The 57,548-nt window shown below is 71.1% G+C and carries 50 protein-coding genes and 6 tRNA genes (2 of these 56 only partly in view); 41 read left to right on the forward strand and 15 right to left on the reverse strand.

The features are described from left to right. Positions 1-1,236 carry the 3' portion of a glyceraldehyde-3-phosphate dehydrogenase gene (locus J2W21_RS06540; RefSeq protein ID WP_307113690.1) on the forward strand. 246 nt of this gene lie to the left of the window's left edge, so 1,236 of the gene's 1,482 nt are visible here — the last part of the coding sequence; its start codon lies beyond the left edge, outside the window; the stop codon is at positions 1,234-1,236. Positions 1,237-1,288: 52 nt separating this feature from the next. Continuing rightward, a complete protein-coding gene (locus J2W21_RS06545) occupies positions 1,289-1,489 on the forward strand; it encodes a hypothetical protein (protein WP_307113691.1) in 201 nt (66 codons plus the stop codon). Positions 1,490-1,579: 90 nt separating this feature from the next. On the opposite strand, the gene def is transcribed toward J2W21_RS06545, so the two are convergent. The 3 genes from def to orn form a co-directional block, all read right to left on the reverse strand. Then, positions 1,580-2,185, reverse strand: coding sequence for a peptide deformylase (gene def / locus J2W21_RS06550; protein WP_307113692.1), 606 nt, complete (start codon positions 2,183-2,185; stop codon positions 1,580-1,582). 126 nt (positions 2,186-2,311) lie between these two features. After that, positions 2,312-2,384 (reverse strand) — tRNA-His (locus tag J2W21_RS06555). 116 nt (positions 2,385-2,500) lie between these two features. Further along, positions 2,501-3,154, reverse strand: coding sequence for an oligoribonuclease (gene orn / locus J2W21_RS06560; protein ID WP_307113693.1), 654 nt, complete (start codon positions 3,152-3,154; stop codon positions 2,501-2,503). A 107-nt stretch (positions 3,155-3,261) separates the two neighbouring features. Between orn and mptB (J2W21_RS06565) the strand changes: the two genes are divergently transcribed. Further along, the gene (gene mptB / locus J2W21_RS06565; protein WP_307113694.1) at positions 3,262-4,821 is read left to right on the forward strand and encodes a polyprenol phosphomannose-dependent alpha 1,6 mannosyltransferase MptB; all 1,560 of its coding nucleotides are present in this window, start codon (positions 3,262-3,264) and stop codon (positions 4,819-4,821) included. Between the two features lie 76 nt (positions 4,822-4,897). Here the strand turns inward: mptB (J2W21_RS06565) and J2W21_RS06570 are convergent, their stop codons facing one another. Beyond that, complete coding sequence (locus tag J2W21_RS06570) at positions 4,898-6,217, reverse strand: glycosyltransferase 87 family protein (RefSeq protein WP_373423084.1); 1,320 nt, start codon at positions 6,215-6,217, stop codon at positions 4,898-4,900. 223 nt (positions 6,218-6,440) lie between these two features. Between J2W21_RS06570 and mptB (J2W21_RS06575) the strand changes: the two genes are divergently transcribed. Next, positions 6,441-7,967 carry a polyprenol phosphomannose-dependent alpha 1,6 mannosyltransferase MptB gene (mptB, locus tag J2W21_RS06575; RefSeq protein ID WP_307113695.1) on the forward strand — a complete coding sequence of 509 codons (1,527 nt, stop codon included), beginning with the start codon at positions 6,441-6,443 and terminating at the stop codon, positions 7,965-7,967. Then, positions 7,964-10,924, forward strand: a complete 2,961-nt coding sequence (locus tag J2W21_RS06580) for a glycoside hydrolase family 2 TIM barrel-domain containing protein (protein ID WP_307113696.1) — start codon at positions 7,964-7,966, stop codon at positions 10,922-10,924. The genes mptB (J2W21_RS06575) and J2W21_RS06580 overlap by 4 nt, the downstream gene beginning before the upstream one ends. A gap of 92 nt (positions 10,925-11,016) precedes the next feature. Here J2W21_RS06580 and J2W21_RS06585 read toward each other — a convergent pair. Continuing rightward, positions 11,017-11,089 (reverse strand) — tRNA-Arg (locus J2W21_RS06585). 183 nt (positions 11,090-11,272) lie between these two features. Between J2W21_RS06585 and J2W21_RS06590 the strand changes: the two genes are divergently transcribed. Together J2W21_RS06590 and ettA are read left to right on the forward strand one after the other, a co-directional pair. Then, entirely contained in the window at positions 11,273-11,887 is a 615-nt protein-coding gene (locus J2W21_RS06590; RefSeq protein WP_307113697.1) for a single-stranded DNA-binding protein, read from the forward strand. Positions 11,888-11,991: 104 nt separating this feature from the next. Further along, on the forward strand, positions 11,992-13,674 hold the full coding sequence (ettA, locus tag J2W21_RS06595; RefSeq protein WP_307113698.1) for an energy-dependent translational throttle protein EttA: 1,683 nt from the start codon (positions 11,992-11,994) through the stop codon (positions 13,672-13,674). A gap of 64 nt (positions 13,675-13,738) precedes the next feature. Here ettA and J2W21_RS06600 read toward each other — a convergent pair whose 3' ends face one another. Then, entirely contained in the window at positions 13,739-14,641 is a 903-nt protein-coding gene (locus tag J2W21_RS06600; protein WP_307113699.1) for an acyl-CoA thioesterase, read from the reverse strand. A gap of 82 nt (positions 14,642-14,723) precedes the next feature. Between J2W21_RS06600 and J2W21_RS06605 the strand changes: the two genes are divergently transcribed. Then, positions 14,724-15,224, forward strand: coding sequence for an acyl-CoA thioesterase (locus J2W21_RS06605; protein WP_307113700.1), 501 nt, complete (start codon positions 14,724-14,726; stop codon positions 15,222-15,224). Continuing rightward, positions 15,221-15,895 carry a hypothetical protein gene (locus J2W21_RS06610; protein ID WP_307113701.1) on the forward strand — a complete coding sequence of 225 codons (675 nt, stop codon included), beginning with the start codon at positions 15,221-15,223 and terminating at the stop codon, positions 15,893-15,895. Before J2W21_RS06605 ends, J2W21_RS06610 begins: the two co-directional genes overlap by 4 nt. A 43-nt stretch (positions 15,896-15,938) precedes the next feature. Here the strand turns inward: J2W21_RS06610 and J2W21_RS06615 are convergent, their stop codons facing one another. From J2W21_RS06615 to pepN, 4 genes are all read right to left on the reverse strand, one after another. Beyond that, entirely contained in the window at positions 15,939-16,376 is a 438-nt protein-coding gene (locus tag J2W21_RS06615) for a globin (protein WP_307113702.1), read from the reverse strand. 1 nt (position 16,377) lies between these two features. Then, entirely contained in the window at positions 16,378-17,100 is a 723-nt protein-coding gene (locus J2W21_RS06620; protein ID WP_307113973.1) for a mechanosensitive ion channel family protein, read from the reverse strand. Positions 17,101-17,297: 197 nt separating this feature from the next. Continuing rightward, positions 17,298-17,762 (reverse strand): OsmC family protein, encoded by a 465-nt coding sequence (locus J2W21_RS06625; protein ID WP_307113703.1) that lies wholly within the window; start codon positions 17,760-17,762, stop codon positions 17,298-17,300. 10 nt (positions 17,763-17,772) lie between these two features. Further along, entirely contained in the window at positions 17,773-20,328 is a 2,556-nt protein-coding gene (gene pepN / locus J2W21_RS06630) for an aminopeptidase N (protein WP_307113704.1), read from the reverse strand. A gap of 154 nt (positions 20,329-20,482) precedes the next feature. On the opposite strand from pepN, the gene J2W21_RS06635 reads away from it, so the two are divergent. From J2W21_RS06635 to J2W21_RS06680, 10 genes are all read left to right on the forward strand, one after another. After that, positions 20,483-21,442 carry a hypothetical protein gene (locus J2W21_RS06635; RefSeq protein ID WP_307113705.1) on the forward strand — a complete coding sequence of 320 codons (960 nt, stop codon included), beginning with the start codon at positions 20,483-20,485 and terminating at the stop codon, positions 21,440-21,442. A gap of 90 nt (positions 21,443-21,532) precedes the next feature. Then, on the forward strand, positions 21,533-22,015 hold the full coding sequence (locus tag J2W21_RS06640; protein WP_307113706.1) for a ribose-5-phosphate isomerase: 483 nt from the start codon (positions 21,533-21,535) through the stop codon (positions 22,013-22,015). Positions 22,016-22,033: 18 nt separating this feature from the next. Next, positions 22,034-22,969 carry an Fpg/Nei family DNA glycosylase gene (locus tag J2W21_RS06645; protein ID WP_307113707.1) on the forward strand — a complete coding sequence of 312 codons (936 nt, stop codon included), beginning with the start codon at positions 22,034-22,036 and terminating at the stop codon, positions 22,967-22,969. A gap of 37 nt (positions 22,970-23,006) precedes the next feature. Further along, positions 23,007-23,077 (forward strand) — tRNA-Gly (locus J2W21_RS06650). 103 nt (positions 23,078-23,180) lie between these two features. Further along, positions 23,181-23,255, forward strand: a tRNA-Pro gene (locus J2W21_RS06655). Between the two features lie 67 nt (positions 23,256-23,322). After that, positions 23,323-24,705: a trigger factor gene (gene tig, locus J2W21_RS06660; RefSeq protein ID WP_307113708.1), complete on the forward strand. Its 1,383-nt coding sequence runs from the start codon at positions 23,323-23,325 to the stop codon at positions 24,703-24,705. A 223-nt stretch (positions 24,706-24,928) separates the two neighbouring features. Then, the gene (locus J2W21_RS06665) at positions 24,929-25,552 is read left to right on the forward strand and encodes an ATP-dependent Clp protease proteolytic subunit (RefSeq protein ID WP_307113709.1); all 624 of its coding nucleotides are present in this window, start codon (positions 24,929-24,931) and stop codon (positions 25,550-25,552) included. A gap of 28 nt (positions 25,553-25,580) precedes the next feature. Further along, positions 25,581-26,240, forward strand: a complete 660-nt coding sequence (locus J2W21_RS06670; protein ID WP_307113710.1) for an ATP-dependent Clp protease proteolytic subunit — start codon at positions 25,581-25,583, stop codon at positions 26,238-26,240. Positions 26,241-26,393: 153 nt separating this feature from the next. Next, on the forward strand, positions 26,394-27,674 hold the full coding sequence (gene clpX / locus J2W21_RS06675; protein WP_066498187.1) for an ATP-dependent Clp protease ATP-binding subunit ClpX: 1,281 nt from the start codon (positions 26,394-26,396) through the stop codon (positions 27,672-27,674). A gap of 56 nt (positions 27,675-27,730) precedes the next feature. Next, a complete protein-coding gene (locus tag J2W21_RS06680) occupies positions 27,731-28,351 on the forward strand; it encodes a mycothiol-dependent nitroreductase Rv2466c family protein (RefSeq protein ID WP_307113711.1) in 621 nt (206 codons plus the stop codon). A gap of 307 nt (positions 28,352-28,658) precedes the next feature. On the opposite strand, the gene valS is transcribed toward J2W21_RS06680, so the two are convergent. After that, entirely contained in the window at positions 28,659-31,277 is a 2,619-nt protein-coding gene (gene valS, locus J2W21_RS06685; RefSeq protein WP_307113712.1) for a valine--tRNA ligase, read from the reverse strand. 78 nt (positions 31,278-31,355) lie between these two features. Between valS and J2W21_RS06690 the strand changes: the two genes are divergently transcribed. Together J2W21_RS06690 and J2W21_RS06695 are read left to right on the forward strand one after the other, a co-directional pair. Continuing rightward, the gene (locus J2W21_RS06690) at positions 31,356-31,703 is read left to right on the forward strand and encodes a DUF488 domain-containing protein (RefSeq protein WP_307113713.1); all 348 of its coding nucleotides are present in this window, start codon (positions 31,356-31,358) and stop codon (positions 31,701-31,703) included. A 37-nt stretch (positions 31,704-31,740) separates the two neighbouring features. After that, positions 31,741-32,514 (forward strand): SDR family oxidoreductase, encoded by a 774-nt coding sequence (locus tag J2W21_RS06695; protein ID WP_307113714.1) that lies wholly within the window; start codon positions 31,741-31,743, stop codon positions 32,512-32,514. Between the two features lie 16 nt (positions 32,515-32,530). Here J2W21_RS06695 and J2W21_RS06700 read toward each other — a convergent pair whose 3' ends face one another. Further along, on the reverse strand, positions 32,531-33,022 hold the full coding sequence (locus J2W21_RS06700; RefSeq protein ID WP_307113715.1) for a hypothetical protein: 492 nt from the start codon (positions 33,020-33,022) through the stop codon (positions 32,531-32,533). Positions 33,023-33,367: 345 nt separating this feature from the next. Between J2W21_RS06700 and ileS the strand changes: the two genes are divergently transcribed. Genes ileS through ndk form a run of 4 tightly spaced genes read left to right on the forward strand, consistent with a single transcriptional unit; the run spans position 33,368 to position 38,994 of the window. Further along, positions 33,368-36,691: an isoleucine--tRNA ligase gene (gene ileS / locus J2W21_RS06705; RefSeq protein WP_307113716.1), complete on the forward strand. Its 3,324-nt coding sequence runs from the start codon at positions 33,368-33,370 to the stop codon at positions 36,689-36,691. Further along, on the forward strand, positions 36,688-38,070 hold the full coding sequence (locus tag J2W21_RS06710) for a bifunctional folylpolyglutamate synthase/dihydrofolate synthase (RefSeq protein ID WP_307113717.1): 1,383 nt from the start codon (positions 36,688-36,690) through the stop codon (positions 38,068-38,070). The genes ileS and J2W21_RS06710 overlap by 4 nt, the downstream gene beginning before the upstream one ends. Next, entirely contained in the window at positions 38,070-38,528 is a 459-nt protein-coding gene (locus tag J2W21_RS06715; RefSeq protein WP_307113974.1) for a DUF4233 domain-containing protein, read from the forward strand. Before J2W21_RS06710 ends, J2W21_RS06715 begins: the two co-directional genes overlap by 1 nt. Before the next feature lie 46 nt (positions 38,529-38,574). After that, a complete protein-coding gene (gene ndk / locus J2W21_RS06720) occupies positions 38,575-38,994 on the forward strand; it encodes a nucleoside-diphosphate kinase (protein WP_307113718.1) in 420 nt (139 codons plus the stop codon). A gap of 214 nt (positions 38,995-39,208) precedes the next feature. Here the strand turns inward: ndk and J2W21_RS06725 are convergent, their stop codons facing one another. Beyond that, positions 39,209-39,889: a vitamin K epoxide reductase family protein gene (locus J2W21_RS06725; RefSeq protein WP_307113719.1), complete on the reverse strand. Its 681-nt coding sequence runs from the start codon at positions 39,887-39,889 to the stop codon at positions 39,209-39,211. 436 nt (positions 39,890-40,325) lie between these two features. On the opposite strand from J2W21_RS06725, the gene J2W21_RS06730 reads away from it, so the two are divergent. From J2W21_RS06730 to J2W21_RS06795, 14 genes are all read left to right on the forward strand, one after another. After that, positions 40,326-43,775 carry an Rne/Rng family ribonuclease gene (locus J2W21_RS06730; protein ID WP_444965505.1) on the forward strand — a complete coding sequence of 1,150 codons (3,450 nt, stop codon included), beginning with the start codon at positions 40,326-40,328 and terminating at the stop codon, positions 43,773-43,775. Positions 43,776-43,780: 5 nt separating this feature from the next. Beyond that, the gene (locus tag J2W21_RS06735; RefSeq protein ID WP_307113720.1) at positions 43,781-45,310 is read left to right on the forward strand and encodes a bifunctional hydroxymethylpyrimidine kinase/phosphomethylpyrimidine kinase; all 1,530 of its coding nucleotides are present in this window, start codon (positions 43,781-43,783) and stop codon (positions 45,308-45,310) included. A 274-nt stretch (positions 45,311-45,584) separates the two neighbouring features. After that, positions 45,585-45,896: a 50S ribosomal protein L21 gene (gene rplU, locus J2W21_RS06740; protein ID WP_066498167.1), complete on the forward strand. Its 312-nt coding sequence runs from the start codon at positions 45,585-45,587 to the stop codon at positions 45,894-45,896. A gap of 48 nt (positions 45,897-45,944) precedes the next feature. After that, positions 45,945-46,199 (forward strand): 50S ribosomal protein L27, encoded by a 255-nt coding sequence (gene rpmA, locus J2W21_RS06745; protein ID WP_066498165.1) that lies wholly within the window; start codon positions 45,945-45,947, stop codon positions 46,197-46,199. A 186-nt stretch (positions 46,200-46,385) separates the two neighbouring features. Continuing rightward, the gene (obgE, locus tag J2W21_RS06750) at positions 46,386-47,993 is read left to right on the forward strand and encodes a GTPase ObgE (RefSeq protein ID WP_307113721.1); all 1,608 of its coding nucleotides are present in this window, start codon (positions 46,386-46,388) and stop codon (positions 47,991-47,993) included. Beyond that, entirely contained in the window at positions 47,974-49,113 is a 1,140-nt protein-coding gene (proB, locus tag J2W21_RS06755; protein ID WP_307113722.1) for a glutamate 5-kinase, read from the forward strand. The genes obgE and proB overlap by 20 nt, the downstream gene beginning before the upstream one ends. A 45-nt stretch (positions 49,114-49,158) precedes the next feature. Beyond that, positions 49,159-50,523 carry a glutamate-5-semialdehyde dehydrogenase gene (locus tag J2W21_RS06760; RefSeq protein ID WP_307113723.1) on the forward strand — a complete coding sequence of 455 codons (1,365 nt, stop codon included), beginning with the start codon at positions 49,159-49,161 and terminating at the stop codon, positions 50,521-50,523. 67 nt (positions 50,524-50,590) lie between these two features. Then, positions 50,591-50,833: a hypothetical protein gene (locus J2W21_RS06765; protein ID WP_307113724.1), complete on the forward strand. Its 243-nt coding sequence runs from the start codon at positions 50,591-50,593 to the stop codon at positions 50,831-50,833. A gap of 11 nt (positions 50,834-50,844) precedes the next feature. After that, entirely contained in the window at positions 50,845-51,534 is a 690-nt protein-coding gene (gene nadD, locus J2W21_RS06770) for a nicotinate-nucleotide adenylyltransferase (protein WP_307113725.1), read from the forward strand. A gap of 6 nt (positions 51,535-51,540) precedes the next feature. After that, positions 51,541-52,839 carry a hypothetical protein gene (locus tag J2W21_RS06775; RefSeq protein WP_307113726.1) on the forward strand — a complete coding sequence of 433 codons (1,299 nt, stop codon included), beginning with the start codon at positions 51,541-51,543 and terminating at the stop codon, positions 52,837-52,839. Positions 52,840-52,874: 35 nt separating this feature from the next. Continuing rightward, complete coding sequence (gene rsfS, locus J2W21_RS06780) at positions 52,875-53,267, forward strand: ribosome silencing factor (protein ID WP_307113727.1); 393 nt, start codon at positions 52,875-52,877, stop codon at positions 53,265-53,267. Positions 53,268-53,272: 5 nt separating this feature from the next. Continuing rightward, entirely contained in the window at positions 53,273-53,950 is a 678-nt protein-coding gene (locus J2W21_RS06785) for a histidine phosphatase family protein (RefSeq protein WP_307113728.1), read from the forward strand. Positions 53,951-54,078: 128 nt separating this feature from the next. Beyond that, positions 54,079-54,151, forward strand: a tRNA-Ala gene (locus J2W21_RS06790). 1 nt (position 54,152) lies between these two features. After that, positions 54,153-54,225: transfer RNA gene (locus J2W21_RS06795), tRNA-Ala, on the forward strand. 92 nt (positions 54,226-54,317) lie between these two features. Here J2W21_RS06795 and acs read toward each other — a convergent pair. Beyond that, positions 54,318-56,300, reverse strand: coding sequence for an acetate--CoA ligase (acs, locus tag J2W21_RS06800; protein ID WP_307113729.1), 1,983 nt, complete (start codon positions 56,298-56,300; stop codon positions 54,318-54,320). A gap of 8 nt (positions 56,301-56,308) precedes the next feature. Next, complete coding sequence (locus J2W21_RS06805) at positions 56,309-56,914, reverse strand: acetate uptake transporter (protein WP_307113976.1); 606 nt, start codon at positions 56,912-56,914, stop codon at positions 56,309-56,311. 317 nt (positions 56,915-57,231) lie between these two features. Here J2W21_RS06805 and J2W21_RS06810 point away from each other — a divergent pair, with 317 nt between their 5' ends. Together J2W21_RS06810 and J2W21_RS06815 are read left to right on the forward strand one after the other, a co-directional pair. Continuing rightward, on the forward strand, positions 57,232-57,375 hold the full coding sequence (locus J2W21_RS06810) for a hypothetical protein (protein WP_307113730.1): 144 nt from the start codon (positions 57,232-57,234) through the stop codon (positions 57,373-57,375). Between the two features lie 73 nt (positions 57,376-57,448). Then, positions 57,449-57,548, forward strand: partial view of a MarR family transcriptional regulator gene (locus J2W21_RS06815; protein ID WP_307113731.1) — the beginning only. It continues 317 nt past the right edge of the window; only the first 100 of its 417 coding nucleotides appear in the window; its start codon is at positions 57,449-57,451; the stop codon falls past the right edge of the window.

Here is a 57,548-nt window from a genome sequence, read left to right on the forward strand (position 1 = left end):
GAGCTCGGTGCGGCCTCGATCGACATCGCACGCCTGAACGAGGCGTTCCGCGCCGAGGGGCAGGCCCTGGCGCTCGAGGACTTCCTGCGCGCCGAACTCTCCGAGATCGTGGGCAAGCACGGCGCCGACCCGCGCACGGGCACCGATGTGGTGCTCTACGGCTTCGGCCGCATCGGCCGCCTCGTCGCGCGCATCCTCATCGAGCACGCCGGCGGCGGCGCCGGCCTTCGCCTGCGCGCCATCGTGGTCCGCAAGGGCTCCGACAAGGACCTCGTCAAGCGCGCGAGCCTGCTGCGGCGCGACTCCGTGCACGGCGCCTTCGAGGGCACCATCACGGTCGACGAGGAGAACAGCACGATCCTCGCCAACGGCACCCTGATCCGGGTCATCTACTCGGACAGCCCCGCCACCGTCGACTACACGCAGTACGGCATCAACGATGCGATCGTGGTCGACAACACCGGCAAGTGGCGCGACGCGGAGGGCCTGGCCCAGCACCTGCAGAGCAAGGGCGTGGCCCGCGTGCTCCTGACCGCCCCGGGCAAGGGCGACCTGCCGAACATCGTGCACGGGATCAACCACACCTCGATCTCCGCCGACGACAGGATCGTCACGGCCGCCTCGTGCACGACCAACGCGATCACGCCGGTCCTGAAGGCCATCAACGACAAGTACGGGGTGGTCCACGGCCACGTCGAGACCGTGCACTCCTTCACGAACGACCAGAACCTCATCGACAACTTCCACAAGGGCGACCGCCGCGGCCGTGCCGCCGGGCTCAACATGGTGATCACCGAGACCGGTGCGGCCAAGGCCGTGGCGAAGGCCCTGCCCGAGCTGGCCGGCAAGCTCACCGGCAACGCGATCCGCGTCCCCACCCCGGACGTTTCGATGGCGGTGCTCAACCTCAGCCTCGAGAACGAGACCACCAAGGACGAGGTGAACGCGTACCTCCGTGAGATGTCGCTGCACTCCGACCTGCGCAAGCAGATCGACTACATCGACTCGCCCGAGGTCGTCTCGAGCGACTTCGTGGGCTCCCGCCGCGCCGGGATCGTCGACGGCCTCGCCACGATCTCGACCGGGAAGAACCTCGTGCTGTACGTCTGGTACGACAACGAGTTCGGCTACAGCTCGCAGGTGGTCCGCGTCCTCGAGGACATGGCCGGCGACCACGCCCCGTCGTTCCCCGTGCAGACCGCCGCCGACGAGTACACCCTGGCAACATCTCGGTAGCAATCGGCGGGGATGCTGGATTCGGCGTGTGTCCCGGGGGCAAGATGCCCCTATGGATGCAACAGAGCATGAGAGCACGCTCGAGCACGCGCTCGACGTGGCCAAGGCCAACGCCAAGCAGGCAAAGCTGCTCGTGGACCACGCGAAGGCGGCCCTCGCGCACGGGGACGTGACCCCCGAGCGCGTCGCCCAGCTGGAGGAGCTCCAGCGGGCGGCGGACGAGGACCTCCAGCGGGTGATCCGAGAGCAGTAGGACCGCCCCGACCCGATGCATGAAGGGCGCCGCACCCAGCTGGGTGCGGCGCCCTTCGCGTCCGTCAGACGGCCCTTGGGGGGCCGCGCCTCAGATGTGCTCGTGCACGTCGTGGTCGTGGTCATCGTGGCCGAACGGGTCCGGATCCACTCCGGGCATCCAGGTCAGGCCCGGCACGCCCCACCCGTGCTTCCGCGCGGCCCGCCGGGCCTTCTTCGCGTACCGGTCGATCAGGCGGTCGACGTAGAGCTTGCCGTCGAGGTGGTCGTACTCGTGCTGCATGACCCTGCCGAACCAGCCCGTCGCGACGAACTCGAGCGGTTGCCCCTCGCCGTCGAACCCCTCGACCTTGACCCAGTCGGCGCGCTGCAGCGGGTAGCCCTCTCCCGGGAACGAGAGGCAGCCTTCCTCGTCCTCCTCGGGGTCCGGTGCTGCGCCCGGAACCTTGGAGAGCGTCAGGCGCGGGTTGACGATCGCACCGCGGGGCGGAACCCCGTCGTCATTGGTGAACTTGTACACGAACACCCGAAGCCCGACCCCGATCTGCGGAGCGGCCAGGCCCACGCCGTGGGCGGCCTCGTTCGTCTCGTGCATGTCCTCGATCAGGGCGCGCAGGGCGTCGTCGAACTCCGTGACCTCGGAGGCGCGGCGGTGGAGCACAGGCTCCCCCCAGATGGTGATGGGACGGACGGCCACGGAGCGGCTCCTGTTCTGTGCCGGGGGCATTCGCCCGCACGGATCGTCGGGACGGCGGGGACAACGACGAGGCCGCCGGGGACAATCCCGGCGGCCTCGTGGTAGCCGGAGACCCGGCCTCTTCGGGGTGAGTAACGGGGCTCGAACCCGCGACCTTCTGGACCACAACCAGACGCTCTGCCAACTGAGCTATACCCACCGCGCACGCTGTCCGGGAAAGGGCCGAGCTGGCTCAGCCGTCCTTCCCCGTGAAAGCAACGAGAAATAGTCTACCTGCTCCGCGGCGGTGCTCATGACCAAAAAGGCCGGTCTGGCCTAACTTTTTTCCGCTGCCTCCGGGCTCGCGGGCGCCTCGGCCCCGGTCGCCCCCGAGGAGATCCGCTCCGCGGCCTCCCGGGCCGCCGCGGAGTCGGGGCCCGGCGCGGGGACGAACACCGTTTCCCGGTAGTAGCGCAGCTCGTCGATGGAATCGCGGATGTCGCCCAGGGCGCGATGGTTGCCGGTCTTGGGCGGGGACTGGAAGTAGGCCCGCGGGTACCAGCGCCGGGCCAGCTCCTTGATGGTCGAGACGTCGATGACCCGGTAGTGCAGGTACTCGATCACCTCAGGCATGTCCCGGGCCAGGAAGATCCGGTCGGTCCCCACCGAGTTGCCGCCGAGCTGGGCCTTGTTCGGCTCCTTGACCCAGGTGCGGATGTAGGCCATGACCTCCGCCTGGGCGGCCTCCATCGTCATGCCCCGGGGCAGCTCGTCGAGGAGCTTCGATTCGGTGTGCATGGCGCGGACGAAGTCCCCCATGCCGGCCAGGGCCTCGTCGGAGGGCTTGATGACGACGTCGACTCCGTCGCCGAGGACGTTGAGCTCTGAATCCGTGACGAGGACGGCCACCTCGATGAGGGCGTCGGCAACCGGGTCGAGGCCGGTCATCTCGCAGTCGATCCAGACGATGTGTTCGTTGCTGATGGGCACCCGCCCAGACTACCGCCAGCCGGGGCCCGTCTCCGGTTCCCGCCAGTCTCCGCGAGGGGGGCCGATGCTAGAATGAGCCTCTCCCGCACCGACCGAAGGGGTGACCCATGTCCTCACAGCGCCCTGCTCTGCCCGGGAGGATTCTCGAGCGGCTGGGATCCCTGTGGACGTCGGTTCCTCCGGCGGGCGTGAACCAGCCCCCGCACTGGGCGCTCGGCCAGGGATTCGTCGGCTCCCTCCTGATCGTGGTCGGCTCCTTCGGCGTCGGATGGCTCGCGGACGCCTCCCAGTTCAACCGCACGGCGCTCTTCATCACGCTGCGGACCGAGACGTGGGGCGTCACCGCCTGCATCATCGCGCTCGTGATCGGGGCCATGCTCCTCACCCGCTCCTGGCTGAGGCTCGGGCAGCGGCTGCGCCACTGGGGGCCCGGGACGATCCGCCCCACGGTCGCGGCCGTCCTGCTCTGGGGGCTGCCGCTCATGGCCGCCGTCCCCATCTACTCGCGGGATGTTTACGCGTATGTGGGACAGGGCAGGCTCATGGCGGCCGGCCTGAACCCCTACGACACCGGCATCTCGAGCCTGAACAACTGGCTCGAACTGGGCACGGACCCGTCCTGGGCCTCGACCCGCACCCCGTACGGGCCCTACTTCCTCTGGTTCGAACGCTGGATCGTGCAGCTCACCGGGGGCCAGCCGGACCTCTCCGTCCTGCTCTTCCGCGTCCTCGCGCTCGGCGGGGTCGCGCTGTGCGCGTACTACGGCTACCGCCTCGCCGAGCTCCACGGAGTGGACGGCGCGCGCGCCGTGTGGCTGACGGTGGCCAACCCGCTCTTCCTGATCTCCTGCATCGCGAGCGCCCACAACGAGGCGCTCATGATCGGCTTCGCCGTCGCCGGCGTCTACTACGCCGCGCGCGGCAACTGGCTCGCAGGGATCGCCCTCACGACCCTCTCCATCGGCGTCAAGCCGATCACCGCGGTGGTCCTGCCGTTCATCGGCCTCCTCTGGGCCGGCCCCCACGCCTCGTGGCCGCGCAAGTTCCTCTGCTGGGCCGGGACGGGGCTCATCTGCCTCGGCATGTTCGCCGTGAGCTCGCTCGTCTACGGCCTCGGATTCGGCTGGGTCAACGCCATCGTCGACCCGACGCCCGGGTTCATCGCCTACACGCCGTCGGGGTTCACGAGCAACATCGTGGCTGCCGTGCTCGGCGCAATGGGCCTCGACGGCGGACACGCCGCAGAGGTCTACCGCGGCGTGCTGAAATGGGCGGGGATCGCCCTGGCCGTCTGGCTCATCTTCCGCGGCGACGACCGGCAGGCGGTGCGCCGGCTGGGCCTGGCCTTCATGGCGATCGTGGTGCTCGGCCCGATCATCCAGCCGTGGTACGTCCTGTGGTTCTTCCCGTTCGTCGCAGTGACCGGGATCCGCGACGACTGGCAGGTCAAACTCTGGTACCTGACCGTGGTGTTCTTCGTGGTGTTCGGCGCCCAGGACCAGCTGCACGTGTTCGGGTTCGTGAACATCCCGCTCCCGCCCGATGCCCTCGCCGGGCTCGTGGCGCTGGCGTTCGTCGCCTACCTCGTGCTGCTCGATCCGAAGACCCGGCGCATCGTGTTCGAGCGTCCGCGTGAGCGGGGCAGCAGCCGGATCAGCCCGTTCTGACCGCCCGGCGGCGGGGCATGGCCCCGCCGCCGGGCGGCCGACGCCGACTGGGGCTTCGCGGCATCGGCCGCCGGTGCTATGCGGCGTCGGCCTCGCGCCCGTCGCGCGGGAGCGCCGCAGGCGCGCCACGCCGTCCGAGCCGGACCAGGCGGATCGCGGACCACACGAAGAGGACCACGAGCAGCACATTCCGCACGGTGAGGACGAGGGCCATGAGCGGGTTGTTGTGGCTGAGCGCATCGTAGAACAGCGGGTAGATGAAGTAGGTCGCGACCGCGATCCCGAGCAGGAGCCGCGCGGGCACCCGCCATGCGGCCCGGTCCTGCGCGATCCCGAGGGCGACCACCGGACCGAGCCAGACCATGAACTGCGGCGAGCCGACCTTGTTGAAGACGATGAACGCGCTCACCATGGCGAGCGCCCCGGCGAGCAGGAGCTCTGAGCGGTCCTCGTGCCCGCGCTTCTTCCCCTCGTGCAGGGCCCAGAAGATGGTCCCGGCGATGGCCGCGGCCACCACGACGAACAGCGGCTGCATGAGCGCCGACGCCACCGTCGACCCGGGCCCGTCCACCTGCATCGAGTTGATCTCGGTGTTCATGTACATGTGGGCGCCGCCGAGTCCGAGCACCGACATCCACAGCCACGGCGTCGTGAACGTGGCCTCGAGCTGCATTCCGCGCGAGCCCTGGGTGGTGAGGAAGTCGAGCAGGTGGCCGAGCACGCCGAGGGCCGCGGCGGCCGCGACGACGGCGGCGGTGACGAGCGCCGCGCCCACCATCACCTTCCAGCGGTCCCTGACCACGGCGAAGAGCGGCAGCAGGGCGGCGGCGGGCCAGATCTTCATCCAGGTGGCGAAGGCGAGGATGGCCGAGGCGGCGAACGGGCTCGCGACGCCGAGGCTCAGGCCCATGAGCACAATCGGCGCGGTCACGCCGTCGACCCGGGCGAAGCCCAGCAGGCCCATGAGCGTGATGAACACGAGCCACCACCAGCCCGCGCGCACGCCTTCGACCTTCCTGCCCCAGCCGCTGAGGATCCCGAGGGCGGCGCCGTTGAGCAGCGAGGTGAGCACCACCCACAGGATGAGGAAGGGGCCCGGGCCGGCCAGTCCGGAGATCCAGATCGGGAGGAGCCCGACCATCGGGTACACCCAGGGCGAGGGCTGCACGTTCTGGGGGAAGCCCTCGGCGGCCCAGGCACGGTAGATATTCGTGTCGCTGAAGGCCTGCCCCTGGAAGACGAAGATGGAGAGGTAGGCGAGGTACCCGAGGTGGACGGCGAGGTAGCCGGTCAGCAGGCCGGCGGGGGAGAGGAGCCACGCGGTGAGGCGGCGGGGCTGGGCGGTGCGGCTCTCGTCCGCGGGCTGGCTCTTGTCCGCGGGGCGGGCAGGCTGAATGGAAATGGCTGTTCTCCTCGCTACGGGCCGGCGGGCCGCACGGGGGCTCGCGACCGCCCGCAAGTCTACCAGCGGGCCCCGCCACCACCGGGGCGGCGACGGCCGGCTGATAGCATCGGGAGGACGTCATGCCGACGGGGAAGGCGCCCAGCGGGGCGCCTCCGTCCGGCGCTTGAGAGACAGCGCTTTTCGAGCCAGCGCTTCCGAGACAGTAGGGACCTTGATGCCTCAGCCTCCGGTGGGCGGCAGCCTGAGCGTCCCCCGCGCCGCCGGCACCATCGCCGGGCTTCCGGGCGAGGGCCGCATTGCCGTGTGGCAGGGGGCGGCCTCGGCGCTCGCCATGGCCGTAGGCGGCCTGGGCGTGGGCTGGATGGCCAACGGGTCCTCGCTGATCCGGGTGCCGTTCTTCATCGTCCTGCGGGACAACCCCGTCCTCGTGGTGCTGTGCACGGTACTGGTCGCCTCGGGCGGCCTCCTGCTCGTGCGGGCCTGGCTCCGGCTCGGGCAGCGGGTGGGGGACTGGGCGGACGTGCAACCCCGCGTGGTGGTCCGGATCGCCGCCCTGTGGTGCGCCCCGTTCATGGTCACCTTCCCGCTGCTGAGCCGGGACGTGTACGCCTACATCGGCCAGGGCAGGCTGATGGCGGCCGGCCTGGATCCGTATGTGAACGGCATCTCCGCGCTGAACAACTACCACAACCTCGGCCCGGACTCGCTGTGGACCGAGGCCCCGACACCCTATGGCCCGCTGTTCCTGTGGATCGAGCAGGGCATCGTGTGGCTCAGCGGCGGGAACCTCGAGGTGGCGATTGCGCTGTTCCGCCTCGTGGCGGTCGGGGGCGTGGCGCTGTGCGCCGTCGCCGTGGTCGGCCTCGCCGAGCACTTCGGCCTCGGGGCGTCCAAGACGCTCTGGCTCACGGTGGTCAACCCGCTGTTCGTCATCAACTTCGTCGCCAGCATCCACAATGACGCGCTCATGCTCGGCCTGCTGCTCCTCGCGCTCCTCGCGGCCGTCCGGCGGAGGCCCGTGGTCGCCGTCGTCATCGTGACGGTGTCCATCCTCATCAAGCCGATCACCATCCTCGCGCTGCCCTTCATCGGCCTCATCTGGGCCGGGCGGGACGCCGGCTGGGCCAGGCGCATCGCGTGCTGGGCCGCGACCGCGGCGATCTCCCTGGCTCTGCTTGCGGCCGCCGGGGCCGCCTCCGGCCTCTGGTTCGGGTGGGTGCCCGCCATGGCCACGCCCGGGACGCTGTGGATCTGGTACGCGCCGTTCGGTCTCCTCTCCGTCATCGCCGGCGACATCACCCAGCTCGCCGGCGGGGACCCGGACCTCGTGGCCGGGCTCATCAAGCGGGTCGGGACCATCGTGGGAGCGGTCATCGCCCTGTGGTTCATTGTGCGGGGCCGGGGCGCGGACGTGTTCCTCCGCATGGCCCTCGCCTTCACTGCTGTCGTCATGACCGCCTCGATGATCCAGCCCTGGTACATCACGTGGCTCATGGCGCTGTTTGCCCTCGTCGGTGTCCGGAAGGGCTGGCCGCTGCTGACCTACTACCTCGTGACCGTGTTCTTCACGGTCATCGCGATCACCGACCAGCTCGACGTCTTCGAGTGGATCCCCCTCGCCGTGGTGCGCGCCGTGGCGATCGTGCTGAGCGTTGCCTTCGTGGCCTACATGGTCCTGTGGGACTGGAAGACCCGGGTCCTCTTCGCGCCGCTGATCCCCTCCCGCAGCAGGACCCCGTGACCGCTGCCAGGCAACGTCCCGCATGGTACGCCGACACCGCGCCGCACCACGGCGCGCTGCCTCCGCGGGCGCTCCTGGACACCGACGCCGTCAGCCTCCCGCTCGACGGCGAGTGGGCCTTCCGCTGTTCCCCCACCGCCGCGGGCACCGCAGGCTTCGAGGACGGACGCTTCGACGACCGCGGCTGGGCCCGGGTGCGGGTCCCGCACTGCTGGCAGCTCGAGGGCCTCCCCGGGCCGCCCCGGTACTCGGCACCCGCCTACACGAACGTCACCTACCCGTTCCCCGTGGACCCGCCCGACGTGCCGGATGAGAACCCGACAGGCGAGTACCGCCGCAGCTTCGACCTGCCCGCCGCCCCTGCGGGGGGCCGCTGGACCATCCGCTTTGAGGGCGTGGACTCGGCCTTCGAGGTCTACGTCAACGGACACCGGGTCGGCGACGCCATGGGCTCGCGCCTCGTGCACGAGTTCGACGTCACCGGCAGTGTGCGCCCCACCGGGAACCTCGTCGCGGTGCGGGTCCACCAGTGGTCCGCCGGCTCCTACCTCGAGGACCAGGACATGTGGTGGCTCTCGGGCATCTTCCGCCCGGTTGCCCTCCTGCACCGGCCCGCGGACGGGATCGACGACCTCTTCGTGCACGCCGGCTTCGACGCCGCGACCCGCGAGGGCCGCCTCCTCGTCGAGGGCCCGGAAGGCGCCGTCGTCCGGATCCCCGCCCTGGGCGTGGACGCCCCGGCCAACGAGCCGCTCGCGCTCCCCGGCGTCGAGCCGTGGAGCGCCGAGGTGCCGCGCCTGTACCGCGGCACCGTGTCGACCGCGGGGGAGACGGTCCGGATCTCCGTGGGCTTCCGCACGGTGGCCATCGAGGACGCCACGCTCACCGTCAACGGCGCCCCCCTCGCGCTCCGGGGCGTCAACCGGCACGAGTGGCATCCGCGCACGGGCCGCACCCTCGACCCGGACACGATGCGCGCGGACGTCGAGCTCATGAAGAGGCACAACGTCAACGCGGTGCGCACGAGCCACTACCCGCCCGACGCGCGCTTCCTCGCCCTGTGCGACGAATACGGCCTGTGGGTCCTCGATGAGTGCGACCTTGAGACGCACGGCTTCGAGAAGGTCGGCTGGCACCGCAATCCGAGCGGGGAACCCGTCTGGGGCGAGGCGTACCTGGACCGGATGGCCCGCACCGTCGAGCGGGACAAGAACCACGCGTGCGTCATCGGCTGGTCGCTCGGCAACGAATCCGGGCGGGGCGCGAACCTCGAGTCGATGGCCGGCTGGGCCCGGCAGCGGGACCCGGACCGGTTCATCCACTACGAGGGCGACTGGGACAGCACCTACGTCGATGTGTACTCCCGCATGTACGCCGACCACGCCGAGACTGAGCTCATCGGGCGCGGCGAGGAACCGCCGGCCGCGGATCGCGCGGCGGATGCCCACCGGCGGGCCCTGCCGTTCGTGCTGTGCGAGTACGCCCATGCGATGGGGACGGGGCCCGGCGGGCTCGCGGAGTACGCCGCGCTGTTCGACGCGTATCCCCGGCTCGCCGGCGGCTTCGTCTGGGAGTGGATCGACCACGGCATCGTCCAGCGGGCGGCCACCGGCCCCAACGCAGGCGCGGAGTTCTTCGCCTATGGCGGCGACTTCGGCGAAGACGTCCACGACGGCAACTTCGTCGCCGACGGCCTCCTCTTCCCAGACCGGCGCCCCTCGTCCGGCCTCGCGGAGCTTGCCGTGGCGTACGCTCCCGTGGAGCTCGCACCGCGCCCGGGCTGGGTGCGCGTCCGCTCGCGCCTGGCCCACCAGGACACCTCCCACCTCGCCTACCGGTGGCGCGTCGAGGACGACGGCGAGACCGTCGCGTCCGGGGCCCTCGACGGCCCCGCGCTCGAGCCGGGAGGCTGCGCCGACGTCCCGCTGCCGGATGCCGCAGCGCCGCCGGGGCCGGCCACGGGCCGCGAGCGGTGGCTGACGGTGTCCGCGCACCTGGCGGAGCCCACCCCGTGGGCGCCGGCCGGGCACGAGGTCGCCTTCGGACAGGCCAGGCTGGACCGGCCGGAGGAGGAGCCCCGCCATCCGAGCAGGCCCGCCGGGGACGCGCCGTCGCTTCCCTTGGCCGGTGGAGGCTGGCGCTTGGGCCTGGGCCGCTTCGACGCCGCGGGGAGACTGGCCGAGCTGGCCGGCCTCCCGATGGCCGGGCCCCGGCTGGACCTGTGGCGCGCGCCCACTGACAACGACGAGCGCGCCCCCGGGACGGCTCCCGCCGCCGCCTGGCGGGAGCTGGGCCTCGACAGGCTCCGGCATCGGACCGTCTCGGTCGCCGAGGAGGAGGGGGCCCTGAGCGTCGTCTCCCACGTCATGCCGGCGGGCAGCGACGTGGGGTACGAGGTGGAGTACCGCTGGCACGCGCACGACGGCGGGCTGCACCTCGACGTCGTCGGCTCGCCTCTGGGCGCCTGGCAGGTTCCGGTTCCGCGCCTCGGCGTGCGCCTGGCAGTTCCCGCCGCGCTGGACCATGTCGAATGGCTGGGACTGGGGCCGGGGGAGTCCTACCCGGACGCGCTCGCCTCGGTGCGCCACGGACGCTTCGGGGCGGATGTGGCAGAGCTCCAGGAGCCCTGCGTGCGGCCCCAGGAGAACGGTGCCCGCCGGGGCGTGCGCCGGGCCGCGCTGTCCGGCGGCGGGGCCTCGCTGACGGTCACCGGCGCACCCTTCATCTTCACCGCCCGGCCGTGGACCAGCGAGGCCCTCGACGCCGCGGCCCATCCGACCGACCTCGTGCCGGACCCGGACTGGCTGTGGGTCAACCTGGACGCTGAGCATCACGGCCTCGGCAGCGGCGCCTGCGGACCCGTGGAACTGCCGCAGTACCGTCTCGACGCCCGCCGGTTCCGGCTCTCGCTCGACTTCCGTGCCGACGGCTCAGCCCTGGGCAGCGCCGCAGGCTAGGCCGGAGACAGCACGGCACCCCCGGTGCTCGGACCGGGGGTGCCGTCGATCTCGCGCAGGATCCTGCGGCGAGGGCCCGGGGACATCACGAGCGCCCCAGGAGGGAATCGAACCCCCGACCAAGAGATTAGAAGGCTCCTGCTCTATCCTCTGAGCTACTGGGGCGGGCCTGTGAAAGTCTATCCCGGGCCGCCCGGCGCTGTCGCACGTCGTCCACTTCTCCTCCACAGCCCAGGCGGCCCGCGCGCCGTCCACATAGGGGCCACGGGCGCTTCTGCCCGGGCCGCCCCGCCGACAGGCTGGTGGCGAGCCCTCCAGTCCGGAGGGCCTCGGACTGGAGGTCTTGAGATGAACGACACGATCACCCTGCGCGGCTGGGTCGGCACCGAGCCCACGGTGGGACTCACGCGGCACAACACGCCCTACTGCCGGTTCCGGATGTCGGTGAACGACAGGCGGTTCGACCGCGAACGCCAGTCGTGGGTCGACAACCATACGAGCTGGTACAACATCCAGTGCTATGGGCCGATGGCGGAGAACGTCGCGGACAGCGTCCGCAAGGGCCACCGGCTGATCGTCATGGGACGGCTGCAGATCAGGAACTTCGAAAGGGCCGACGGGACGCCCGGCACGGAGGCGGACATCATCGCCGCGTCCGTGGGACACGACCTCGCCCTCGGCATGGGCCGGTGGAACCGGCGCAGGGACGAACCGGCGCCGCTTGCGCCCACAGCCGAGGCGGTGGACGGCGTCGGCGTCGTCGACCCGGTCACGGGGGAGGTCGGGCCCGAGGGGCAGCCCGAGGATCCCTTCCTCGGCGCGCCACCGGACTTCGGCGAGGATGGCGGGTTCCCCGGCGGGCACGAGGAGGCGGCGGCCTGCACGGGAGGGGATCCGGACGGCGAGCGCGGGGGCGAGGGGAGCGCGGACGCTGGCTCCGGGGAGCGCCTCATGTCCGCGTGAGCAGTCGGGTGCGGGCAGGGGAGCCCGGACGGCTGGCCGGAAGGGCTCCCCGTGGTCGGTGCCCGGATGTGTGATCGCCCGCGCGAAGCACTAGATTTAAGGCCATGGCGGAATTCATCTACACCATGACCAAGGCCCGCAAAGCCGTGGGGGACAAGGTCATCCTCGACGACGTGAGCATGTCGTTCTTCCCCGGAGCCAAGATCGGCGTCGTGGGGCCGAACGGTGCGGGCAAGTCGACCATCCTCAAGATCATGGCGGGCCTCGACACCCCGTCCAACGGCGAGGCCCGGCTCTCCCCGGGCTACAGCGTCGGCATCCTCCTCCAGGAGCCCCCGCTGAACGAGGACAAGACGGTCCTCGGGAACGTGCAGGAGGGCGTCGGCGAGATCTACGGCAAGATCCAGCGCTTCAACCAGATCTCCGAGGAGATGGCGAACCCCGACGCGGACTACGATGCGCTGCTCGAGGAGATGGGCAAGCTCCAGGAGGCCATCGACGCCGCGGACGCCTGGGACCTCGATTCCCAGCTTGAGCAGGCCATGGACGCGCTGCGGTGCCCGCCGCCGGATGCCGACGTGAAGGTCCTCTCGGGCGGGGAGCGCAGGCGCGTTGCCCTGTGCAAGCTCCTGCTGCAGAAGCCGGACCTCCTGCTGCTGGACGAGCCGACCAACCACCTCGATGCCGAGAGCGTCCTCTGGCTCGAGCAGCACCTCTCGGACTACCCCGGCGCAGTCCTCGCGGTGACCCACGACCGCTACTTCCTCGACCACGTCGCCCAGTGGATCTGCGAGGTCGACCGCGGCCGGCTCTACCCCTACGAGGGCAACTACTCGACCTACCTCGAGAAGAAGCGCGCCCGCCTCGAGGTCCAGGGCAAGAAGGACGCGAAGCTCGCCAAGCGCCTCTCCGAGGAACTCGAGTGGGTCCGGTCGAACGCGAAGGGGCGGCAGACGAAGTCCAAGGCCCGCCTCGCCCGCTACGAGGAGATGGCCGCGGAGGCCGAGCGCACCCGCAAGCTCGACTTCGAGGAGATCCAGATTCCGCCAGGCCCCCGCCTCGGCCAGCTGGTCATCGAGGCGAAGGGCCTCAAGAAGGGCTTCGGCGACCGCGTCCTCATCGACGGCCTGTCCTTCTCCCTTCCACGCAACGGCATCGTCGGCGTGATCGGGCCCAACGGCGTCGGCAAGACCACGCTCTTCAAGACGCTCGTCGGCCTCGAGCCCCTCGACGGCGGCGAGCTGAAGATCGGCGACTCGGTCAAGATCTCCTACGTCGACCAGGGCCGCGGCGGCATCGACCCCAACAAGACCCTGTGGGAGGTCGTCTCGGACGGCCTCGACCACATCCAGGTCGGCCAGGTCGAGATGCCCTCGCGCGCCTACGTCTCGGCGTTCGGGTTCAAGGGCCCCGACCAGCAGAAGAAGGCGGGCGTGCTCTCCGGCGGTGAGCGCAACCGCCTCAACCTCGCTCTGACGCTCAAGCAGGGCGGAAACCTCCTCCTGCTCGACGAGCCCACGAACGACCTCGACGTCGAGACGCTCTCGAGCCTCGAGAACGCCCTGCTCGAGTTCCCCGGCTGCGCCGTCGTGGTCTCCCACGACCGGTGGTTCCTCGACCGCGTTGCGACGCACATCCTCGCGTACGAGGGCACGGACGAGGACGAGTCGAACTGGTACTGGTTCGAGGGCAACTTCGAGTCCTACGAGCAGAACAAGGTGGAGCGCCTCGGCCCCGACGCGGCCAAGCCGCACCGGGTCACCCACCGCAAGCTCACCCGCGACTGACGGCAGGGGACACACGGACGAGGGGAGGGCGGCCACGGAGGCCGGCCTCCCCTCGTCTGCGTTCCTAGGCGGGGCCCTCCAGATAGGGCAGGCGGACCATGCCCTCCTGCGCGACGCTGGCGACATGGACCCCGTGGCGGTTGAACACCTTGCCCGCGCCCAGCCCGCGGGCGCCCTGGGCGCTGGGCGACTCCTGGACGTACAGCAGCCACTCGTCCACCCGCACCGGCCGGTGCCACCACATGGCATGGTCGAGGCTCGCCACGCTCATCCCCGGGGTGATCCAGGAAAGGCCGTGGCGCCGTAGGACGGGCTCCAGCAGGGTGTAGTCGCTCGCGAACGCGAGCGCGGCGCGGTGGAGCATGTCGTCGTCGGGCATCGGCTCGATGGTCTTCATCCAGACGGCATTCCGGGCGACCTGCGGGCCAGACGTGGAGATGTAGATCGCCGGGTCGACGTGGCGGACGTCGAACGGGCGGTCGAACGCCCAGTACTGGGCCACCGGATGGTCGATCTCCCCCAGGAGGTCGGCGGTGCTGGGCAGGGACTCCGGGTCGGGGATCCCCTCCGGCATGGCCGACTGGTGCTCGACGCCCTCCGACTCCTCCTGGAACGAGGCGATCATCGACAGGATCGGGTTCCCGTCCTGGTAGGCGTGCACCTGCCGCGCGGAGAAGGAGCGGCCGTCCCGCAGCCGCTCGACGCCGAAGGTGATGGACTTGTCCGCGTCGCCCGGGCGCAGGAAGTAGGCGTGCATGGAATGGACGGGGCGGTCGCCCGTGACCGTGCGGGAGGCGGCGACGAGGCTCTGCGCGAGGACCTGTCCGCCGAAGACCCGGTGGCGCGGCTGCCGCTCGCTCGGGCCGACGAACACGTCCTTGTCGGTGCGGGCACCTCCCAGATCGTCGAGGTCGAGGAGGGTCAGCAGGGTTCCGGTGGGCCCGGAACGGCGCGCGGGTGACGTCATGGCACGACATTAGACGCACGGGCCAGCCCGCTGCCAGCCGGCCGGGACGAGGCGCCTCCTCGGCGGGTGCGAAGATGGGTCCATGCCCTCCGCCTACCGGTTTCCCCTCCAGCTGCGCTTCGGCGACGTCGACTCCTACGGCCACGTGAACAACGTGCGGTTCCTCCAGTTCCTCGAGGACGCGCGCGTCCACTGGCTCCGCGAGCCGCTCAGGAGCGCGCACCGCGAGGACCACGGGGCCCGGACCCTCGCGGACCTGGTGACTCCGGAGAACTTCACCCTGGTGGGGCGCCACGAGATCGAATACCTCGCACCGCTCATGTACCGTCGCGAGCCGGTGGCAGTGGACCTCTGGGTGACGCGCGTCGGCGGGTCGAGCTTCGACCTGGGCTACACCGTGATCGACCCCGAGGACGGGGCCGTGTGCGCCAACTGCTCGACGTCGATGGTGCTCGTGAGCCGTGCGACGGGCCGCCCCGTGCGTTTGCCCGAGGCGATGCGCGAAGAATTCGCCCACTTCGCCGGCCCGGACGTGCCGTTCCGCCGCCGTCCGCCGCTTCCGGCCGAGACGGGGCGGCCGTGAGGACCTCGGATCTGGACACGGTGCTGGACTTGGGCGATCCGCGCGCGGTCGCGGATCTGCGGGTCTTCCTCTCCCGGGCGCGGGCCATCGAGGACGGTGCGGTGCGGCTCCAGGCAGTGGGCAGTGTGATGGCAGCCTACGTGCTGGTCATGGGGCCCCGGGCGCTCGGCGAGCCGGTGCCGACGGTCATCGGGCTCCGGACGGCTGGCCTGGCACGGCCCGCCCAGGCTGATGTGACCGTCTCGATGGCCTCGGTGTTCGACCGACTCGCGCGCCTTGGCGGATCGGGGACCGAGCTCGAGCTCCCACCCGCCCAGATGCGGGCGCCGTGGGCGGCCGTGAGCCCGCCGCGTGGACCGTGGGCCCCGGAGGGTGCGGTCGACGCCGAAGCCGTGCGGGCCGCAGCGACCGCGGGCATCTCGGAGGTCGCCGCGATCGTGCCGGACCAGCCGGGCGCCGCTGTGGTGCAGGGCGTGCGTGCCGCGGTGTGGGGCCGCGACCTCGGGCCGTGCCCGGTCCTCCCTGCCGGAGCCGCCTTCGCCGCCCACATGCTCGGCTTCATCACCCCAGGGGAGGACCTGCAGCGGTTCTCCTGCGGTCCGTGGTCGCGCCTGTCCTCGAGCCGGGGCCACGTGCTGTGCCGGCGCCCGGCGGTCCTGCCGGGCACCTAGCCTCCGGTCACCCGCCGCCCCCCGTGCGGCCGGAGGGGGCCGCTCAGTCGTCGAACGTGTTCACCAGCGAGTGCGCGGCGCGCTCGAGGTAGTCCCACAGCGTGGCCTCGTACACGGGCGCAAGCTGGAGCGCGTCCACGCCCGCCCGCATGTGGTGGAGCCAGCGGTCGCGCGCCTCGGGGTTGACCTTGAACGGCACGTGGCGCATGCGCAGACGCGGGTGCCCGCGCTCGGCGCTGTAGGTGCCCGGCCCGCCCCAGTACTGCTCGAGGAACATGGTCAGGCGGCGCCGGGCCGGGCCGAGGTCCTCCTCCGGATACATGGGGCGCAGCAGCGGATCGTCGGCCACGCCCTCGTAGAAGGTGTCGACGAGCTTGACGAACGTCTCGTGGCCGCCCACCAAGTCGTAGAACGAGGCGCCCGCGCCGGAGCCGCGCAGCAGGTCCTGCTGGTCTCCGCGCGGGGCGCCGGGTGTCGTCATCTCACTCATGGGACCGCTGCCCTCCGTTGCCGTACTGTTCGCCCGCTGCCTGGCCGAGCGCGCCCTTGCCTGCGCGCGAGGGATCCGCCTCGCCCACGGTGCTCGCCTCCGCCGCGCGGTCCGTGGGGACCGGGGCGGCGGTATCAGCCGTGGGCGGGAGGTAGGTGCCCTGGGAACGGTTGCCCAGGCGCAGGATCTCCCCGTTGCGCAGGTACCAGATGGTGCCGTCCTCGGCCCGCACCCGCGTGATGCGCAGGCCCACCGATTCGACCGTTCCTGCCACCTCTCCCGCACCCGTCTCGATGAAGTCCCCGATCCCGTACTGGTCCTCGAGGGTGATGAAGATGCCGGCGAGGAAGTCGCGGATGAGCTGCTGGGCGCCGAAGCCGATCGCGACGCCGAGGATGCCGACGCTCGTCAGGACCGGCGCGAGGTCGACGCCGAGCGCGCGGAGGACATACATGCCGACGACCGTCGTGATGACCACGGCGACCACCGAATTCAGGAGGGAGCCGATCGTCTGCGCGCGCTGTGCCCTCCGCTCCGAATCGAGCGCCCGCAGCGCCGGTGCCGCCCACCGGAAGATGCGCCGCTGTGTCAGGGTCCTGCCGGCGAGGATGCGCTTGACGATCTGGCGGATCAGGAACGTCGCGACGAGCCAGACGACGAGCCCGATGCCGACCGCGATCGCGATCTGGAGGAGCGTCTGGTTGAACGTGGTCACCGCGCTGTCGAGCTGGGCCGCGGTGATGGGCACGGGGCTCGGGCTGTCGGTGGTCGGGGAGGGGGTGGGCGCCGGGGAAGGGGTCGACGCCGTGCGGGGCGTGAGGGCGAGCGGGATCGCGGACAGGCCGGGGTGCACTGTCGGGGGCCTCCTTGTCTGGGGGATGGTGGCCCTTCCACCTTAACGACCCGCGGGCGTCAGGGTGCTGTCGGCTCGTGCCGGACGGGGAAGTTCACAGAGCGCGCAATGAAGCACGTCTCGTGAGCATCGTCGTGCAGCCTGTCGGCCAGCGCGCGCTGGGACTCGTCCGCCAGCTCGACGCGCGGCCGCAGCGTCACCTCGGCGAACTCCCCGGACGCGCCGTGGACCTTCAGGGTCCCGGTCGCGGCGTCGGAGTAGCCGGTCACGACGACGCCGGCCCGCGCAGCCTCGAACAGGTAGCTGAGCATGTGGCACTGGGCCAGCGCGGCCAGCAGCAGCTGTTCCGGGTTGTACCGGTCGGCCGTGCCGCGGAACGCCGGGTCGGCGGTGCCGGGAAGGACGGGCAGGCCCGGCAGCGCGACGTCGTGCTCCCGGCCGAAGTCGCGCACGCCGGACGTGCCGGTGCCCCGGTTGCCCGTCCATGTCACTGAGACGCTGTAGTGGTGCTCTCCGATGGCCATGGGAGGCAGGCTACCGGTCGGCGGCCTGGGCGCGCAGCGCCCGCGCCACCCCATCGCGGTTCTCGAGCGTCATGCGGCGCAGGGCGCCCTGGTCCGCTCCGAGCGAGGCGAGGAACTCATCGGTGCGCTCGAGCATCGCCTGGGTCGTCTGGCGGGCGGGATAGAGCCCGACCACCACCTGCTGGGCCAGGGCGTGGGTGCGCTCGGCGACGATGCGCGGCACCGCCTCGAAGTACTTCTCGGCGAACGGGGCGAGCAGCGCCGCGTCGTGGACGCGGGCGAAGCCGTTGATGGCGGCCTGCTGCATGGCGTTGGAGAGCGTGCCCTTGACGACGATCGCCTCCCACGCCTCGGCCTTCGCCTCCGCGGTCGGGAGCGCGGCCGTGGCGAGCGCCGCGGCGCACTGGCCCGTCGAGGTCGTGTCCCGGGCGAGCTCGTCGTCGATCCGGGCCCGGTCGATCCGGCCGCCGCAGGCGAGCGAGGCCACGAGTTCCCAGCGGAGGTCCTGGTCCACCTCGAGGCCGGGGACCACCTCGGATCCTTCGAGGATGCCCGCCACCGCGTCCAGATGGGCCTCGGACGAGGCGAGGGCCGAGAACGCCTTCACGAACTGCAGCTGGGAGTCCGAGCCCGGCGCGGCCTCGTGCACGAGCGACCACAGGCGCTCCGCCGCGCTGCGCTTTGCTTCCGGCTGCGCGGCGGGGGCCACGTAGTAGTCGAGCGTGGTGGCGAGCTGGCGGAGGAGCGTCTGCACGACGGACGCGTCCGACTCGGCGCCGATGTTGCCCAGGACGAGGTCCACGTACGAGCGGGCCGGGGCCTCGCCGTCGCGCGCAGCGTCCCAGGCCGAGCCCCAGACGAGGGCGCGGGGAAGGCTCTCGGCGATGTCCTTCAGGCACGAGGTCGCGGTCGCCAGCGAGACCGGGTCGAGGCGCACCTTCGCGTACGCGAGGTCGTCATCGTTCAGCAGGACGAGGGCCGGGCGGGAGTGCCCCGCGAGGTCGGGCACCTCGGTGAGCTCCCCGTCGACGTCGAGCTCCGCGCGGTGCGTGCGCACGAGCGTCCCGGCTCCGTCGCGGTCGTAGAAGCCGATCGCGAGGCGGTGGGGGCGGATCTGGGGGTAGTCGGGGACAGCACTCTGGCGGACGGCGAAGCGGAGGATGCGGCCGTCGTCGTCCGTCTCGATCTCGGGGGAGAGGGTGTTGACGCCGGCCGTCTCGAGCCAGGCCCGGCCCCACGCGGTCAGGTCGCGGCCGCTCGCGGCCTCGAGCTCGGCCATGAGGTCCGCGAGGACGGTGTTGCCCCAGGCGTGCTTGGCGAAGTACCGGCGGACGCCCTCCATGAAGTGGTCCTGCCCCACCCACGCCACGAGCTGCTTGAGCACGGAGGCGCCCTTGGCGTAGGTGATGCCGTCGAAGTTGACCTCGACGTCCGCCAGGTCGTTGATGTCCGCGAAGATCGGGTGGGTCGTGGGGAGCTGGTCCTGGCGGTAGGCCCAAGACTTCTCGACGGAGGCGAAGGTGGTCCACGCGTGGCGGAAGTCGGTGCCCTCGGCGGCCGCGAGGTGGGACATGAACTCGGCGAAGGACTCGTTGAGCCAGAGGTCGTCCCACCAGCGCATCGTCACGAGGTCGCCGAACCACATGTGCGCGAGCTCGTGCAGCACCGTGATCGCGCGCCGTTCGACGGTGGCCTGCGTCGGCTTCGAGCGGAACACGTAGCTCTCGAGGATCGTCACGGCACCGGCGTTCTCCATGGCGCCCGCGTTGAACTCTGGGACGAAGAGCTGGTCGTACTTCTCGAACGGGTACTCGCACCCGAACTCGCGCTCGTAGAACGCGCAGCCCTCCTTGGTCAGGGCGAAGATGTTCTCGGCGTCGAGGTACTGCATGAGCGACTTCCGCGCGAAGATCCCCAGCGGGATGGTCCGCCCCTCGGCGTTGACGAGCTCGTCGGCCACCTTCTGGTACGGGCCGGCAATGAGCGCCGTGATGTAGCTCGAGATCCGCGGGGTCGGGGCGAAGTCCCACATCGAGCGGGCCTCCTGCCCGGGCACGCGAACGGGTTCTGGAGTGGGCGAATTGGACACGACCTCCCAGTGCGACGGCGCCGTGACCGTGAAGCGGAAGGACGCCTTGAGGTCGGGCTGCTCGAAGACCGCGAACATGCGGCGCGAGTCCGGGACCTCGAACTGCGTGTAGAGGTAGGCCTCGCCGTCCACCGGATCGACGAAGCGGTGGAGGCCCTCGCCGGTGTTCATGTAGGGGGCGTCGGCGTCGACCACGAGGACGTTCTCGGCTGCGAGCGACGGCAGCTGGATGCGGACGCCGTCGCTCACCTCCGCCACGTCGAGGGCGACCCCGTTGAGCGTCACCGAGCGCACGGTGTCGGTGATGGCGTCGATGAACGACGACGCGCCCTCGGCAGCGCTGAAGCGCACCGTGGTCCGGGAGCCGAAGACCTTCTCTCCGCGGGTGAGGTCGAGCTCGACGTGGTAGTCCTCGACGTGCCGGATGCACTCAGCCCTCTCGACGGCTTCCGAGCGGGTGAGGTTCGTCCCTGGCATGTGCCCTCCAAGCATGTGCGCAACGATGGCCCGCGTGGTGCGGGTCACTTTTGAAATTATTGTTTCATGGTGCGCCGCCGCATGCCAGCACCTTCCCCCACGGTCCGGCCGTCGGAGCCTCCGGCCGTCGGAGCGTGTGCAGTAGCGTTGGACCATGGCGGGAACTGGGGAGCCGAGGTGGGACCGGAAGGCGCTCCGCTTCGCCATCGGCTACCCCGTGCTGCTCGCACTGGGCTTCGCGCTCGCCTCGCTCTCCTTCCGCGGCAGGGTCCCCGACCCCGTCGCCTGGCAGTGGGATGCGGGCGGAGGCCGCGCGTTCATCCCCTTCGCCGCCTACCTCACCGGCGGCGCGGTGCTGGTGGCTGCCGTGGGAGCGCTGCTGTGCGTGCAGGCAGCACTCCTGACGCGTCCGCCGATCTCCCGCCGGATCTTCATGGCCGGCGGCGTCGGGATGTCGATGTTCCTCACGACGGTGCTCGCCGCCGGTCTCATCGGGCAGGACGGCATACCGGCCCGGGCCTCCCATCCCGATCCGATCGTGCTCGCCATGGGCTCGGGGGCCACCGTCGCGTTCGCGGTCGTCATGCTGCTGTCCTTCAAGCCCGAGGAGCAGTGGAGCCCGAGGGACGAGGCTGCGCTGCTCGACGAACTCGAGCCCGAGCGCGCCGCCTCGACCTTCACCTACTGGGCCCACGCGCGCTCCTCCGTGTTCGTCATGCTCAGCATCATCGGCGTCTCGGTCTCCCTCCTGCTGCTCGTCCTCTCCTGGTGGATCTCGCTCGCGCTCACCGCGGCGGCAGTCCTGACGGCCGCCTCCCTCGTGGCGCGGGTGCGGGTCAGCCCGGAGTCCGTGGAGGTCTTCCTCGCGGGGGTCGTCCCGGTGCTCCGGTTCGCGCCGGAGCGCGTGCTGCGGGCCGGGTTCGAGACGGTGCGTGCCCGGGACTTCGGGGGATGGGGGTACCGCCGCCGTGGGCAGTCGCGCTCCCTCCTTGTGGCCAGCGGGGAGGCCGTCACGGTGGTCCTCGACGACGGACGCCGGGCCACGTTCTCGGGCCGGGACGGCGATACCGCCCGCCGCGTCGTGGACGTGCTGCGGGCCGCCTCGGGCGCGTAGGCTTGACCTCGCCCCGCAAGGCCCCGGAAGGCGCCGGAGACGGCCATCGCGCCAGCGACCGGGGCCACCGAATCCGAGGAGAGGAATCCCGTGCCGAAGCCGCGCGTCCACATTGCCACCGACCATGCCGGCATGGAGCTTTCCGCCCATCTGGTCTCGCACCTGCGCGGCCGGGGCTTCGAGGTCGTGGACCATGGGCCCGCGGAGTACGATCCCCTCGACGACTACCCCGCCTTCTGCATCAAGGCCGCGCTCGCCGTCGTCGCCGACCAGGAGGCCGGCACGCCGGCGCTGGGAATCGTCCTGGGCGGCTCGGGCAACGGCGAGCAGATCGCGGCCAACAAGGTCAGGGGGATCCGCGCGGCCCTGGCGTGGAACCTCGACACCGCCCGCCTCGCCCGCGAACACAACGACGCCAACGTCGTCGCGGTCGGCGGCCGCCAGCACAGCGTGGACGAGGCGACCACCCTCATCGAGGCGTTCCTCGCCGAGCCGTTCAGCCGGGACGAGCGCCACGTCCGGCGCATCGGCAAGATCGCCGCCTACGAGGCCTCCGGCGAGATCGTCGAGTAGTCCGCAGGCGCCGCGACCGTGCCCGAGGGACACTCCATCCACCGCCTCGCGCGCCAGTTCGGCGACGTCTTCGTCGGCGAACGCCTTGCCGTCTCGAGCCCGCAGGGACGCTTCGCGCCCGGGGCGGCGCTCCTCGACGGGCGCGTCCTGGAGGGAGCAGCGGCCCACGGCAAGCAGCTGTTCCTCCGGTTCGGGGGAGGCCTGGTGCTGCGCGTGCACCTGGGGCTGTACGGGGCGTGGGAGTTCGGCGGCGACGCGACCTTCCGGGGCGCCTCGAGCATCGGGGCGCCGCGGCGGGTGGGGGAGCGCGAGGTGAAGGACGACGCCGCGCGGCAGCTCGGTGCCGAACCTCCCCCTCCGCGCGGGGCCGTCAGGGCGCGCCTCGTGTCGGCCCACGGCTGGGCCGACCTGCGCGGCGCGAGCGCGTGCGTGGTCGAGACGGAGGACGAGGCCAGGGCGGTCCGCGCCCGGCTCGGCCCCGACCCCCTGGCCCGTCACGCGGCGGAGGAGGAGCAGACGTCGGACGACGCAGCGGAGTTCGCCCGGCGGATCACGCGGCGCCGCACTCCTGTCGCGCGGCTGCTCATGGACCAGGAGGTCGTCGCCGGAATCGGGAACGTCTACCGCGCCGAGCTGCTCTTCCGCGCGCGGCTCGATCCATTCACTCCCGGCACGGCACTCGGGGCAGAGCGCGCGCTCGCCCTCTGGGCGGACGCCGCCGCGGCGATGGCCGAGGGAGTGCGCCACGGGAGGATCGTCACCACCGACCCGCGGCTCTGGCCGGCAGGGTCGGGGAAGCTCCCAGGGCCTGAAGACGCCCATTATGTGTACCGGCGTCAGGGGCGCCCGTGCCGTGTGTGCGGCACTGCCGTGCTGATGGCCGAGGAGGCCGGCCGCAAGCTGTACTGGTGCCCCGTCTGCCAGGCGCCGGACGGCACACGCGGCGCAATTTGACACCCCCGGCCCCTGTTCGCTTTAGTTGGAGGGCCCCGGGGGCGTAGCTCAATGGTAGAGCGCCAGTCTTCCAAACTGGATACGCGGGTTCGATTCCCGTCGCCCCCTCGCCTGCACCGGGCCCTTCCTGCCATGGAGGGGCCCGTTTCCGTGCCCGGGGCAGATGTGCATTGGCTTGTCGCAGGCCTGTATCGTGGTCTGTGCACTAGACCGGGGTGTAGCTCAGCTTGGCTAGAGCGCCTGCTTTGGGAGCAGGAAGTCGCAGGTTCAAATCCTGTCACCCCGACAGTCGCGTCCTGAGGCATCACGCCCAGGGCGGCACCCATGATCCGACCATCCAGGAGAGCCACGCTGTGAAGAGCGCTGCCGAGAACCTCAGCCCCACGCGGGTCAAGCTCAACGTCGAGGTGACCCTCGACGAGCTGAAGCCCAACATCGATGCCGCCTACAAGTCCGTCGCCGAGCAGATCCAGGTGCCGGGCTTCCGCAAGGGCAAGGTCCCGGCCCGCCTCATCGACCAGCGCGTCGGCCGCGGCTACGTGCTCGAGACCGCCATCAACGAGGGCCTCAACGACTGGTACCAGCAGGCCGTCGCCGAGACCGGCATCCGTCCGCTCTCGCGCCCCGAGGTCGAGATCACCGAGGTCCCCGACCCGGCCGCCACCGAGGGCGAGCTGAAGTTCGCCGTCGAGGTCGACGTGCGCCCCGAGATCGAGCTCCCCGACTACGAGGGCCTCAAGGTCGACGTCGCTGCCGCCGAGACGAGCGACGACGACGTCCAGACCGCCCTCGACGAGCTCCGCGGGCGCTTCGGCACCCTCAAGCCGGTGGACCGCCCCGCGCAGGCCGCCGACTTCCTCACGATCGACATCTCCGCGTCGGTCGACGGCGAGCAGGTCGACTCGGCCTCGGGCCTGTCCTACGAGGTCGGCTCCGGCACCATGCTCGAGGGCCTCGACGAGGCCGTGACCGGCCTGTCCGAGGGCGAAGAGGCCGTCTTCGAGACCAAGCTCGCCGGCGGCGAGCACGCTGGCGAGACCGCTTCCGTGACGGTCAAGGTCACCGCGGTGAAGGAGCGCGAGCTCCCCGAGGCCGACGACGACTTCGCCCAGCTCGCCTCCGAGTTCGACACGATCGAGGAGCTCCGCGCCGACCTGGTCAAGCAGGCCGCCCAGTCGAAGGTCGTCGCCCAGGGCGTCGAGGCCCGCGACAAGGTCCTCGACAAGCTCGTCGAGCTGGTCGAGGTGCCGGTTCCGGAGAGCGTCGTGGCCGAGCAGGTCGAGGCGCACTTCAACCCGGCCAACGGCGGCCACGCGGCGGACGAGGACCACGACACCGACGAGCACCGCGCCGAGGTCAAGGCCAACACGGAGCGTGCCTTCAAGAACGAGGTCATCCTCGACGCGATCGCGGACAAGGAGGAAATCGGCGTCTCGCAGGGCGAGCTCATCGAGTACCTCGTCACCACCGCCAGCCAGTACGGCATGGACCCGAACCAGTTCGCCCAGATCATGGACCAGTCCGGCCAGGTCCCGATGATGGTCGGCGAGGTCCGCCGCCGCAAGGCCCTCGCCGCCGTGCTCGGCAAGGCCGAGGTGACCGACTCCGAGGGCAACGCGATCGACCTCAGCGAGTTCGTCCGCCCGCTCGACGAGGAGGAGGCCCCGGAGGCCGCCGAGGAGGAGCAGCAGTCCGAGGCGACGCCGAGCGACGACCCCGCCGCCGCGACGTTCTGACGCCGTCCGGGCCCGGCGCTTCTTGCCGGACCCGCACGCCGTACGAGGCCGCCGTCGGCCGTCCCGTGAAGGGACGGCGGCGGCGGCCTTCGTCGTCCCCGCCGCGGGGCGCATGCGCTTGAAGCGAACAGCGTGCAGGGCCGGAACAATGCGCCCGGGAAACCGGCTAATGTCCCTGTAGAACGAACCATCCCCAGTGCATCTGATCGAGAGGTATCGCACCATGCACCAGCAGGAGAAGTCGCCGAGCATGGCTGAGCCGGTCCAGGGGTCCGGCGGCCAAGACTACATCTACCAGCGGCTCCTCAAGGAGCGGATCATCTGGCTCGGATCGGAGGTGCGCGACGACAACGCGAACGCGATCTGCTCGCAGCTGCTCCTCCTCTCGGCCGAGGATCCCGAGAAGGACATCTACCTCTACATCAACTCGCCCGGCGGATCCGTCACGGCGGGCATGGCCATCTACGACACCATGCAGTACATCCCGAACGATGTCGTGACGGTGGCGACCGGCCTTGCCGCGTCCATGGGGCAGTTCCTGCTCTCCTCGGGCACGAAGGGCAAGCGCTACGCGACTCCGCACGCCCGCATCCTGATGCACCAGCCGTCGGGCGGCATCGGGGGCACGGCGTCGGACATCAAGATCCAGGCTGAGCTGATCCTGCACATGAAGCAGGTCATGGCCGAGCTGACCGCCGAGCAGACCGGGCAGCCCGTCGAGCGGATCCTCAAGGACAACGACCGCGACAAGTGGTTCACCGCCCAGGAGGCCCTCGAGTACGGCTTCTTCGACAAGATCGCCGAGCGCGCGGGCCATGTGTCCGGCGGCGGCGGGACCGACAAGTAGGACGCCCGGAAGGACTAGGAGCAACGAGATGAACTACAGCATGGGCGTCAACCCCGCAAACCTCCCCACGAGCCGCTACGTGCTCCCGCAGTTCGAGGAGCGCACTCCGTACGGCTTCAAGCGCCAGGACCCGTACACCAAGCTCTTCGAGGACCGCATCATCTTCATGGGCGTGCAGGTCGACGACGCCTCGGCGGACGACATCATGGCGCAGCTGCTTGTCCTCGAGGCCAACGACCCGGACCGCGACATCACGATGTACATCAACTCGCCGGGCGGATCGTTCACGGCCATGACCGCGATCTACGACACGATGCAGTTCATCCGCCCGGAGATCCAGACGGTGTGCCTCGGCATGGCGGCATCCGCGGCCGCGGTGATCCTCGCCGCGGGGACCCCGGGCAAGCGGCTCGCGCTGCCCAACTCGACCGTCATGATCCACCAGCCCTCGCTCGCCGGCGGCTCCGGGGGCCAGGCCACCGACCTCGAGATCCAGGCGCGCGAGGTGCTGCGCATGCGCGAGTGGCTCGAGCACACGTGGGCCAAGCACACGAACAAGACCCCGGACGACATCAGCCGGGACATCGAGCGCGACCTCTTCCTGACGGCGAGCGAGGCCAAGGACTACGGGCTCGTGGACGAGGTCCTCGAGTCCCGCAAGATCCGTCCGAGCGCCATCACCCGCTGACGCCGGCCGTGCCGTCGGCGCGGCGCCGCTGCCCGGTATTTCCGGCGGCCGGCGCCGTGCCGGGCATGGCGTCGAGTGCCGTGTCCTACGACGGCTGTCGGCGCGGTGGCCTACAGTGGGATGGTCAGACTTCTTCAGGAAGGGAATCGACGAATGGCGCGCATTGGTGAGAGCGCAGACCTGCTGAAGTGCTCCTTCTGCGGCAAGAGCCAGAAGCAGGTCCGGAAGCTCATTGCGGGCCCCGGCGTCTACATCTGCGACGAGTGCATCGAGCTGTGCAACGAGATCATCGAAGAGGAGCTCGCCGAAGTCTCCGATCTCGGTTCGTTCGAGCTTCCCAAGCCGCGCGAGATCTTCGACTTCCTCCAGGAGTACGTGATCGGTCAGGAGCCGGCCAAGCGGGCCCTCGCTGTCGCGGTCTACAACCATTACAAGCGCATCCAGTCGGGGCACGCCAGCAAGGGCGGATCCCTCGCCGATGCGCACGACGACGTCGAGATCGCCAAGTCCAACATCCTCCTCATCGGCCCCACCGGCTGCGGCAAGACCTACCTTGCCCAGACCCTCGCGCGCCGGCTCAACGTGCCGTTCGCCGTCGCGGACGCCACGGCCCTGACCGAGGCCGGCTACGTCGGCGAGGACGTCGAGAACATCCTGCTCAAGCTCATCCAGGCGGCGGACTACGACGTCAAGAAGGCCGAGCAGGGCATCATCTACATCGACGAGATCGACAAGATCTCGCGCAAGAGCGAGAACCCGTCGATCACCCGGGACGTCTCGGGCGAGGGCGTGCAGCAGGCCCTGCTGAAGATCCTCGAGGGGACGGTGGCCTCGGTCCCGCCCCAGGGCGGCCGCAAGCACCCGCACCAGGAGTTCATCCAGATCGACACGACCAACGTGCTCTTCATCGTCGCGGGCGCGTTCGCAGGCCTCGAGGAGATCATCGGGCAGCGCGCCGGCAAGAAGGGCATCGGCTTCGGAGCCCCGCTCAGCGCACTGACCAGCAAGGAGAGCTCCTACTCCGATGTGATGCCGGAGGACCTGCTCAAGTTCGGCCTCATCCCGGAGTTCATCGGCCGCCTCCCGGTGATCACCACGGTCGAGAACCTCGACCGCCCCGCGCTCATGCAGATCCTCACGGTGCCGAAGAACGCCCTCGTGAAGCAGTACGAGAAGATGTTCCAGCTCGACGGCGTGGACCTCCATTTCGAGGAGGGCGCCCTCGAGGCGATCGCGGACCTTGCGCTCGAGCGCGGAACCGGCGCCCGCGGGCTGCGCGCCATCATGGAAGAGGTGCTGCTCCCCGTGATGTTCGACCTCCCCAGCCGGGACGACATCTCCGGCGTCGTCATCACGCGCGGTGTCGTCGCCGGATCTGAGGAGCCGGACCTTATCCCGCACAGCGTCGTCAAGCGTCGCAACAAGTCAGCCTGATTCCCGCCGGCGGGCCGCTGCCTGCCGGACCGCCTGACCATGTCCAAGGAGCCGCCATGTCCACCCCTGCCGCCGCCACCCAGCGCGCCGACTTCTGGTTCGATCCCGCGTGCCCCTTCGCCTGGGTGACGTCGCGCTGGATCGAGGAAGTGGAGAAGGTCCGGGACATCGAGACGCGGTGGCACGTCATGAGCCTGTCCGTCCTCAATGAGGGCCGCGAGCTCGAGCACGACTACCAGCGTGCGATGGACGAGAACTGGGGCCCGGTCCGGGTCATCGTGGCGGCCGCTGAACTCCACGGCGCCGAGTACATCAAGCCGCTCTACGACGCCATGGGAACGCTCATCCACCACGAGAAGGTCACCGACCGCAGCGAGGTGATCCGCCGCGCGCTCGAGCAGGTCGGCCTGCCCGCCGATCTCGCCCAGTACGCCGAGTCCGAAGAGTTCGACCGCCAGCTGCGCGCGAGCCACCGGGAAGGCATCGAGAAGGTCGGGCAGGACGTCGGCACCCCGGTCGTGGCCATCAACGGCACCGCGTTCTTCGGACCCGTGATCACCCGGGTGCCCCGCGGCGAGGAGGCAGGCTCCCTGTGGGACGCGGCGGTCGGGCTCGCGGCGTTCCCGCACTTCTTCGAGCTCAAGCGCACCCGTACCGAGCGCCCTTCCGCCGACTGACTGCCGGGCCGCCGGCACCGGCGGAACTACCCCCGTGTAGTTAGCTGGACCCCCTTGAAACCGAGTGTGTCCGAGATCACAATGGAAGCACCCCATCGGAGACGATGAGGACGTGGAAACCGAAGATCCAGTGACAGCCGATTCGGCGCAGCCTCAGGCAAAGCCGTCGACTGGCCGCCAGTGACGGGACGGCAAGACCTGGATGCCGAGGAGTCCACCAGACTGCGAGAACGTCACCGAGCAGCCGAAAAGTCGAAGCCCCACCAACGCGAAAACGCTGATGGGGCTTCCCCTTTGCCCGCGGGCGCTACGCGTCAGCGAGCTGGACCTCGCTCACGCTCACCTCACCGGAACCGTCCCGGAGCTGGATCGAGCGCGCATTCGCCGCGGCCCGGAGGTCTCCCAGTCCCGCCTCGAGCTGCGGGAGCAGCTCGGCCGGAGCGGAGACGACGGCGGCGAGCACCTCGGTGCGCTGCTTGACCTTCGCCTCGGACTTGGCCTTGCGGATGCCGGAGAGCGCCAGCCCCACCGTCGGCAGCATGCCGCGGTCGCCGTCGGCGACGGGCACCGGGGCCGGCCACGGGGCGCGGTGGACCGAGCCCGCACGCCACCAGCTCCACACCTCGTCGGTCGCGAACGGCAGGACCGGAGCGAAGAGGCGCAGCACGGCGTCGAGCGTCGTCGCCAGGGCGGCGAGGACGGAGGCCTTCTGCTCCTCGCCCTGGGCGCCGTAGGCACGGTCCTTGATGAGCTCGACGTAGTCGTCCGTGAACTGCCAGAAGAACGACTCGGTCAGCTGGAGCGCCTTGGCCGGGTCGTACGCGGCGAAGGCCGCCCCGGCCTGCTCGACGACGTCCGCGAGCTGGGCAAGGAGAGCACGGTCGAGCGGGTTGACGAGCACGGGGTCCGAGCCGTCCGTGAGGACATCCGCCTCCGTCGCCCCGAGCCCGAGGACGAACTTGGAGGCGTTGAGGACCTTGATCGCGAGCCGCCGCCCGATCTTCATCTGGGCGACCTCGAACGCCGTGTCCGCGCCCAGCTTGGCGGAGGCCGCCCAGTAGCGCACGGCATCCGCGCCGTATTCCTCGAGGATGTCGGTCGGGACCACCACATTGCCCTTCGACTTGGACATCTTCTTCCGGTCCGGGTCGAGGACCCATCCGGAGATCGCCGCGTGCTTCCACGGCAGCGAGCCGTGGAGCTCCTGGGCGCGCACCACGGTCGAGAAGAGCCAGGTGCGGATGATCTCGTGGGCCTGCGGCCGCACGTCGAAGGGGAAGACGTTGGCGAAGAACTCCTCGTCCCGGCTCCAGCGCCCCACGATCTGCGGGGTGAGCGAGGAGGTGGCCCAGGTGTCCAGAACGTCGGGGTCACCGGTGAAACCGCCCGGGACGTCGCGCTGGTCCTCGGTGAAGCCGGGGGCCGGCTCCGCTACCGGATCGACCGGCAAGGACGCGTCGTCGGGCACGATCGGGGCCGCGTAGTCGGGGTTGCCCTCGGCGTCGAGCCGGTACCAGACCGGGATCGGGACACCGAAGAAGCGCTGGCGGGAGACGAGCCAGTCGCCGTTGAGGCCCTCGACCCAGTTCTCGTAGCGGGCGCGCATGAACGCCGGGTGCCACTCGAGCTCGCGTCCGCGCTGCACGAACGTCGCACGTCGCTCCTCGTCCCGGCCGCCGTTGCGGATGTACCACTGGCGGGAGGTCACCACCTCGAGCGGCTTGTCGCCCTTCTCATAGAAGTTCACCGGGTGGAGGATCTTCTTCGGCTCGCCGTCGAGCAGCCCCTGCTCCGCGAGCATCTCCACGACGGCCTCCTTCGCGGAGAAGGCAGTCTTGCCAGCGATCCGGGCATAGGCTGCGCGCCCCTCCTCGCCCGTGATCCACTCCGGCGTCTCGGCGGCGAGGCGGCCGTCGCGGCCGATGATCGGGCGGGTCGGCAGCTGCAGCTCGCGCCACCAGGTCACGTCGGTCAGGTCGCCGAACGTGCAGACCATCGCAATCCCCGAGCCCTTGTCCGGCTTGGCGAGCGCGTGGGGCCTGACCTCGACCTCCACGCCGAACAGCGGGGAGACGACGGTGGTGCCGAAGAGGTGCTGGTAGCGCTCGTCGTCGGGGTGTGCCACGAGGGCGGCGCAGGCGGCCAGCAGCTCGGGTCGGGTCGTCTCGATGTGCACCGCCTCGCCGTCGGGCGCGGTGAACGCGTAGCGGTAGTAGGCGCCCGGAACCTCGCGGTCCTCGAGCTCCGCCTGGGCGACCGCGGTGCGGAAGGTGACGTCCCAGAGGGTCGGCGCCTCGGCGAGGTAGGCGTCGCCGGCGGCGAAGTTCCGCAGGAACGCACGCTGCGACACCGCCCGGGAGGTGCCGTCGATGGTGCGGTAGGTCAGGCTCCAGTCGACCGAGAGGCCGAGGGTCTTGAACAGGTGCTCGAACACCTTCTCGTCCTCGACCGCGAGCTCCTCGCACAGCTCGATGAAGTTCTTCCGCGAGATGACGTCGAAGTCGCGCTGGTTCTTCGCCGGCTGGGCGGGGGGACGGTAGCCGGCGTCGTACGGGATGGCCGGATCGCAGCGGACGCCGTAATAGTTCTGGACGCGCCGCTCGGTGGGCAGGCCGTTGTCGTCCCAGCCCATGGGGTAGAAGACGTTCTTGCCCGTCATGCGCTGGTAGCGCGCGAGGAGGTCGGTCTGCGTGAAGGAGAACATGTGGCCGACGTGCAGGGACCCCGACGCCGTCGGCGGGGGCGTGTCGATCGAGTAGACGGCCTCGCGGGTCGTGTCGGGGTCGAACCGGTAGGTCTCCTCCGCGAGCCAGCGCTCCGTGAGCTTGGCCTCGAGCCCCTCGAGGGCTGGCTTGTCGGGGACGTTCGTCGGATTCACCGGGGTGCGGTCGGGCGTGTCTGTACCCGTGATGGCTGCTTCAGGCATGCCATCGATTCTTCCATGCTTTCTGCTCCACGTGGCCGCCCCGTGGCCCCGCGGCGCGGACGGTCCTAGCATGGCGGCATGGGCACCGTGGGGATCCGCAGGGTATACGAGCCTTCCCCGGAGGGGACCTTCCGCATTCTCGTGGACCGCATCTGGCCCCGCGGGCTGAGCAAGGACCGGGCCGGAGTGGACCTCTGGCTCAAGGACGTCGGTCCCTCCGACGGGCTCCGCATGTGGTTCGGCCACGACCCCGCCCGCTTCGAGGAGTTCGCGGCGAAGTACCGGCAGGAGCTCGACGGCGCCGACGCCTTCGACGAACTCAGGGCGACCCTGCGGGACCACGACAGCGTGGACCTCGTCTACTCGGCCAAGGACACCGAGCACAACCAGGCCGTGGTGCTCGCGGAGCTGCTCCGGGCACGCTGACCGGCCCGGCGCCGGGGGAGCGCGGTAGGTTGGGCGCATGACGACGACTGTGCCCCAGACTGACCACCGCTCCGCGATCGTGACGGGAGCGAGCACCGGGATCGGAGAGGCCACCGTGCGGGCCCTCGCTGCGGACGGCTGGCGGGTGTTCGCCGTGGCGCGGCGGGCCGAGCGGCTCGAAGGCCTCGCTGCCGAGACCGGGGCGGTCGCGGTCCCGGCCGACATCTCGGAGGACGACGACGTCGCGCGCCTCGTCTCCGCGGTCGCCGATGCCGGTGGGGCGGACACGCTGGTCAACATCGCCGGCGGCGCCCGGGGTACGGACTGGGTCGCAGAGGCGAAGACCGAGGACTGGGAGTGGATGCTCCGGTCCAACGTCCTCGGCACGATGAAGATCACGCGCGCGTTCCTGCCGATGCTCCGGGCGAACGGGCACGGCACTGTGCTCAACCTCACCTCGGTGGCCGCGCTCGTCTCGTATGAGGGCGGGGGCGGCTACAACGCCGCGAAGGCTGCCGAGCGGGCCATGACCCGGGCGCTGCGGCTCGAGGAGGCCGAGAACAATGTGCGCGTCATCGAGGTGCTGCCCGGCCTCGTCAAGACGGAGGAGTTCTCCCTGCGCCGCCTCGGCGGCAACGCAGAGGCGGCCGAGAAGGTGTACGAGGGCGTCGAGGAGCCGCTCACGGCGCAGGATGTGGCAGACATCGTCCGATACGCGGTGACCGTCCCGCACCACGTCAACCTCGATGAGATCGTGGTGCGGCCGGTCGCCCAGGCCGCGGCCCACAAGCTCATCCGCAAGGGCGCGTAGGGGCCGGCGGGGGCACTCACGCGCCGGCGGTGCGCGCGAGGAGTGCCGGCGCCGCGGCCAGCACGCCCGGGACGCGGGCGCGCGTCTGCGCGCCGACCGGCACCGCGCACGGCAGGAACGCCGCGACCTCGAACCCTCCTTCGCACAGCCCGGCCCGCAGCCAGCCGCCCGCGCGGTGGGCGCGCGAGGCCATCGACGCGATCCCGCGGCCCGGTCGGAGGATCTGGCCGATCGCGGTCTCCCCGGGCACGTTCAGCATCCGCACCCGGAGGCCCTCGGGCTGCCAGGCGACCTCGAGGCGCACGGGCCTGGACGAGTCGGCATGGCGCGCGGCGTTCTCGAGGGCGGTGCGCAGGATGGCGGTGGCGGCGGATCGGGTGGAACGCGGAACGTGCCTGCGGCGCCCGGTGTGCGCGATGTCGAGCCGCAGCCCGTCCGCGGCGGCTGCGGCGACCCACTCGGGCGCCGAGACGAGGGTCGGCAGCGACAGTGCCGGGGTGGTGCGCATCGTGGGCTCCTTAGTGCGCGCGCTGGGATGCGTCCATTGTGCGCGGCCCCCGCTGATTATTCCAGTCGCTGGAGATATTTCTCCTTTTCGACAGTCCAGAGCCCGAGTGCTTAGACTTGACACCACAGCGTCGACCCGGCCATCACCGGCGAGCTTCCGGAAGAACAGCGCCTCCCGCGCCAGTGGGGACGCCCAGTAGAACCGGACGGGCAGGCCCGTCACAGCCGTCAATGAGAGGCCCGCGCCAGTCGGCGCAGGCAAGTGAGGTGGTACCGCGGCCCCGTCCGGCAGATCCGGGTGGACGCCGTCCTCGCATCCAGCAGCACGAAGCGAGCCAGGATCCGAGTGAGCGTGTACCCCAAGGCCTCTGCAGCAGCCGCCCAGGACGCGGCGACGACCCATTCCGTGCGCTTCCCGGAGCTGGAGGAGCGCATCCTCGCGTACTGGGACGAGGACGGCACCTTCCAGGCATCGGTCGACGGCCGGGATGCCGGGCGCGACGGCGCCAACGAGTTCGTCTTCTACGACGGCCCGCCCTTCGCCAACGGGCTGCCGCACTACGGCCACCTGCTCACGGGCTACGCCAAGGACCTCGTGGCCCGGTACCAGACCCTGCGCGGCAAGCGCGTCGAGCGCCGGTTCGGCTGGGACACCCACGGCCTTCCCGCCGAGCTCGAGGCCATGAAGCAGCTCGGCATGAACCAGAAGTCGGACATCGATGCGATGGGCATCGACAAGTTCAACGACGCCTGCCGCGCCTCGGTCCTGAAGTACACCCACGAGTGGGAGGCCTACGTCAAGCGCCAGGCCCGCTGGGTCGATTTCGAGAACGACTACAAGACCCTCAACGTCGAGTACATGGAGTCCGTGATCTGGGCGTTCAAGACGCTCCACGAGAAGGGCCTCACGTACAGCGGCTACCGCGTGCTGCCGTACTGCTGGAACGACGAGACGCCGCTGTCCAACCACGAGCTGCGCATGGACGACGACGTCTACAAGGACCGCCAGGACCAGACCGTCACGGTCACGTTCCCGCTGCTCGCGGACGAATCGGAGACCTCCCGCGAGCTCGCGGGTGTCCTCGCCATCGCCTGGACCACCACGCCCTGGACGCTGCCCACCAACGCGGCGCTCGCCGTCGGGCCCGAGGTGCGCTACGCCGTCGTCCCCGCCGGTCCCGACGGCGTGAACGCGACCGGCGTCTCGCCGTTCGCCGCCGGCACGCGGTTCCTGCTCGCCGAGGACCTCCTCGCCTCCTACGCCAAGGACCTCGGGTACGAGAGCGCCGAGGACGCAGCCGCGGCCGTGGAGCGGACGTACCTGGGCACCGAGCTCGAGGGACTGCGGTACGAGCCGCTCTGGGACTACTTCGCCGACGCCGAGGTCTACGGCACCGCCAAGGCCTGGCGCATCCTCGTCGCCGACTACGTCACCACGACGGACGGCACGGGAATCGTCCACCAGGCTCCCGCCTACGGCGAGGACGACCAGCGCGTCTGCGAGGCCGCGGGCATCCCCGTGATCCTCTCCGTGGACGACGGCGCCCGGTTCCTGCCGCTGTTCGGCTCGCGCGAGGACGCGCCGCTGAAGGAGATCGTGGGCCTGCAGGTCTTCGAGGCCAACAAGCCCATCACCCGGGTACTGCGCGAGCAGGGCCGCCTCCTCAAGCAGGCCAGCTACGTGCACAGCTACCCGCACTGCTGGCGCTGCCGGAACCCCCTGATCTACCGCGCGGTCTCGAGCTGGTTCGTCGAGGTCACCAAGATCAAGGACCGCATGCTCGAGCTCAACGAGCAGATCACCTGGATCCCGGGCAACGTCAAGCACGGCCAGTTCGGGAAGTGGCTCGAGAACGCCCGCGACTGGTCGATCAGCCGCAACCGCTACTGGGGATCGCCCATCCCCGTGTGGGTCTCGGACAACCCGGAGTACCCGCGCACCGACGTCTACGGCTCGCTCGCCGAGCTCAAGGCCGACTTCGGCCGCCTCCCGCTCAACCACGAGGGCAAGCCGGACCTCCACCGGCCCTTCATCGACGAGCTCACCCGGCCCAATCCGGACGACCCCACGGGCCGCTCGACGATGCGCCGCGTCCCCGACGTCCTGGACGTCTGGTTCGACTCCGGGTCGATGCCGTACGCCCAGGTCCACTACCCGTACGAGAACCAGGAATGGTTCGAGACGCACAACCCCGGCGACTTCATCGTCGAGTACATCGGCCAGACCCGCGGGTGGTTCTACACGCTGCACATCCTCGCGACGGCGCTCTTCGACCGTCCAGCGTTCCGCAACGTGATCAGCCACGGGATTGTGCTCGGCTCGGATGGGCAGAAGATGTCCAAGAGCCTGCGCAACTACCCGGATGTCTCCGAGGTGCTGGACCGCGACGGCTCCGACGCGATGCGCTGGTTCCTCATGGCCAGCCCGATCCTGCGCGGCGGCAACCTCATCGTCACCGAGCAGGGCATCCGCGACGGCGTGCGCCAGGTCATCCTGCCGCTGTGGAACGTGTACAGCTTCTTCACGCTCTACGCCAACGCCGCCCGCAGCCCGCGCGACGGCGCTGCCGGCTTCGAGGCGGACCTCCGCCACGACGGCTACACCGACCCGCTGGACCGCTACCTGATGGCCCAGACCGGCCGCCTCGTGCGCGGGATGCAGCTCCACCTCGACGCCTATGACATCTCCACCGCGTGCGACGTGCTGCGCGAGTACCTGGACATGCTCACCAACTGGTACGTGCGCAGGTCCCGCCAGCGGTTCTTCGACGAGGACGCCGACGCGTTCGACGCCCTCTTCACCGCGCTCGAGGCGGTGTGCCGCGTCGCGGCGCCGCTGCTGCCCCTCGTCACCGAGGAGATCTGGCGCGGACTCACCGGCGGCCGCTCGGTGCACCTCACCGACTGGCCGGACGCCGCGCTCTTCGCCGACGACGCCGCGCTCGTCGAGCAGATGGACCGCACCCAGGCCGTGTGCTCCGCCGGGTCGTCCCTGCGCAAGGCCGCGAAGCTGCGGGTGCGCCTGCCGCTCGCGGCGATGACCGTCGTCGTGCCCGGCGCCGCGGACCTCGCAGGCTCGGAGGCGGTCATCGCGGACGAGCTCAACCTCAAGTCCGTCCGGCTCCTCGACGCCGCCGAGGCCAGCGAGGAGGAGTTCGGCATCGAGCGCCGGCTCGTGGTCAACGCCCGCGCCGCCGGCCCGCGCCTCGGCAAGGGCGTCCAGACGGCGATCAAGGGCTCGAAGTCGGGGGACTGGTCGGTGGCCGACGACGGCTCCGTCACCGCCGGCGGCATCGCCCTCGAGCCGCACGAGTACACGCTCGAGACCGTCGTCGACCCGGCGAAGGCCGGCGAGCACGCCGCCGTCGCGATGCTCCCGGGCGGCGGGTTCGTGGTCCTCGACACGGGCCTCACCCCGGAGCTCGAGGCCGAGGGCCTGGCCCGAGACCTCGTGCGCGTGATCCAGCAGGCGCGAAAGGAGGCCGACCTCGCCGTCGGCGACCGCATCCGCGCGAGCGTCACCGCGAAGGCCCACGTCATCGCCGCGGCCCGCGAGCACGCCGAACTGCTCCGGGGGGAGACCCTCGCGGTCGAGCTCGAGCTGCTCGTGGCCGACGTCGAGCCCTCGGCGCTCGTCGAGCGCGTCGGCGCCGAGGAGACCGCCAAGTGAGCGACATTCCGCAGCAGGCCCAGGAGCCGACCACGGTCGAGGAGGTCTATGCGCTGCTCCTCGCCAGGGCGCCCGAGAACAAGATGGAGCCGCGCCTCGCGCCCCTTTTCCGGGCGATGGACGTGCTCGGGGAACCCCATCGCGCCTTCCCGATCATCCACATCACGGGCACCAACGGGAAGACGTCCACGGCGCGCATGATCGAGGCCGGCCTGCGGGCCCACGGGCTGCGCACCGGCCGGTACACGAGCCCGCACCTGGCCCGGGTCACGGAACGGATCAGCCTCGACGGGGCGCCGGTGCCGGACGCGACCTTCGTGCGGATCTGGAACGAGATCAGCCCCTATCTGGAGATCGTGGACGCGGAGCTCGTGGCGGCCGGCGAGCCGCGCCTGACGTACTTCGAGTGCGTGACGATCCTCGGCTTCGCCGTCTTCGCGGACGAGCCCGTCGACGTGGCGGTCATCGAAGTCGGACTGGGCGGCATCACCGACGCCACCAACGTCGGCGACGGCGCGGTCTCGGTCGTCACCCCCATCTCGCTCGACCACACCGACCTGCTGGGGGACACCGTCGAGGACATCGCGCGCGAGAAGGCCGGCATCATCAAGCGCGGCGGCTTCCTCGTGAGCGCCGCGCAGCCCCGCGGCGCCGCGCAGGTGCTCCTCGAGAAGGCCCGCGAGGTGGGCGTGCCGCACCGCTTCGAGGGGGTGGAGTTCGGCGTCGAGTCCCGCTCGCTCGCCGTCGGCGGCCAGCTCGTCACCGTGCGCGGCCTCGCCGGCCGGTACAAGGACCTCGCGGTGCCGCTGCACGGCGCCCACCAGGCGGAGAACGCCGCCGTGGCCGTGGCCGCGCTCGAGGCCTTCCTCGGCGGCGGGGAGCGGGAACTGTCAGTGGACGTGCTGCGCGAGGGGTTCGCCGAGGTCAGCTCGCCGGGCCGGCTCGAGACCGTGCGGACGTCCCCGACGATCATCGTGGACGCCGCGCACAACCCGGACGGGATCCGGGTGAGCGCGCAGGCCCTCAAGGAGGCGTTCGACTTCTCGACCCTCGTCATCGTCTTGGGCGTGCTGCGCGAGAAGGACGCCGAGGAGATCCTGCGGACCCTCGAGGAGGAGTTCGCGGAGGAGCGCGTGGAGTACTGCTTCACCCAGTCGGCGTCGCCGCGCGCCATCCCGGCGGAGGAGCTCGCCGAGCTGGCCCTCGACCTCGGATTCGACGAGGACGCCGTCCATGTCGAGGAGAAGCTCGACGACGCGATCGCGTACGCGGTCGAGCGCGCGGATGCCACCGAGGACTTCGCCGGCGGCGTCCTCATCACGGGATCGATCACGGTGGTGGGCGAGGCCCGCACCCTGCTCGGGAAGGACGCCTCATGATGGCCAGGCTCACGAGGGCCCAGCGCGAATGGCGCCCGGGCATGCCCACGAAGCGCCGCTCAGTCCGGGTCATGTTCGCCTCGGTGCTCCTGCTCACCGAGGCCTTCGTGGTGTTCTTCGCCACGCTCGTGCTGTTCGGACTGCGCGCGCACGACCTCGGCGCCGGAACCGTCCTCGGCGGCGGGTTCGGGCTGTTCGCCGTGTTCGTGCTCGCGTGCGCCGTGGTCTCCCGGCCGTGGGGCCTGGCCCTCGGATGGATCCTGCAGTTGGTCCTCGTGGCCCTCGGCTTCTTCGAGCCGATGATGTTCCTCGTCGGCGGCATCCTGCTGGTGACGTGGTTCTTCGCGATCCGCACCGGGGCGCGCCTCGACCGGGAGAACGTCCAGCGCGACCGCGAGCAGGCCGAGTGGGAGCGCACCCACCCCGAGGGCGGTCCGGCCGGGACCGGCGCCGCCTGATCAGTAGACTGGGCGGGAAAACCGGCCCCTTCACCCAGGAGTACCTGTGACCACCGAACGCACCCTTGTCCTCGTCAAGCCCGACGGTGTCTCCCGCGGCCTGACCGCCGCCATCCTCGCCCGCGTCGAGGCGAAGGGCTACCGCCTCGCGGCCCTCGAGCAGCTCACGCCGAGCCGCGAGCTGCTCGCCTCGCACTACGCCGAGCACGAGGGCAAGCCCTTCTACGAGCCGCTGCTCGAGTTCATGGCGAGCGGCCCGGTCGTCGCCGCGATCTTCGAGGGCGAGCGTGTCATCGAGGGCTTCCGCTCGCTCGCCGGCGCGACCGATCCGACCGCCGCGGCGCCGGGCACCATCCGCGGCGACTTCGGCCGCGACTGGGGCCTGAAGGTCCAGCAGAACCTCGTCCACGGCTCCGACTCGCCCGAGTCCGCCGAGCGCGAGATCGGCATCTGGTTCTCCCGCTGACCCCCGGTTCCGGGTACGCATCTCGACGCTGACCCCCGGTTCCGGGTACGCATCTCGATGCTGACCCCCGGTTCCGGGTACGCGCTTCTGGACCCGCTCTTTCACGAGAGGCAGTACGACGACGGCCGGTGCCTTCCGTACGGAAGGTGCCGGCCGTCGTCGTACCCGGGACGCCGAAGAGGCGACGAGATGCGTACCCGAAACTGCGAGGGGGCTACATGGTGGACGGCACGAACAGGTTCAGGAAGCGGAAGAAGATCGTCGCGATGACTGCGATGTAGAGGACGGCAACCGTCACCCAGCCCCAGTCGGCGAGGCCCTTCGCCAGCCGGGCCGGCGCGGGGATGACGCCGTGTGCCAGATTGCGGGCCGTGGTCCAGACGAAGAGGGGGATCATCATGGCCCACACGATCATGCACAGCGGGCACAGGATCCCGATGGCGTAGAGGGCCTGGCTCCACAGCCAGACGACGAAGACGAAGCCGAGCGTGACGCCGACCTGCAGGCCGATCCAGAACCACCGGCTGAACCGCGCCCCGGCCAGCAGCGCCATCGCCACCGTGATCGTGACGGCGAAGGCCACGATCCCGATGAACATGTTCGGGAACCCGAACAGCGAGCTCTGCCAGGTGCTCATGACCTCGCCGCAGGAGATCCACGGGTTCACGTCGCAGATCGTGGTGTGGCTGGGGTTGATGAGCTTCTCGATCTTCTCGAGCACGAGTTCGCCCGAGGCAAGCCAGCCGACAACGCTCGTGACCAGCATCAGCCACGCGAATGGGACGGTGCGGGTCATGACGTGCCGGTCGCCGTCACGGAGGGCGGTCCCGTCCTCGTCCGCCTCACGGGGCTCGGGCGCGGTCGTTGCCCGGCTCGGGCTGCTCTGGGGAGTCATGGAAGTCCTTCCTGCGGGATGCTCCGATTCTAGGCGGCCCGTCTGGGCGATCACTGGAGCCCGTCCCCTCCCGCCGGCACAGGCCCTGCCCGCGCGGCCCGGCGGGTCCGGGCGCGCCCTTCCGGATCATGCCGGGCCGGCATGTGAGACAATGCCAGTGGCCGGACGCTGATCCACATGCAGCGCCCGGTCCGGTGCTCAGCGAGAAGACCGCCGCCCCGTTCCCGTCCGGATCCACCGATCCCGACCGGGAGGCGCGGGCCAGAGCGGCACCTGCCCGGCCTCGACCGCTGGCGGGTAGCAACGCGGTGCCGGCCCGCGCGGGAGTCCGCGGGGGCACAGGACTGACTTCGTCGGCGCCTGCGGGTGCCGACTCGTGGCGCCGCCGCGGCCGCCGTATGTGGGGACGGACGGGGCGGCTTTGGAGTACGCACAGATGGATATGGAACAGCAGCCCGGCGCCGCGGCACCGGACGAAGCAGCGGTGGCCGAGCAGAAGCCCCGGCGCACCACCACCCGGCGACGCAGCGCCTCGAGCCCGGCGGCGTCGCCGGCCACCCAGGAACTGGCAGGGGCGGACGCCACGGCGGCCGTTCCGGACGCCACCGACCCGGACGCCACCGACCCGGACGCCGCCGGCCCGGAGGCCGCCGCGGCCGAACTCCCGGCGAAGCCAAAGCGGGCCACCCGCAGCCGCCGCACGGCTACGGCACCCAAGGGTGCTCCCGCCGAGCCGAGCGCTGCCGAGCCGGCGCCCGCAGACCAGGAGCCGGCCGCCCCCGCGGACGACGCTCCCCAGCAGGACTCCGCACCGGCACCGGCCGCCCCTTCGGCCGCCGGGCCCGCTGCCGAGGCGCAGGACTCCGCAGGCACGGAGTCCACGGAGGAGAAGGCCCCGACGTCGCGCCGCCGCCGCGCCTCGGCCCGTGCCGCAGCCGTCAAGGAGGAGACGCGCCGTCCCGAGCGCCCCGCCGGCGACGCCGATCTGGCCCAGGAGCCCGAGGCAGCCGCTGCCCCGGCAGCCGGCTCGAGGGCCAAGAGCTCCGTCCGTGGCCGCCGCCGGGCGACCGCCCGGCCGGGCGCCGCCGAGGGCGCCCCCGTCGAGGGGGCGCAGACGGCCGGTGCTGCCGAGCCCCAGCTGCCTGCCGCCAAGCGCGGCGCCAAGGAATCGGCCGGCCAGGAGTCCGCGGCGGCCCCGGCTGCCGCCGCCCCGGCGCCCGCCACCCCGCGCGAGGACGCGGGGGCGCGCGAGGCCGCGCGGGCAGAGACCGAGGAGCAGCCGGAGGGCGGCCTCGCGGCGCTCTTCAGGGAGCCCATCTCCCCGACGTCGATGATCTTCCAGGCTCCCGACCTCAGCACGGTGGTCCGTCCCGCCGCCGAGTCCGTGGAGGACCACGAGGAGGAGCAGGACGAGGACGAGGAGTCGGAGCTGTCCGGCCGCCGGCGCCGCCGCGGACGCGGCCGCCGGGGCCGCACGCGCGGCACCGAGGCCGGCGACGATCAGGACGCCGAGGACGGCGAGCCGGATGAGGAGACCGAAGAGGTCACCTCCCGCCGCCGCAGGCGCCGCCGCCGCGGCGAGGCCGACCTCGAGCTCGAGGGCGGGCTCGACGACGATCCGCCCGGAACGGTGACCCGCGTGCGGGCGCCGCGCACACCGTCGGAGGCGACGAGCACCCGGGTACAGAGCGTGAAGGGCTCCACCCGCCTCGAGGCCAAGAAGCAGCGCCGCCGGGAGTCCCGCGAGTCGGGGCGCCGCCGCCACGTGATCACCGAGGCCGAGTTCCTGGCCCGGCGCGAGTCCGTGGACCGCCAGATGGTGGTCCGCCAGAAGGACGACCGCATCCAGATCGCTGTGCTCGAGGACGGCGTGCTGGCCGAGCACTTCGTCTCCAAGACGCAGCAGGACTCGCTCATCGGCAACGTCTACCTCGGCCGGGTCCAGAACGTGCTGCCGTCCATGGAGGCCGCCTTCGTGGACATCGGCCGCGGCCGCAACGCCGTCCTGTACGCGGGCGAGGTCAACTGGGACGCCGCCGGCCTCGACGGGGCCCCGCGCCGCATCGAGAACGCGCTCAAGTCCGGCGATTCCGTGCTCGTCCAGGTCACCAAGGACCCGGTGGGCCACAAGGGAGCCCGGCTCACGAGCCAGATCTCCCTGCCCGGCCGCTACCTCGTCTACGTGCCCGGCGGGTCGATGACGGGCATCTCCCGCAAGCTGCCCGACGTCGAGCGCGCCCGGCTGAAGAAGATCCTCAAGGACCGCCTCCCCGAGGATGCCGGGGTGATCGTGCGGACCGCGGCCGAGGGCGCGAGTGAGGAAGAGCTCACGCACGACATCAACCGCCTCCGGGCCCAGTGGGAGTCGATCCAGGAGCAGGCCTCCTCAACGAAGGTGCTCGCGCCGGAGCTGCTGTACGGCGAGCCCGACCTCACCATCAAGGTGGTCCGCGACGTCTTCAACGAGGACTTCTCCAAGCTCATCGTGAGCGGCGAGGAGGCGTGGGACACGATCGAGGCCTACGTCACCTACGTCGCGCCCGACCTGCTGGGTCGGCTCGAGAAGTACGAGGCGGACGAGGACGTCTTCGCCCACTGGCGCATCGACGAGCAGATCCACAAGGCGCTCGACCGCAAGGTCTTCCTGCCCTCGGGCGGCTCCCTCGTGATCGACCGCACCGAGGCCATGACGGTGGTCGATGTCAACACCGGCAAGTTCACCGGCTCGGGCGGAAACCTCGAGGAGACCGTCACCAAGAACAACCTCGAGGCCGCGGAGGAGATCGTCCGCCAGCTGCGCCTGCGCGACATCGGCGGCATCATCGTGATCGACTTCATCGACATGGTGCTCGAGTCCAACCGGGACCTCGTGCTGCGCCGGCTGGTCGAATGCCTCGGGCGGGACCGCACCAAGCACCAGGTGGCCGAGGTCACCTCGCTCGGGCTCGTCCAGATGACCCGCAAGCGCATGGGCACCGGCCTGCTCGAGGTCTTCAGCGAGAACTGCGAGGTGTGCGGCGGCCGCGGGGTCATCACCCACGAGGAACCCGTCGAGCGCGGAAGCCGCCCGGCGGCCCCCGCCCCGGAGCACCAGGCACACCAGGCCCCACTGCGGACCGAGGGCGCGGCTTCCGGCAGCGGGCGCAAGCGCCGCCGCCGCGGCGGCGGGCAGCAGCCCGAGACGCAGGAGGCGCCGGCGCCCGCCCAGGCCCAAGCCGCCCCGCCGGTGGACGACGCCGAGCGCCAGGCCCGCGCGCAGGCCACCCGCGCCGCACTCGCGGCCGTGGCGGCCGCGGCCCACGCAGCCCACGTGCACGACGGCGAGCAGCCGGCGCACCCTGAGCACGCGCAGGGCGGCGAGCCGGCCCAGCAGGCTCCCGCGGCCGCGGCAGAGCACGCCGGGAAGGCGCACGCCCCAGAGCCCGTGCGCGCCCTGGCCTCGTCGGCCCCGGCGGCCCGGGCCGAGGCGACGCACGGCCCGGCGCCCGCCCGCGCCACGTCGGAAGGCGAGGACGGCCGGCCCGTGCTCACCATCGGCGGCGAGCGGATCGAGATCCCGCACGGCGACCTTCCGCAGGAGCCGCCGGCGGCCGCGCCGGCGCTGAGCCTGGACGCGCTCAGCCACGCGTTCGACCAGCTGACGGGGGAGCGGCACGGGGCGGCCGAGGCCGAGCCGCGCCAGGGACGCAAGCGCCGTAGCCGCGGCGCCCGCAGCGGCCAGGGATCGGCGGAGGTCACGCGCGTCGAGGAGACCGCCGGCGCGGTCGGCGGCCAGACCCGCAGCGCCGCTGCGCCGGCCCAGGCCGGCAAGCCCACGGCAGAGGCTCCGAAGGACGAAGGCGGGCCGATGATCCTGGGCGTCGGCGTCCCGGCGTCGGAGCTGTAGCAGGCATGGGTGCCGTTCCCCGTGTCCTGAGCATCGCCGGCTCCGACCCCTCGGGCGGAGCCGGCATCCAGGCCGACCTGAAGAGCATCGCGGCGATGGGCGGCTACGGCATGTGCGCCATCACGGCGCTCACCGCCCAGAACACCCGCGGGGTCACCGCGGTGCACACTCCGCCGGCGGACTTCCTCGCCGCCCAGCTCGAGGCCGTCGGCAGCGACATCCAGGTCGACGCCGTGAAGATCGGCATGCTCTCCGACGCCGCGGTGGTCCGCACGGTGGCGGCCTGGCTGGAGCAGACCCGGCCGGCCGTCGTCGTGCTCGACCCGGTGATGGTGGCCACGAGCGGCGACCGGCTGCTCGCTGCCGACGCCGAGGAGGCCCTGCGCGGCCTGCTCGCCCACGCCCACCTCGTCACGCCCAATCTGCCCGAGCTGGGGGCGCTGCTGGGGGAGGCCACGGCGTCGACCTGGAACGAGGCGCTCGAGCAGGGGCGCCGGCTGTCCGAGCGAACCGGGGGAGCGGTGCTCGTCAAGGGCGGCCACCTCGAGGGCGCGGCCTGCCCCGATGCGATCGTCGACGCCCGCCGCGGCGCGGATGCGGTCCTCGTGCAGATCGAGGGCGAGCGCGTGTCCACCCGCAACACGCACGGCACGGGCTGCTCGCTCTCCTCCGCGCTCGCCACGGTGCAGGCGCGCACCGGGGACTGGGCCCGCTCGCTCGCGGTGGTGAAGGAGTGGCTGCGCGGCGCGCTCACAGCCTCCGGCGACCTCGAGGTCGGCGGCGGCCACGGCCCCGTGCACCACTTCCACCATCTGGCCGCCTCCGTTCCCCTCGCCGAGGGCGAGTTCACGGACGGGCTCTGGCGCGACACCGCCAAGGTCCGGGCCGAGATCGACGCGCTGCCGTTCATCGCCCAGCTCGACGACGGGACCCTGTCCCAGACCCACTTCGCCTACTACCTCACCCAGGACGCCCTGTACCTCAACGGGTACTCCCGCGTCCTGGCGCGGGCGAGCGCGCTCGCCCCGACCGAGGAGGAGCAGGCCTTCTGGGCGGAGGGTGCCCGCGTCTGCCTCGAGGTCGAGGCGGAGCTGCACCGCACCTGGCTCTCCCGCCACCCGGTCCCGGCGCACGACGCCGGCGGCCCCGGAGCGGCGACGGGCGGCGCCGGCGGTGCCGTCCCCGGCCCCGTGACGAAGGCGTACGTGGACCACCTGCTCGCAGCCTCCGCGTCCGGCAGCTACGCGGTGCTCGCCGCGGCAGCGCTCCCGTGCTACTGGATCTACGCCGAGGTCGGCGCGGCCCTCCACGCGCGGCATGCCGCCCGGCCCGAGAGGGAGGGACACCCGTACGGCGCGTGGATCGGCACCTACGCGGACGAGGCCTTCGCTGAGGCGACGCGCCGGGCCATCGCCTACACGGACGCCGCGGGCCGGCGCGCCTCGGTCACCGAGCGCGCCGCCATGCGCGAGGCCTTCACCGCGTCCGCTGTCTACGAGCGCGAGTTCTTCGACGCGCCACGCAGGTTCGCCTGACCGGGCGCGCCCGCCCGGTGGGATACACTGGACGGGCGTGCTTTTCCGGCAGGCAGTGGCCGCGTAGGCTTCATTTGCGGCCGGACAGAGGACTAGCGTATTCTTGATCCTCGGTGCTTGCGCCGTCACTTGGGTATTCACTCCCAGGGATTCCCCTCGCGGACTCACGGCAGAAGCACACTTGGGCGCCTGACGCGCCGTGCCGTTGCACGGACGCCGGGCGCCGCGCGCAAAGAGCTTTTGGAAATATCAGTCGAGAGAAGTGAGTTCCCCAGTGGTGTACGCGATTGTCCGCGCCGGCGGCCGTCAGGAGAAGGTGTCCGTCGGAGACCTCGTCACCCTCAACCGCGTGGCCGGTGAGGCCGGCAGCACCATCGAGCTGCCCGCCCTCCTGCTGGTCGACGGCGAGAAGGTGACCTCCGCCGCTGCCGAGCTGGCCAAGGTGACGGTCACGGCCGAGGTCCTCGAGGACCTCCGCGGCCCGAAGATCGTCATTCAGAAGTACAAGAACAAGACCGGTTACAAGAAGCGCCAGGGCCACCGCCAGGAGCTGACCAAGGTCAAGATCACCGGCATCAACGCCTGAACCTTCGGGTTCGCCCAGACTCTAGATTTCCTCAGGGAGGCACAGCTCATGGCACACAAGAAGGGCGCAAGCTCCACCCGCAACGGTCGCGACTCGAACGCGCAGCGCCTCGGCGTCAAGCGCTTCGGCGGCCAGTCGGTCAACGCCGGCGAGATCATCGTCCGCCAGCGTGGCACGCACTTCCACCCCGGCAACGGCGTGGGGCGCGGCAAGGATGACACCCTCTTCGCTCTGACCGCTGGCGCGGTCCAGTTCGGCACCCGTGGCGGGCGCCGGATCGTGGACATCGTCGTCGCCGCGTAGCAGAAGACAGGCAGCATCGGCTGCGCCCTCGCGCGCGGCCCGTTGACACAGGGTGGAGTGGGCCAGTGGTCCGCTCCACCCTTTGCTGTGTCCCCGCTCCACCCCGGAGGGGCGGACACGGCCCGCGAGCTGGAAAGACCCAGCACTAGAATCGGGTGACAGGCCCGAAGACCTAAGGAGAATGAAGTGGCGAGCTTCGTGGACCGCGTAGTCCTGCACGTCTCGGGCGGGAACGGCGGCCACGGCTGCATCTCGGTCAAGCGGGAGAAGTTCAAGCCGCTCGGCGGCCCCGACGGGGGCAACGGCGGCAACGGGGGCGACGTCGTCCTGCGCGTCTCGCACCAGACCACGACGCTGCTCGACTACCACCACTCCCCGCACCGGCACGCCCAGAACGGCGGCCCCGGCATGGGCGACTGGCGCGCCGGGCACACCGGTGACACCCTCGTGCTGCCCGTGCCGGACGGCACCGTGGTCAAGTCACGCGACGGGAGGGTCCTCGCGGACCTTGTCGGCGAGGGCACCGAGTACGTGGCCGCCGCCGGCGGCCAGGGCGGCCTGGGCAACGCGGCGCTCGCCTCGGCCAAGCGGAAGGCCCCAGGCTTCGCGCTCCTCGGGATCCCCGGGGACGAGCGGGACATCGTCCTCGAGCTCAAGTCCATCGCGGACATCGCCCTCGTCGGCTACCCCTCGGCCGGCAAGTCGAGCCTCATCGCGGCGATGTCGGCCGCGCGCCCCAAGGTCGCCGACTACCCGTTCACGACCCTCGTGCCGAACCTGGGCGTGGTCCAGGCCGGAGACGTGCGCTTCACCATCGCCGACGTCCCGGGGCTCATCGAGGGCGCGAGCGAGGGCCGCGGGCTCGGGCACGACTTCCTCCGCCACGTCGAACGGTGCGCGGCGATCGTCCACGTCCTGGACTGCGGCACCCTCGAGGCGGACCGCAACCCGATCGACGACCTCGACGTGATCGAGCGCGAGCTCGAGAAGTACGCCGTGGACATGAGCTACGCGGGCGCCGACGGCCAGGCGCAGCCGCTCAACGAGCGCCCCAAGCTCGTGGCCCTGAACAAGACCGACCTCCCCGACGGCAGGGACATGGCCGAGATGGTCCGCCCGGAGCTCGAACGCCGCGGCTACCGGGTGTTCGAGGTCTCGGCGACGAGCCACGCCGGGCTCAGGCCCCTCGGCTTCGCGATGGCCGAGATCGTCCAGGCCGCGCGCGACGCCGTCCAGGCGGCCCCGCCGAAGGTGGCCCCCGCCGTCCTGCGTCCCCGCGCCGTGAACGAGGCCGGGTTCACGATCCGGCGCGAGGAGCGCAACCTCGAGCCGCTGTTCCGGGTCCTGGGGGAGAAGCCGGAGAAGTGGGTCAAGCAGACCGACTTCACCAACGAGGAGGCCATCGGCTACCTCGCCGACCGGCTCAACCGCCTCGGGGTCGAGGACCAGCTCTTCAAGGTGGGCGCGAAGCCCGGGGACACCGTGGTCATCGGCGAGGACAACGCGGTGGTCTTCGACTGGGAGCCGACCATGATGACCGGCGCCGAGATGCTCACCGGGCCCCGCGGCACCGACCTGCGCCTCGCCGACTGGGAGCGCCCGACCCGCGCCCAGAAGCGCGAGGACTACGAGGACCGCAAGGCCGCGAGGGCCGCGGCGCGGGAGGAGCTCGAGGCCGAGCGGCGTGCCGGCATCTGGACCGAGTCGTCGCGCCGGCGGGGGCCCGAGAAGGACGCCGTCGCGGCCGAGGAGGCCGCCGAGGGGGAGTGGGTCGATGACGACGACGACCTCTGAGGCCACCGCACGCGGGCGCGAATGGCTGCCCGAGGCCCGCAGGATCGTCGTCAAGGTCGGCTCCTCGTCCCTCACGACGATCCGCGGCGGCATCTCGGAGAAGGCCCTCAAGGCCCTCGTGGACACCCTCGCTGAGCGCGCCAATGCGGGCACCGAGATCGTCCTCGTCTCCTCGGGCGCCATCGCCGCCGGACTCGCCCCGCTCGGGCTGGCCCGCCGCCCCAAGGACCTCGCCACCCAGCAGGCCGCGGCGAGCGTGGGACAGGGACTGCTCATGGCCAGGTACACGCAGGCCTTCACGGCGCACGGCGTGACGGTCAGCCAGGTGCTCCTCACCGCCGACGACCTCGTGCGCCGCACCCAGTACAAGAACGCGCACCGGGCCCTCGAGAAGCTCCTGCACCTCGGCGTGGTCCCCGTGGTGAATGAGAACGACACCGTGGCCACCCACGAGATCCGCTTCGGCGACAACGACCGGCTCGCCGCGCTCGTGGCCCACCTCGTGCACGCCGATGCGCTCGTGCTGCTCTCCGACGTGGACTCCGTCTACACGGGGCCGCCGGCCGAGGGGGGCGTGCGGATCGAGCACGTGCGCGACACCGCGGACCTCGACGGTGTCCGGATCGGCAGCGCCGGCAAGGCCGGGGTCGGCACCGGCGGCATGGCCACCAAGGTCGAGGCCGCGAGCATCGCCGCCAGTTCGGGCATCCCGGCCCTCGTGACCTCCACCGCCGCCGCGGCGCGCGCCCTCGCCGGCGAGGACGTGGGCACCTGGTTCAGCGTGAGCGGCCGGCGCAAGCCGGTGCGCCTGCTCTGGCTCGAGCACCTCGCCGCCGTCCGGGGGACCCTGACGCTCGACGACGGCGCCGTCCGGGCTGTCGGGCAGCGGCACCGTTCGCTGCTGCCCGCCGGCATCACGGCCGTCTCGGGGGAGTTCGAGGCCGGCGACCCGGTCGAGATCGCGGACCAGTCGGGCCACGTGCTCGCCCGCGGGCTGGTGAACTTCTCCGCCGACGAGCTCCCGGCCATGCTGGGCCGCTCGACCAGGGACCTCGGGCGCGAGCTCGGGCCGGAGTACGAGCGCGTCGTCGTCCACGTCGACGACCTCGTCCTCGTGTGACGCCGGGCCGGGCCCCGCGCGGGCCCGCCTCGGTAGACTTGTGCCATGACTGACACCGCGCGCGCGACTGCGCCTGCCTCCGTCCCCGCCGAGACCACGGCTGCCACCGCACCGGCCACGCGGGCGCCCGGGCAGGCCGTGCTCGTGCCGGCCGACGTCGAGGTGGCCGTGCACGCGATCGGCGACCGCGCCCGCGCGGCCTCGCGCGTCCTGGCCCGCGCCAACCGGGCCTGGAAGGACCGCGCGCTGCGGGCGATCGGCGCGGCGCTCAAGGAGAATGAGGCAGCGGTCCTGGCCGCCAACAGCGAGGACCTCGAGGCGGGGCGCGCCAACGGCACGTCCGCGGCGCTGCTCGACCGGCTCGCCCTGACCCCCGCCCGCATCGACGGCCTCGTCGACGCGCTCGAGACGCTGGCGGGGCTCCCCGACCCCGTGGGCACCGTGGTCCGCGGGCAGACGCTGCCCAACGGTGTGCGGGTGCGCCAGGTGAACGTGCCGATGGGCGTGGTGGCCGCCATCTACGAGGCGCGGCCCAACGTGACCGTGGACATCGCCGGGCTGGCCCTCAAGAGCGGCAACGCGGTGATCCTGCGCGGCGGCAGCGCCGCCGGCCACACGAACGCGGCCCTGCTGGGCATCATCCGCGACGCCCTCGCCTCCGTCGGCCTCCCCGATGACGCCGTGCAGAGCGTGGACGCCTACGGGCGCGAGGGCGGCAACGCCCTCATGAAGGCCCGCGGCCGGGTGGACGTGCTGATCCCGCGCGGCGGCCGCGACCTGATCCAGAACGTGGTGCTCAACTCGACCGTGCCCGTCATCGAGACCGGTGAGGGCAACGTCCACGTGTTCGTCGACGCCAGCGCGGACGAGCACATGGCGGTGGAGATCCTGGTCAACGCCAAGACCCAGCGCCCGAGCGTGTGCAACACGGTCGAGACCGTCCTCGTCCACCAGGACTCCACGGTCCTTCCGGCGGTGGCGAGGGCACTGGCCGAGCGGGGCGTGCGCCTGCACGTCGACGGCCGCACGCTCGCCGCCCTGCCCGGGGACGTGGCCGCGGACGAGGCCACCGACCGCGACTGGGCCACCGAGTACATGGATCTCGAGCTGGCCGTCGCCACCGTGGACGGACTCGACGAGGCGATCGCGCACATCCGCCGCTGGAGCACCGGCCACACCGAGGCGATCATCACCAACGACCTCGCCAACGCCGAGCGCTTCATCGCCGAGGTCGACTCGGCCGCGGTCATGGTCAACGCCTCGACCCGGTTCACCGACGGCGGCGAGCTCGGCCTCGGCGCCGAGGTGGGGATCTCGACCCAGAAGCTGCACGCCCGCGGTCCGATGGGCCTGGCGGAACTGACCACCACGAAGTGGATCGTGCAGGGCGAGGGGCAGGTCCGGGCCTGATCGGCCGGGGTAGGATGAAGGCCAGTCCAGATCCTGCATCTGAGAGTTACGACCTGAAGGGGAGACCATGCTGGCAACGCTGATCAGCACCGCAGTCAACGTGAGCGCGGAGGCCGCCGGCCACGAGGAGCCTGCTCCGCTCATCGCTCCGCCGTTCGTCATCGGCATCACGATGTTCGTGATCTTCGCCGTGCTGATGTTCGTCACGGTCTCCTACACGAACCTCGGCCGCCGCCACGAGCCTGTCGACGAGCACGCGGACCCGCACCGCCAGCACCCGAACAAGCACGACCGCGGCCAGGGCCACTGATCCCTTTCGCCTTGGCCCCAGCAGAGCAGTCCGGGAGCGCGCGTCGCCACCGCCTCGGAGTCATGGGCGGGACGTTCGACCCGATCCACCACGGCCACCTCGTCGCGGCCAGCGAGGTCGCGTCGAAGTTCGACCTCGACGAGGTCGTGTTCGTGCCGACGGGGGAGCCGTGGCAGAAGTCCAAGAGCGCGGTCAGCGCCGCCGAGCACCGGTACCTCATGACCGTGATTGCGACGGCGTCCAACCCGCGCTTCACGGTCAGCCGCGTGGACATCGACCGTCCGGGCCCGACGTACACGAAGGACACGCTGCGCGACCTGCGGCGGCTGCGGCCCGAGGCCGACCTGTACTTCATCACGGGCGCCGACGCCATGGCGCAGATCGTGGGGTGGAAGGACGTCGACGAGCTGTGGGAGCTCGCCCACTTCGTGGGCGTGACCCGGCCCGGGCACGAGCTCCACGACCTCGGCCGCACCGATGTCAGCCTCCTCGAGGTCCCCGCCATGGCGATCTCCTCGACGGACTGCCGGGCCCGCGTGGCCGTGGCAGAACCGGTCTGGTATCTGGTGCCGGACGGCGTGGTGCAGTACATCGCCAAGTACGGCCTCTACCGTGGGAAGGGCCGGCCGTCCGACGACGGCGACGGCCACGCGCAGGATGAGAACGGAGAGGCAGGGAGCACAGCGGCCGCTGTGCGATGAGCAGGCATGAGCAACGAGGATAGGCCGATCACGAGCCGGCGCGAGCGTCGCCTGGCCCAGCAGGCTGCACTCGCCTCGGCCCCGCAGGAGCAGCTGACGCCGGAACAGGCCGACGCGGAGGCCCGTGGGCGGGCCGAGGCGGCGGCCGCAGCCGCCCGCGCACGGTCCGAGGCGCTGGCAGCCGCCCACGGCGCGGCCGCCGCGGCGGCGCGCGGCGGGGACACGCCGTCGTCCGTCGACCGGCCGCCCGCGCCAGCCCGTGCCCCCCGCTCCCGCCCGGCCGGAGCCGAGGTGGCACCCGCCGAACGCAGTTCCCAGGCGCGCGCCCGCGACCGGGCCGCCCAGCGCGTCCTGCGCGAGCTCGCCGAGAAGGAACAGGCCGCCCAGAGCGCCCAGCAGTCCTTCCCGACCCGGCGCTCCATCCGCGAACGCGAAACCGGCAAGATCCCGCCGATCACGGGCCTCCCGGAGGCCCCCGCCCAGCCATCACAGGACGAGGCCGCAGGCGGCGGGACGCCCCCGGCCCCGGCGCCGCCGGTCGCTGCCGGGCCGCAGAGCCCGGCGGCGGGCGGCAGGGCACCCGTTCCGGGCGTCGACCCGGCCCCGCCCACGGCGATGCAGGGGATCGTGCCCCAGGGGCTGACTGTCACCCCGGCGCTGGGCCCGGAGACCGGATCGTTCCGCAGGCTCAGCCACGAGCAGATCGCCGCCGCCCGCGAATTGCTCAAGGAGCAGGCCAAGAACCAGGCCGCCATGCTCGATTCCCAGCGCGGCGGTCCCGGCACCGAGGTCGATCCGGCGCTCCTGGCCGAGCAGGTGGCCATGGCCGAGCGCGCCGCGGTGCTGAACCGGCGCGCGCAGGCCAAGCAGCGCCTCGCGGAGGAGTCCCGGAAGGAGGCCGCGGCCCCGCCGCGGAAGGCGCCCGCCCCCGCGGCGACCGACAACCTCGCCATGGTGACCCCGCTCGAATTCGTGCGCGTGCCCGGCGTCCCGCACCCCGTCATGAAGCCTCCCACCACCACGCACGTCCCCGTGGTGACCGGCAAGAACGCGCGCCAGCCCAGGCCCGCGGCCGGGCCGGCCGGCTCGCGGCCCGTAGACCTTCGCCGGGCCCAGCCCCGCGGAGAGATGCCGGAGGGCGCCCCCGTCTCGGCACGCAGCGCCCACGGGCTCGACCCCCTCGACTCCGCGCACGCCGGCGTCGGCCGTGCCCAGCGGGAGCGCCTCGTACTCCTCGCCATCGGCGCCGTGGGCATCCTCGCCCTCATCGTCGCCATCATCATGATCGTGCTGGGCGGCAAGTAGCGCCCCCCAGCAGCAGCAAGCCTCCAAGGAGAAGAGTGAGCGCAACAGAGACGGCCATCGAGCTGGCCCGCACGGCCGCCAAGGCCGCAGCGGACAAGCTGGCCGAGAACATCGTGGCGGTGGACGTGAGCGAACGCCTCGCGATCACCGACATCTTCGTCATCGCCTCGGCAGACACCGAGCGGCAGGTCAACGCCGTCGTCGACAACATCGAGGACGAGCTGATCGTCCAGCTCGACCGGCGCCCGGTCCGGCGCGAGGGCCGCTCCGAGGGCCGCTGGGTCCTGCTCGACTTCGGCGACGTCGTGGTCCACGTCATGCACAGCGAAGACCGCTCCTTCTACGCGCTCGAGCGCCTCTGGAAGGACTGCCCCGTGGTGGACCTCGGCCTCGACGACGCGGGGGCCTCCGCCTCCGCCGCGGGCTGAGGGCGGTGCACGGCGACGCCGCGCGCGGGGCGCTCCGGCGCATCGTGTTCTGGCGCCACGGGCGCACCGACTGGAACGCCGCGGGCCGGTTCCAGGGTCAGACTGACATCCCCCTGAACGAGGAGGGCATCCGCCAGGCAGAGCAGGCCGCGCGCCGGCTCGCCTCGCTCTCCCCGTCCGCGATCGTCGCCTCGGACCTCGGCCGGACCCGCGCCACCGCGGAGGCCCTGGCCGCGGTGACCGGACTCCCCGTGGCTGTGGACAGCGGGCTGCGTGAGACGAACGCCGGCGCCTGGCAGGGGCACACCTTCGACGCGATCCGGGGCATGGACCCCGAGGCGCTCCGCCGCTGGGAGGACGGCGACGTCCACACGGCCGCGGGAGGCGCCGAGACGCGCCTCGACGTGGCCGCGCGCGTCCACCGCGCCGTGGACCGCGCGCTCGTCGGGGTGCCCGCGGACGGGACCCTCGTCGTGGTGAGCCACGGCGGCGCGATCCGCGTCGGCCTGGCCCACCTGCTGGGCCTGCCGCACGACCTCTGGGGCGCGCTGGCGGGGCTCTCGAACTGCTCGTGGTCCATCCTCGAGGAGCGCCGGGCGCACCGCGACGGGACGTTGCGCTGGCGCCTCGGCGAGCACAACGCGGGCACGCTGCCGGTGCCGGTCACCGTCGAAGAGGGCTGAGGGCCGGCGCCGCGCAGGGCCGGCGCTGATTTGTGCGGAGGGGCCGCGAGGCTCTAAGATAATCGAGTTGCTCCGGACGGGGTGAAGGGCTCTGAAGGCCCGTCACGACACGTCTGGAACCGACTCTCGGGGCTGTGGCGCAGCTGGTAGCGCACCTGCATGGCATGCAGGGGGTCAGGGGTTCGAGTCCCCTCAGCTCCACGGGGGTATGGCGCAGTTGGTAGCGCGTCTGCATGGCATGCAGAAGGTCAGGGGTTCGAATCCCCTTACCTCCACGGAGTTGCTCGTATCTAAAGTGCATCCGAGCTGTGAGGCCGCCCGATGGGCGGCCTCAGGCGTTTCCGGAGGAGGGCAACCGCCCCGCGGCCTAGCTCTGCCCCTCAGCTCTGCCAGCGAGGTTGGCCTTGATGGTCTCCATGACGGTCGTGTCCGCAAGGGTCGTGACATCGCCGATCGGGCGCTGCTCTGCGACGTCGCGCAGGAGCCGGCGCATGATCTTTCCTGACCGCGTCTTGGGCAGCTCGGGGACGATCATGATCTGCCTCGGCCTCGCGATCCCACCGATCTCGTGTTCGACGTGCTCGCGCAGTTCCTGCACGACGTCCGGGCCGCCGTCGCCCGCGTCTGTGCGGAGAATGACAAACGCCACAATCCCCTGGCCGCCCACCTCATCCGAGGCCCCTACGACCGCGGCCTCGGCTACCTTGGGATGCGCCACGAGGGCCGACTCGATCTCTGTTGTCGAGAGGCGGTGCCCGGAGACATTCATGACGTCGTCCACGCGCCCGAGCAACCAGATGTCGCCGTCCTCGTCGCGCTTGGCCCCGTCGCCGGCGAAGTACAGCCCAGGGAACCGCGACCAGTAGGTCTCGACGTACCGCTTGTCATCTCCCCAGATTGTCCGCAGCATGGCTGGCCACGGCTCGGTCAGGACAAGATAGCCTCCGGACCCCTTCGGGACGGTGCGGCCCTCGTCATCCACGACATCGGCAGAGACCCCGGGCAGTGCGCGCATGGCGGCGCCCGGCTTCGCCGGCGTGACACCCGGCAGGGGGCTGATCATCTGCATGCCGGTTTCGGTCTGCCACCAGGTGTCGACCACCGGCACTCGACTGTGGCCGATGTTCTCGCGATACCAGACGTATGCCTCGGGGTTGATCGGCTCCCCGACGGTACCGAGCACCCTGAGTGAGCCCAAGTCGAAGCGTCCGGGGATGTCCTCGCCCCACTTCATGAAGGTGCGGATGGCCGTGGGCGCGCAGTAGAGGATCGAGACCTTGTATTTGTCGATGATCTCCCACCACCGGCCCCGGTGCGGGGCGTCGGGGGTCCCCTCGTAGAGCACGGACGTCGCAGCGTTGCTGAGCGGCCCATAGACGATGTAGCTGTGCCCCGTCACCCAGCCGATGTCCGCGGCCGTCCAGAAGACGTCGGTGTCGGCCTTGAGATCGAAGACGCCCCAGTGGGTATAGGAACAGCCGACCAGGTAGCCGCCAGAGGTGTGGAGGATGCCCTTGGGCTTCCCGGTCGTGCCAGAGGTGTACATGACATAGAGCGGATGCTCGGCGTCAAAGGCCTCCGGATCGTGGTGGACGTCGGCCTGTTCGACCGTCTCATGCCACCAGTGGTCGCGCCCCTCCGTCCACCCGACGTCCTGGCCCGTGCGCCGCACTACGAGCACACTGTGGACGTCCGGGCAGTCCACGAGCGCCTCATCGACCGCAGGCTTGAGCGCCGAGGCCTTGCCCCTGCGGTACCCGCCGTCGGCCGTGATGACGACGTGCGCGTCACAGTCCAAGATCCGGGCCTGCAGCGCTTCCGAAGAGAATCCGCCGAAGACGACCGTGTGCGGAGCCCCGAGCCTTGCACACGCGAGCATGGCCACGACGGTTTCCGGGATCATCGGCATGTAGATGGCCACCCGGTCACCGGCCCTGACCCCGAGGCCCGCCAAGGTGTTGGCCGCTTGGCACACCGCTTCGGTGAGCTCTGCGTAGGTGATGGTGCGACTGTCGCCCGGCTCGCCCTCGAAGTAGAAGGCCACACGCTCCCCGAGGCCCGCCTCCAGATGCCGGTCGAGGCAGTTGTACGCAACGTTCAGACGTCCTCCGACGAACCATTTGGCAAACGGGGGATTCGACCAGTCGAGAACTGTCTCCCATTTCTTAGACCACGTAAGCCGCTCGGCCTGTTTGGCCCAGAACGCGAGCGGATCGCGCTCGGCCTCGGCATAGGCGTCCTTGTGCAGGTTGGCGGCTGAGGCGAACTCTGGCGACGGAGGGAAGACGCGCTTCTCGGTTGTCAGGTTCTCCAAGGGAGAGGGACGCGGCCCATCGGGGGCGGTGGCCATCCTGCTGCCTACCTTGCTGCCCAGACGGGAAGCAGTGATCGCTTCCAGGTCGCGTTGACGACGGTCGCGAACGAACCGTACCAAGCGAGGATCGCGGTAATGATGCCGAGCCAGCCCCCGATGCGGTCGAAGATGGTGGAACCCGAGAAGGCGCCGATGGTGAGGGCAAGGAACGTCAGGGTCAGCATGACGAAGACTGCGAAGACCACGCCATTGGTCCTGATCGCGGCGACTGTCATATAGGCGGTGAAAATCGTCCAGCCGAGGAGGTAGGCGCCGACGCCAGCAGACCCGGCCTTGCTGGCGACATCCGGGTTTGTCTCGAGCCACCAGAAGGACGCCCAGAAGAATCCAAAGGAGCAGAACGCGGTCGCGCCGAACGTGTTCCCCTTGGCGAATTCCCAGAGCCCGGCCGCGACCTGCGCGAGTCCGCCGTAGAAGAGGGCCAGACCGAGCACAGCCGAGCCCGCCGTCGGGACGAGGTTCGCGTTGGCAAGGCTGAGGACGAAGGTTGTCATGGCAAAGGCACCTAGGCCAAGCGCAGCCGGATCGGCGAATGCCGGTCCTACAGTGACTGGGGTCGTTGCCGCGCTGTGAGCTGATGTTGCGGTCATCTCTTGCACTCCGATCAAGTGTTGCTGCTGCGCTGCCACAGCTGCCGGGGCGCGAGCGGCCGAAGCGCCGTGAGCGCGGACCCTTGGCAGGGGTACCAGCGGTCCCTACACGCGCAGGGTACGACCGGATCACCTGTGGCGATAGGGCCCCGAGACTCATCTGGAAGCCCTCGCGCGGCGGCATGGTTCCCCCGGGCGTGATCCGATGGCTATGCCGCCCACGAGGCGGTCCTCGTCGCTGTGTCTCCACGAAGCCTTCACCCGGCGTTCATCCTCCCCTCGGCTGCCGGTACCGGTCCGGCGGCGACGATGGAGCCGTGCAGCTCACCGAGTACATAGACCTCGTCGAGGACCTCGCCTCCGCCGTGCTCAACGGCGAGGACAGCGCGGCCGCGAGCCTGGCCCAGACCGTCAAGTCCGCCGGCCGGGAGGTCCGCACCCGGGCGCGCCAGACGGACTGAGGTCCCTAGCCGCACTCCTGGCGGCGGCGCATAGTGGTCTCGACCGACCCTCACCCGGCACGGGAGTGACGCCATGCAAGAAACCCAGCGCCCCATCGGCTTCCTCCTGCGGACCCTGGACCGGCTGCTCGAGGACCGCTTCGACGAGGCGCTCGAGCGGCACCGGCTCAGCC

This window comes from Sinomonas atrocyanea (assembly GCF_030811715.1).
In the GTDB taxonomy this organism is placed as follows: Bacteria; Actinomycetota; Actinomycetes; order Actinomycetales; family Micrococcaceae; genus Sinomonas; species Sinomonas atrocyanea_A.

Coding starts and splice junctions, on each gene's coding strand:
- J2W21_RS06545 (WP_307113691.1), top strand. CDS start 1,289: ATGGATGCAACAGAGCATGAGAGCACGCTCGAGCACGCGCTCGACGTG.
- mptB (WP_307113694.1), top strand. CDS start 3,262: ATGTCCTCACAGCGCCCTGCTCTGCCCGGGAGGATTCTCGAGCGGCTG.
- mptB (WP_307113695.1), top strand. CDS start 6,441: ATGCCTCAGCCTCCGGTGGGCGGCAGCCTGAGCGTCCCCCGCGCCGCC.
- J2W21_RS06590 (WP_307113697.1), top strand. CDS start 11,273: ATGAACGACACGATCACCCTGCGCGGCTGGGTCGGCACCGAGCCCACG.
- ettA (WP_307113698.1), top strand. CDS start 11,992: ATGGCGGAATTCATCTACACCATGACCAAGGCCCGCAAAGCCGTGGGG.
- J2W21_RS06600 (WP_307113699.1), bottom strand. CDS start 14,641: ATGACGTCACCCGCGCGCCGTTCCGGGCCCACCGGAACCCTGCTGACC.
- J2W21_RS06605 (WP_307113700.1), top strand. CDS start 14,724: ATGCCCTCCGCCTACCGGTTTCCCCTCCAGCTGCGCTTCGGCGACGTC.
- J2W21_RS06615 (WP_307113702.1), bottom strand. CDS start 16,376: ATGACGACACCCGGCGCCCCGCGCGGAGACCAGCAGGACCTGCTGCGC.
- J2W21_RS06625 (WP_307113703.1), bottom strand. CDS start 17,762: ATGGCCATCGGAGAGCACCACTACAGCGTCTCAGTGACATGGACGGGC.
- pepN (WP_307113704.1), bottom strand. CDS start 20,328: ATGCCAGGGACGAACCTCACCCGCTCGGAAGCCGTCGAGAGGGCTGAG.
- J2W21_RS06635 (WP_307113705.1), top strand. CDS start 20,483: ATGGCGGGAACTGGGGAGCCGAGGTGGGACCGGAAGGCGCTCCGCTTC.
- J2W21_RS06665 (WP_307113709.1), top strand. CDS start 24,929: ATGCACCAGCAGGAGAAGTCGCCGAGCATGGCTGAGCCGGTCCAGGGG.
- J2W21_RS06670 (WP_307113710.1), top strand. CDS start 25,581: ATGAACTACAGCATGGGCGTCAACCCCGCAAACCTCCCCACGAGCCGC.
- clpX (WP_066498187.1), top strand. CDS start 26,394: ATGGCGCGCATTGGTGAGAGCGCAGACCTGCTGAAGTGCTCCTTCTGC.
- J2W21_RS06680 (WP_307113711.1), top strand. CDS start 27,731: ATGTCCACCCCTGCCGCCGCCACCCAGCGCGCCGACTTCTGGTTCGAT.
- valS (WP_307113712.1), bottom strand. CDS start 31,277: ATGCCTGAAGCAGCCATCACGGGTACAGACACGCCCGACCGCACCCCG.
- J2W21_RS06690 (WP_307113713.1), top strand. CDS start 31,356: ATGGGCACCGTGGGGATCCGCAGGGTATACGAGCCTTCCCCGGAGGGG.
- J2W21_RS06695 (WP_307113714.1), top strand. CDS start 31,741: ATGACGACGACTGTGCCCCAGACTGACCACCGCTCCGCGATCGTGACG.
- J2W21_RS06700 (WP_307113715.1), bottom strand. CDS start 33,022: ATGCGCACCACCCCGGCACTGTCGCTGCCGACCCTCGTCTCGGCGCCC.
- J2W21_RS06715 (WP_307113974.1), top strand. CDS start 38,070: ATGGCCAGGCTCACGAGGGCCCAGCGCGAATGGCGCCCGGGCATGCCC.
- J2W21_RS06725 (WP_307113719.1), bottom strand. CDS start 39,889: ATGACTCCCCAGAGCAGCCCGAGCCGGGCAACGACCGCGCCCGAGCCC.
- J2W21_RS06730 (WP_444965505.1), top strand. CDS start 40,326: ATGGATATGGAACAGCAGCCCGGCGCCGCGGCACCGGACGAAGCAGCG.
- J2W21_RS06735 (WP_307113720.1), top strand. CDS start 43,781: ATGGGTGCCGTTCCCCGTGTCCTGAGCATCGCCGGCTCCGACCCCTCG.
- rpmA (WP_066498165.1), top strand. CDS start 45,945: ATGGCACACAAGAAGGGCGCAAGCTCCACCCGCAACGGTCGCGACTCG.
- proB (WP_307113722.1), top strand. CDS start 47,974: ATGACGACGACGACCTCTGAGGCCACCGCACGCGGGCGCGAATGGCTG.
- J2W21_RS06760 (WP_307113723.1), top strand. CDS start 49,159: ATGACTGACACCGCGCGCGCGACTGCGCCTGCCTCCGTCCCCGCCGAG.
- J2W21_RS06765 (WP_307113724.1), top strand. CDS start 50,591: ATGCTGGCAACGCTGATCAGCACCGCAGTCAACGTGAGCGCGGAGGCC.
- J2W21_RS06775 (WP_307113726.1), top strand. CDS start 51,541: ATGAGCAACGAGGATAGGCCGATCACGAGCCGGCGCGAGCGTCGCCTG.
- acs (WP_307113729.1), bottom strand. CDS start 56,300: ATGGCCACCGCCCCCGATGGGCCGCGTCCCTCTCCCTTGGAGAACCTG.
- J2W21_RS06805 (WP_307113976.1), bottom strand. CDS start 56,914: ATGACCGCAACATCAGCTCACAGCGCGGCAACGACCCCAGTCACTGTA.